At 70.1% G+C, this 52,192-nt stretch carries 26 protein-coding genes and 1 pseudogene; 16 read left to right on the forward strand and 11 right to left on the reverse strand.

Features of this window, described 5'->3' with window-relative positions; all coding sequences use genetic code 11:
- Window positions 1-111: 111 nt before the first annotated feature.
- Together QNJ12_RS04625 and QNJ12_RS04630 are read left to right on the forward strand one after the other, a co-directional pair.
- Complete coding sequence (locus QNJ12_RS04625) at window positions 112-1,110, forward strand: lysophospholipid acyltransferase family protein (protein ID WP_300619464.1); 999 nt, start codon at window positions 112-114, stop codon at window positions 1,108-1,110.
- Window positions 1,111-1,152: 42 nt separating this feature from the next.
- Window positions 1,153-2,883: a toll/interleukin-1 receptor domain-containing protein gene (locus QNJ12_RS04630; RefSeq protein WP_300619467.1), complete on the forward strand. Its 1,731-nt coding sequence runs from the start codon at window positions 1,153-1,155 to the stop codon at window positions 2,881-2,883.
- A gap of 21 nt (window positions 2,884-2,904) precedes the next feature.
- On the opposite strand, the gene QNJ12_RS04635 is transcribed toward QNJ12_RS04630, so the two are convergent.
- The 5 genes from QNJ12_RS04635 to gltB all read right to left on the reverse strand — a co-directional run bounded on the left by QNJ12_RS04635 (window position 2,905) and on the right by gltB (window position 17,093).
- Complete coding sequence (locus QNJ12_RS04635; RefSeq protein WP_300619470.1) at window positions 2,905-6,363, reverse strand: pre-peptidase C-terminal domain-containing protein; 3,459 nt, start codon at window positions 6,361-6,363, stop codon at window positions 2,905-2,907.
- 145 nt (window positions 6,364-6,508) lie between these two features.
- Window positions 6,509-10,129: a TIR domain-containing protein gene (locus tag QNJ12_RS04640; protein ID WP_300619473.1), complete on the reverse strand. Its 3,621-nt coding sequence runs from the start codon at window positions 10,127-10,129 to the stop codon at window positions 6,509-6,511.
- Between the two features lie 245 nt (window positions 10,130-10,374).
- Window positions 10,375-10,992 (reverse strand): LysM peptidoglycan-binding domain-containing protein, encoded by a 618-nt coding sequence (locus QNJ12_RS04645; RefSeq protein ID WP_300619476.1) that lies wholly within the window; start codon window positions 10,990-10,992, stop codon window positions 10,375-10,377.
- 103 nt (window positions 10,993-11,095) lie between these two features.
- Entirely contained in the window at window positions 11,096-12,547 is a 1,452-nt protein-coding gene (locus QNJ12_RS04650; protein ID WP_300619478.1) for a glutamate synthase subunit beta, read from the reverse strand.
- Entirely contained in the window at window positions 12,540-17,093 is a 4,554-nt protein-coding gene (gltB, locus tag QNJ12_RS04655; RefSeq protein ID WP_300619481.1) for a glutamate synthase large subunit, read from the reverse strand. Before gltB ends, QNJ12_RS04650 begins: the two co-directional genes overlap by 8 nt.
- Window positions 17,094-17,448: 355 nt before the next feature.
- Here gltB and QNJ12_RS04660 point away from each other — a divergent pair, with 355 nt between their 5' ends.
- Entirely contained in the window at window positions 17,449-18,762 is a 1,314-nt protein-coding gene (locus QNJ12_RS04660; protein ID WP_300619484.1) for a peptidoglycan-binding domain-containing protein, read from the forward strand.
- Window positions 18,763-18,900: 138 nt separating this feature from the next.
- Here the strand turns inward: QNJ12_RS04660 and QNJ12_RS04665 are convergent, their stop codons facing one another.
- Window positions 18,901-19,707, reverse strand: a complete 807-nt coding sequence (locus QNJ12_RS04665; RefSeq protein ID WP_300619487.1) for a crotonase/enoyl-CoA hydratase family protein — start codon at window positions 19,705-19,707, stop codon at window positions 18,901-18,903.
- 170 nt (window positions 19,708-19,877) lie between these two features.
- Here QNJ12_RS04665 and QNJ12_RS04670 point away from each other — a divergent pair, with 170 nt between their 5' ends.
- Window positions 19,878-22,559, forward strand: a complete 2,682-nt coding sequence (locus tag QNJ12_RS04670; RefSeq protein ID WP_300619490.1) for a bifunctional acetate--CoA ligase family protein/GNAT family N-acetyltransferase — start codon at window positions 19,878-19,880, stop codon at window positions 22,557-22,559.
- Window positions 22,560-22,643: 84 nt separating this feature from the next.
- On the opposite strand, the gene QNJ12_RS04675 is transcribed toward QNJ12_RS04670, so the two are convergent.
- On the reverse strand, window positions 22,644-23,471 hold the full coding sequence (locus QNJ12_RS04675; protein WP_300619493.1) for a bifunctional 2-polyprenyl-6-hydroxyphenol methylase/3-demethylubiquinol 3-O-methyltransferase UbiG: 828 nt from the start codon (window positions 23,469-23,471) through the stop codon (window positions 22,644-22,646).
- 67 nt (window positions 23,472-23,538) lie between these two features.
- Between QNJ12_RS04675 and QNJ12_RS04680 the strand changes: the two genes are divergently transcribed.
- From QNJ12_RS04680 to QNJ12_RS04710, 7 genes are all read left to right on the forward strand, one after another.
- On the forward strand, window positions 23,539-24,177 hold the full coding sequence (locus tag QNJ12_RS04680) for a nitroreductase family protein (RefSeq protein WP_300619496.1): 639 nt from the start codon (window positions 23,539-23,541) through the stop codon (window positions 24,175-24,177).
- Complete coding sequence (locus QNJ12_RS04685) at window positions 24,174-24,947, forward strand: 2-phosphosulfolactate phosphatase (protein WP_300619499.1); 774 nt, start codon at window positions 24,174-24,176, stop codon at window positions 24,945-24,947. The genes QNJ12_RS04680 and QNJ12_RS04685 overlap by 4 nt, the downstream gene beginning before the upstream one ends.
- Before the next feature lie 50 nt (window positions 24,948-24,997).
- A complete protein-coding gene (locus QNJ12_RS04690; protein ID WP_300619502.1) occupies window positions 24,998-25,351 on the forward strand; it encodes a hypothetical protein in 354 nt (117 codons plus the stop codon).
- 193 nt (window positions 25,352-25,544) lie between these two features.
- On the forward strand, window positions 25,545-27,206 hold the full coding sequence (locus QNJ12_RS04695) for an acyl-CoA dehydrogenase family protein (RefSeq protein WP_300619505.1): 1,662 nt from the start codon (window positions 25,545-25,547) through the stop codon (window positions 27,204-27,206).
- A gap of 57 nt (window positions 27,207-27,263) precedes the next feature.
- Complete coding sequence (locus QNJ12_RS04700; protein ID WP_300619508.1) at window positions 27,264-34,991, forward strand: type I polyketide synthase; 7,728 nt, start codon at window positions 27,264-27,266, stop codon at window positions 34,989-34,991.
- Entirely contained in the window at window positions 34,991-40,549 is a 5,559-nt protein-coding gene (locus tag QNJ12_RS04705; protein WP_300619511.1) for a carboxyl transferase domain-containing protein, read from the forward strand. Before QNJ12_RS04700 ends, QNJ12_RS04705 begins: the two co-directional genes overlap by 1 nt.
- Window positions 40,550-40,577: 28 nt before the next feature.
- The gene (locus QNJ12_RS04710; RefSeq protein ID WP_300619513.1) at window positions 40,578-41,309 is read left to right on the forward strand and encodes a 4'-phosphopantetheinyl transferase superfamily protein; all 732 of its coding nucleotides are present in this window, start codon (window positions 40,578-40,580) and stop codon (window positions 41,307-41,309) included.
- A gap of 39 nt (window positions 41,310-41,348) precedes the next feature.
- Here QNJ12_RS04710 and QNJ12_RS04715 read toward each other — a convergent pair whose 3' ends face one another.
- The 3 genes from QNJ12_RS04715 to QNJ12_RS04725 form a co-directional block, all read right to left on the reverse strand.
- Window positions 41,349-43,565 carry an EAL domain-containing protein gene (locus tag QNJ12_RS04715; RefSeq protein WP_300619515.1) on the reverse strand — a complete coding sequence of 739 codons (2,217 nt, stop codon included), beginning with the start codon at window positions 43,563-43,565 and terminating at the stop codon, window positions 41,349-41,351.
- A 127-nt stretch (window positions 43,566-43,692) separates the two neighbouring features.
- Window positions 43,693-44,418: a GntR family transcriptional regulator gene (locus QNJ12_RS04720; protein WP_300619517.1), complete on the reverse strand. Its 726-nt coding sequence runs from the start codon at window positions 44,416-44,418 to the stop codon at window positions 43,693-43,695.
- Window positions 44,415-44,807, reverse strand: a complete 393-nt coding sequence (locus tag QNJ12_RS04725; RefSeq protein ID WP_300619519.1) for a glyoxalase — start codon at window positions 44,805-44,807, stop codon at window positions 44,415-44,417. The genes QNJ12_RS04720 and QNJ12_RS04725 overlap by 4 nt, the downstream gene beginning before the upstream one ends.
- Window positions 44,808-44,831: 24 nt before the next feature.
- Between QNJ12_RS04725 and QNJ12_RS04730 the strand changes: the two genes are divergently transcribed.
- Together QNJ12_RS04730 and QNJ12_RS23685 are read left to right on the forward strand one after the other, a co-directional pair.
- Entirely contained in the window at window positions 44,832-47,105 is a 2,274-nt protein-coding gene (locus QNJ12_RS04730; protein ID WP_300619521.1) for an aconitate hydratase, read from the forward strand.
- Window positions 47,106-47,170: 65 nt separating this feature from the next.
- Window positions 47,171-47,590: pseudogene (locus QNJ12_RS23685) on the forward strand (nitroreductase family protein); the annotation flags it as partial.
- Between the two features lie 153 nt (window positions 47,591-47,743).
- Here QNJ12_RS23685 and QNJ12_RS04735 read toward each other — a convergent pair.
- Complete coding sequence (locus QNJ12_RS04735) at window positions 47,744-48,661, reverse strand: phosphatase PAP2 family protein (RefSeq protein ID WP_300619523.1); 918 nt, start codon at window positions 48,659-48,661, stop codon at window positions 47,744-47,746.
- Window positions 48,662-48,798: 137 nt separating this feature from the next.
- Between QNJ12_RS04735 and QNJ12_RS04740 the strand changes: the two genes are divergently transcribed.
- The 3 genes from QNJ12_RS04740 to QNJ12_RS04750 all read left to right on the forward strand — a co-directional run bounded on the left by QNJ12_RS04740 (window position 48,799) and on the right by QNJ12_RS04750 (window position 52,099).
- Window positions 48,799-49,335 (forward strand): DinB family protein, encoded by a 537-nt coding sequence (locus tag QNJ12_RS04740; protein ID WP_300619526.1) that lies wholly within the window; start codon window positions 48,799-48,801, stop codon window positions 49,333-49,335.
- 165 nt (window positions 49,336-49,500) lie between these two features.
- A complete protein-coding gene (locus QNJ12_RS04745) occupies window positions 49,501-50,022 on the forward strand; it encodes a sigma-70 family RNA polymerase sigma factor (RefSeq protein WP_300619529.1) in 522 nt (173 codons plus the stop codon).
- Entirely contained in the window at window positions 50,015-52,099 is a 2,085-nt protein-coding gene (locus tag QNJ12_RS04750; protein ID WP_300619532.1) for a hypothetical protein, read from the forward strand. Before QNJ12_RS04745 ends, QNJ12_RS04750 begins: the two co-directional genes overlap by 8 nt.
- The last annotated feature ends 93 nt before the right edge of the window (window positions 52,100-52,192 follow it).

A 52,192-nucleotide genomic window follows, 5' to 3' on the forward strand; every position in this document is an offset into this window, starting at 1 on the left:
GTGCAGATGGCTGACGGTGGGGGAGCGGCCGACCACGTCGCTCGCGATCTCGAACGAGTCGTCCATCTGCACGTTCCCGGCGTGCTCGTCGCGGACGTGAAGTAGGCCTCGATGACCAACCGGTACCTGCGCACTGCCCAGCGGGCCGCCGGTCGCGCCGAGTCGCTCGTGCGCACGGCGGCGAAGCCGTTGCGCTCGTACGGGTTCCCGTACCGGGCGCCGACGGTGCCCAAGGGTGTCGACGTGCCGAGGGAGCCGTCGAAGCTCGGCGCAGGCTACGACACCGACTGGGCCCGGTCTCCGATGGCCCGGGCCGCCCGCGGCGCCATCACCGAGGGCCCGCTCCGCCTGCTGGTCGCCGGCACGGCTCGACCCGAGGTCGTCGGCCTCGATCGCCTCGACGATCTCACCCGCGTCGACGAGCCGGCACCTGTGATCTTCGCCCCCAACCACCACAGCCACCTCGACACGGTCCTGATGATCCGCGCGATCCCGATGTGCTGGCGCCGCGAGCTCGTCGTCGCAGCGGCCGCCGACTACTTCTTCGACCAGCGCTGGAAGGCGGTCGCCTCCGCGCTGTCGCTGAACGCGATCCCGATCGACCGCGAGGTGACGAGCCGGAGGTCGAGCGACATGTTCCGCGACCTGGTCGCCGACGGGCACAGCCTGCTGATCTACCCCGAGGGTGGCCGCTCACCCGACGGCTGGGGCCAGGAGTTCAAGGGCGGCGCGGCGTACCTGTCGTCACGCACCGGCGCCCCGATCGTGCCGGTCTTCATCGACGGCACCGGCGCGATCTTCGGCAAGGGCATGAAGCGGCCGAAGCCCGGCCGCACGAAGGTGCTCTTCGGGGCGCCGCTGGTGCAGCACGAGGACGAGAACACGCGCCGGTTCAACAGCCGCATCGAGGCAGCGGTCACCCGGTTGGGCGACGAGGCGCTGACCGACTACTGGATCGCCGCCCGCCGCGCCGCGGCCGGCACCAGCCCGAAGCTCACCGGACCGGACCACAACGGCTGGCGCCGCCAGTGGGAGCTCGGCGAACGTCGCAAGCTCGGTGCGGTCGGCCTCCGCAGACGTCAGAAGCGCCGCTGGCCCGACCTCGGCTGACTCCCGGATCGGCGTCGCCCGGCCGGCGTCTACCATTCGGCGATGCCCGACGTGTTCATCTCCTATTCGCGTCGCGACGCCGACTTCGTCGATGGGCTGCGCCGCACGCTCGAACAGCGCGACTACGAGACCTGGGTCGACGAAACCGACATCGCCCCGTCGGTCGATTGGCGTGAGGAGATCCACGACGGCATCGCCACCAGCGAGGCGCTGATCGTCGTCGTCAGCCCCGACTACGCCGCGTCCGAGGTCTGCGGCGAGGAGGTCGGCCGGGCCGAGGCGCTGGGCAAACGCATCGTGCCCGTCGTGTGCCGCGACACCGAACCCGCCTCGGTGTTGCCGGTCGTCGCGGCCCGCAACTGGATCTTCGCTCGCACGGACGACGAGATCGCCGCCGCCGTCGGGAAGATCGACGAGGCACTGAGCGTCGATCCCGACTGGGCCAAGGAGCACACCCGCTTGCTCGGGCGGGCGCTCGTCTGGGACCAGCGGAACCAGGACGCCAGCATCCTGCTGCGGGGCTCCGAGCTCGACGCCGCCGAGACGGCCGTCGCCGCCGAGCGCCCGATCGAGCAGCCGCAGGTGACCGAGCTGCAGCGGCGCTTCGTCCAGGCGAGCCGCACGGCGGCCACCAAGCGGAGCCGCCGGCTCGTCCTGGTCTCGGCAGCCGTCGCAGCCGTCTCGATCGCCCTCGCCGTGGTGGCAGTGCTCCAGACCTTCGAGGCCAACGAGCAACGCGACACCGCCCAGGCGCGCGAACGCCTCGCCGAATCGCGGTCGCTGGCGGCGCAGGCGATGCAGCTCGTCGAGTTCGAACCGGAGACGGCGGCGCTCCTCGCCGTCGAGGCGATGCGGCTCGAGGCGACCGCCGAGGCCCGCGACGCGCTGCTCACTGCGCTGGCGGCCAACCCGGCGGGCCTGGACGAGCTCGACATCGGCGAAGAGAGCGACCACAACCCGACGTCGTTCCTCGATCCGAGCGGACGCTACGAGGTGAGCGACGAGGGCAGCCTGATCACCGACACGACGACGGGCGACACGCAGCGGATGATCGAGCTCGACCCGGACGAGACGATCGTGGCGCTCCGCGACACCACGTTCGACCCGACCGGCACACGTGTGGTCTTCCACAACCTGCCGGCCGAGCGCTACGAGGTGTTCGACGTGAGCGACGGCCTCCCCGCCCGTGAGCTCCCCAGTCCGTCGGTGGAGGGCTTCGTGCTCGACGCCGCGTTCCGGGCCGACGGCCGGCTCGTGGCGCTCTGGACGACCGACGACCCCGACGCGGCGGGCGACGAGGACGACGAGGGCGACGACGAGCTCATCTCGGACCTCCGGCTCACGGTGTTCGACGACGACGCCCGTGAGCTGTTCTCGGCCCGCTTCAACGGTCGCATCCCTGAGGGCATCGACCTCCGCGACTCGTTCGTCGTGATGTCCGGCGACGAGGACCTCGGCGCGATCGTCACGATCGACGGCGAGGCGCAGCTGTTCTCGCCGTCGAGCGCTCGGTTCATCGGGCCGCTGCTGCCGAGCGACTGCACGCCCGACTGCACGGAGATCGAGATCATCGCCGGTGCGGCGGCGCTGGCATCGCTCGGCGGCGACGAGCTCGCGGTCACCGACCACACCTCGACCCGACGGACGTGGACGCTCGACGTCGACGACTGGATCGACGCCGCATGCGCGGCCGCCGACCGCGAGCTCACCGCGCAGGAGCGCGAGCGGTTCCTCTCCGACGTCAGCGCCGGCTCGTCGGCCTGCGCGCCGTAGCCGGCAGTCGGGAGCGGTCGGTCATTCGACGATGAGGGAGACATCCAGGTCGACCACGTCCGGCCGAGACTCGGATCCCTCGAAGTTCAAGACGATGACCGTCCACACGCCGGGCTCGAGCTCGTCGATGACGCACGACTCCTCGCTGCCTGGATCGGCACTGACGCACACCGCTCGAGCGGCGTCGGGCTCGCTCCCGGGCACATACACACCCGGCTCGTAGACGTACAGGTCGATGTCGGGCGACGTCGTCACGCCGACCGATACCTCGAGCTGGACGGCATTGTCGGGCACCTCGAGCTCGTAGACGTCGAACTCCTGCTCGCCGAGTCCGACCGAACCGAGGTCGCCGACCACGTCCTGGCCGCCGGCCTGCGACTGAGCGATCGTCGTGGCCGGCGGCGGGCTCGTGGCGGGCGCTGGGCTCGTGGTGGCGGGTGGCGGGCTCGTCGTGGCCGGCGGGCTCGTCGTGGCGGGGGTCGTCGGCTCGGGCGAAGCCGTCGGCTCGGGCGACCCCTCAGCTCCGGTGGTTCCCGCCCCCGATGTGGACAGCGGCTCGACCGACGAGCCCGTCGACGACAGGATCCGGCTGTAGTCGGCCAGCGGCCCCTCGCCGGGATGGTCACAGTGCCGGACGTAGGAGCCCCGGCCGTACAAGTCCCATTCGGCCTGGGTCATGTTGCGCCCTGCCAGCAGGCACGCCCGCGCGATCCACGCACCGGTGTCCAGGGTCCATGTGTGGACGAAGTCGTCCTCGCTCGCGACGGCCAAGGTCATCCCGTTCGGGCTCAATGCCATGTCACTGATGCCGTCGGTCGGCCCCCCGAACGACGTGATCAACCTGCGTTCGGCCACGTCCCAGTAGTTGACGACCACGTCGCGGTCGGCTGACACCAGCTGCTCGTCGTTCTCGATGAAGGCCAGCCCGGTCACGGCCTCGTTGTGGCCGATGAACGAGCCACCCGAGCGCTCGCCCGTCTCGAGGTCCCAGACATGGATCTTCCGGTCGCTGCCACCGGTGACGAGGAGCTTGCCGTCAGAGCTCGCCGCCATCGACACGACCTCCTCGCCGGCGAGCGCCCCAGCTTGGTCAGCCGTGCCGTGTCGCAGCGGCGGCTCGATGAGCCGGCCGGTCGCGACCTCGAACCGATGGGCCACCGGACCCCGCTCGTCGCGGCCGCCGATCCAGACGACCCGCTCCCCCGAGTGCAACGCCGACACGGGCTCGAAGCCGTCAGGAAGATCGGGACTCGCGAGTCGATCGCCTGTCTCGGCGTTCCAGATGGTGATCGCATCGGACGAACCGGTCAGCAGTCCGCGGCCGTTGTCGGAGAGCTCCACCACCACGACCTCGTCGCTGTGAGCCGTCTCGAGCGTCATCTCGTCGTCGCCGATCGACAGCGAGACGGTGCCGTCGGCCAGACCCACGGCGAGTCTGCCGGCGGCGGCGTCGATCGCAGTCACCGCGCCCGGCGGGATCTCCCTCACGAGCTGCCCGATGCCGCCGAGGACGCTCGTCACCAGGAGGTTCCCTTCGGTGTCCAGCGAGACGACGATGTCGTCGTCGAGGAAGGCGACCTCCGCGACGTCGATCAGGTGCTGCTCTCCCGACGACGGCACCGTGGCACCGAACACGAACTGGGGTTCGGCGCTCCACCAGATGACCTCACCTTCGAAGCTCCCCGAGGCGATCTGTCCGCCCGCACCGAAGGCCAGCGATCTGATCTCGTCGTTGTGGCCGAGCAGCCGGTCGACGAGCAGACCGCCGTCCTCGAAGACCTGCCACAGCAGCACCTCGCCGTTGGTGTGGGCCGACGCGAGAGTGAACGGCGCGGAGAAGCCCGCCGGATCGAAGACGAGGTCGATCGCAGGGGTCACCGGCGGCGGATCCATCCGCCCGACCTGGGTCTGCGTGGCGACGTCGAACACCCAGATCCCGCCATCGGCCTCGCCGGCGACGACCAGCGAGCCGTCGGGGCTGAAGGTCAAGCTCGCGACCTCCGAGACGAACCCTTCCAGGAACTCGAGCGGTGCGTCGCTCTGCGGGTTCCTGATGACGAGACCGCGGCGACCGTCGACGCTCTCGATCCAGGCGACGAGCGGCGGGTCGGCATCGCCGATCGTGGCCAGCGTGACCTGCGACGAGTCGCCACCGACGAGTGGAACGCGGTCGACCTCGGTCCCCTCCCCGTCCCGCACGACGACGTCGCCACCGACGAGCGCCGTCCCGCCCTCCTGCTCGACGACATCCCCGTCCGATTGGCCGGCGTAGAACGCCAGATCCGGACTCACCCAGAAGAGGCCCGGGTAGTCCGGTGCGGGGAGCGCAGCCAGTTCGGCGCCTGTCTCGGCATCCCAGAGCACGAACTCGCCATCCGACGCGACGGCGACGAGCACCGTCCGGTCGTCGAGTTCGAAGAACGACAGCCGATTGACCGCCCGCGGTGCCAGATCGAGGTCCAGGCCCTCACGCACGGACGCGGGGCTCAGCGGTTCACTCGGGTCGACGCTCCACATCACGATCTTGCCGGCCAGGTCACCGGTGGCGGCGAGCCGTCCCGTCGCGTCGAAGGCGACCGCTGTCACCGGCTGGTCGGGGTGCTCGTTGGTGCGTTCCTGGAAACGACTCGGGAATCCGAGAATGCCCAGCAGGCTGCCGCGCGCCTCACTGGTGTCGGCGACTCGGACGCTCTCGAGCGCCAGCAACGCCGACAGGTCGCGATCGGTCACCGCGTTCGTGAGGGCCTGACCGGCCATCGCCCGCGACTCCGCCCGCCGGGCCTCGGTCCGGGCCCGCTCGCGTTGGATGAGCGCGACGATCCCGGCCAGCGTGGCGGCGACCGTCAGGATGGCGAGACCGGTGATCGCCATCCTGCGCAGGCGCTTGGCTCGCCGGAACTGCACGAGGTCGGCACCGACGAGGTCCTCTTTCGAGATCGGCTGCGGCGGATTGCCCGTGTGCGGATGGATCGGTGCGGCGAGCGTCGCCACCCGATCCTTCCAGCGCCCGTCGGTGCGGATGTCGAGATCTTCCGCCTCCCGGAACTCGGTCATGTCGAGGAACAATGGCTCCTCGGGGAAGACGCCCCGCAGCCCGTCCCCGACGGCGGTGGACTCGGCGAAGTCGAAGTCGCCGGCAGCTTCGTTCCAGGAGATCGTCCCCTTGGTCAGCACGAGGCGGATCTGCTCCCACGACTTGCCCGACTTCCTCCAGTGCTCGACTTCCTCGCCCACCCACCGCGACCCGGCGCTCTCGGGCGAGGCGAGGATGACCAGGAACCGCGAGCGGTCGAGCTGATCCTGCAGGGAGTCCCGAAGTCCGGCGCTGGCCTCGAGCGAGGTCTGGTCGAGGAACACGTTCAGCGCGCGACGCCGGTTCCACTTCTTGCCGAGCTTCAGCATCCCCTCCTTCAGCTTCGGCGCGAACTGCTCGTCCGATGCGCGCGCGTAGGAGATGAAGGCGTCGTACTCGGTGGCCATCGATCCCCCTCACTCGGCGCCCGCCCGACCGATACTCGACCAGGCCGGACCGCTGCCGGCGCGGGTCCTGAAGCTAGACCTGGCGCGTCTGTCGATCAAGCGAAATGCGTCGGGCGACGTCGTCGGGCCCGGATCGCTCGGGGTGTCAGGCGCTCGAGCACGAGTCGATCCGGAACTGGACGCACTCGTCGGGGGTGAGCCGCCGGTCGGCGAGGCGTTGCTCGAGCTCGTCGATCAGCCCGGCGAGACTCCACGCCGACCACAGCTTGGCACCGCCCCCGGAACCGCCCGTCACGATGCGGGTTCCGCCGGGGCTGAACGCCGCCGTGAACACCCTGCCACCGTGCTCGAGGACGGCGAGCGGCGTGCCGTCCAGTGCCCACACCCTGGCCGTACCGTCGCCGCTGGCCGTGACCACTCGAGTCCCGTCGCGGCTGAAGCCGGCTGCGAACACGATCTCACCATGGCCGTTGAGCGCAGCGAGTGGCGCCCCGTCGGCGGTCCACAACCTGGCCGCGCCGTCCCAGCTGGCGGTGAGGATGCTGTCGCCATCGGGACTGAACACCGCCGATGACACGGGAGAGGCGTGTGACATCGTCGCAAGCGGCTCGCCGCTGTCGGACCACAACTTGGCGGTGCCGTCCGAGCTCGCCGTCACGATCCGGGTGCCGTTGGGATCGAACGCGGCGGTGAAGACCTGGTCGCCGTGATCGAGCGTCGCGAGGAGTGCACCACCCGCGTCCCAGATCTTGGCGGTGCGGTCCTGACTCGCCGTGACGATCAGGGTCCCGTCCGGGCTGAACTCCGCCGAGAACAGTTGCTCGCCGTGGCCGGTCAGGCTCGCCACGAGCGATCCGGTGAGATCCCACACCTTGGCGGTCGGTTCCTCACCGGTGGTGACGATGCGGCGTCCTTCGGCATCGAAGACGGCGGAGAACACGCGACCGCCGTGGTCGAACGTGACCAGCTCTGTGCCGTCGGGAGCCCAGAGCTTGGCCGTGCCGTCGTCGCTGGCCGTGACGATCCGCGTTCCCTCGGGATCGAACACCGCCGATGACACCGCGTCATCGTGCTCGAGCGTGGCCAGCAACGCGCCCGAGGCGTTGCGAACCCAGGCACTGCCGAAGCCGGCGGTCAGGATGCGGGTTCCGTCCGGGCTGAACGTCGCCGACTCGGAGTGGGCGTCGCCCAACGTGGCGAGTGGCGCGGCGCTCGCGTCCCACAGCTTGGCCGTGCCGTCGAAGCCGGCGGTCAGGATGCGTGTCGCATCGGGGCTGAAGATCGCCGACGCCATGAAGTCGTCACCATGGTTCAGCGTGGTCAACGGCGTGCTGTCGTCGAGGCCCCACAGCTTGACCGTGCCATCGGAGCCGGCGGTCATGATGCGAGTCGCCTCCGTCAGCGCGCCCGCGCGGTCGGACGAGAAGACGGCCGACGTCAGCCGATCGCCGTGGTTGAGGATGGTGCGCGGCGGGTCGTCCGGGAACTCCGACGACAACACGCTCGCCGTGCCGTCGATGTTGGCGACCAGGAGGAGCGATCCGTCGGGACTGAACGCCACGGACATCACGGAGCTGCCGTGGTCGTAGGTCGCCAGCAGGGTGCCATCGAGATCCCACACCTTGGTCGATTCGTCGACGACTGCCTGATCGCGCTCACCCGTCGTCGCGATCCGAGTGCCGTCGGGACTGAACACGGTGGTGCTGACTCGGCCTCCGTGATCGAGGGTCGCGAGCAACCTGCCCGTGTCGGGTTCCCACACCTTGGCGGTCGTGCCGCTGGTCACGACGCGGGACCCGTCCGGACTGAAGACCGCCGATATCAGCGAGCCGCTGCCGTGGTCGAGCGCCGCGAGCGGCGAACCGCCGTCGATGTCCCACACCTGTGCGATGCCGTCGAAGCCCGATGTCAGGACGCGAGCTCCATCCGGGTCGAAGACGGCAGATTCCACATCGGCTCCGTCGTCGAAGGTGGTCAACAGCGCCCCATCGAGATCCCGGAGCTCGACCGAACGACCGGCGATCAGGATGCGGGAGCCATCCGGACTGAACACCGCCGACCCGACGGCGACCTCGTCGTCGATCGTCGTCAGGAGCTTGCCGTCGACGTCCCACAACCTGGTCGAGTAGACGCCGTCACGTGTCTCGCCGGCGCCGGGGAAGTCGTTGCTCACCGTCAGGATGAGGGTGCCGTCGGGACTGAAGGCAGTCGAGTGCATGAGTCCGGGATGGCTGAGCGTGGCCCGCCACGGCGACGATGCCACCCGGTACAACGCCGCTTCGGCACTGGTCGTCACCAGCGGATCCACCGCCGGTTCGTCGGCTTCCGCCAATCGACCGGCGGCAGCGGGCGGCACGCCCGACGTCGATCTGACCGATTCGATCGCCAGGAGGGCGGCCAGGTCGGGCCGTGCGTCGAGGAGGCGTGCCGACTCGCCTGCCAAACGAACAGAATCGGCGATCGCGAGCTGTGTGTCGACCTCGGTCTGCGCCACTTCCACGGCCGCCTGCGCAGCGTCGCGCTCGTCGACCGCTGCGTCGCGATCGGCCTGCGCTTGGTCCCGCTCCGACTGGGTCGACGTGAGATCGGCTTCGACTGCAGCGAGGTTGGACTCGGCCGCGGTCAGGTTTGCCTCGGCGTCGTCGAGCCGAGCCTCCGCCGCCCGAAGACTCGCCTCGGCCACCCCGCGGGCGTTCTGGGCGACGTCGCGCTCGGCGACGGCGGTGTCGCGATCCGAGAGCGCGGCATCCCGGGCGCCCACCGCGGCATCCCGTGCGGCGGTTGCGGCGTCGCGCGCCGCTGCGGCTGCGTCGCGTTCTTCGACGGCGGCGTCACGATTGGCCACGGCGGCGTCGCGCTCCGCCGCAGCTGCATCCCGATCGGCCTGGGCCTGGTCTCGCTCGTCGACCGTCGCGTCCAGGTCGGATCGCACGAGCGCCAGGTTGGACTCGGCCGCGGCGAGATTTGTGTCGGCGGCCGCGAGTCGGGTCTCGGCCTCGGACAGGTTGGCTTGAGCTACCCCGAGGGCGTCTTCTGCGGCGGCGAGCTGCACGTCGAGGTCGTCGAGACGGGTCTCGGCGGCGGCGACGGCGGATTCGGCCGAGCGCTGGGCCGATCGAGCGCTCAACCAGCCGGGCACCGCGATCGCGATCGCACCGAGCAGGATCAGCGCCCCGAGCGCGATCGAACCCGTGAGGATGCGGGCGCGGGTCTGCATCGCCACGACGGCACCGATCAGCTCGTCCTTGCTCTGTCCCTTGATCGCAGCAGCGATCGTCGCGACGTCGTCTCGGAATCGCTCGTTCTTCAGCGTGAGGTCGGCGGCACCAGCGGCCCAACGCATGTCGACCGCGAGCGGCTCGTCGAACTGGTTCCGCAATGACGGCGGGACGTCCTCGCCGTCCCATGCGAACGCGGTCAGCTTGGCCGGCGTGTCGCGCCCCTCGTCACCTCGCCAGCGTTCGATGACGAACGTGATGTGCTCGCGACCCTTGGAGGTGAGGAAGTGCTCGATCTCGCGGTCGACCCACGGCGAGGCCGCCGACGTCGGCGACAGCAACACCACCAGGTGAGCCGAGTCGTCGAGCGCCCCGGTGATCTTCTCACCGAGATCATGGCCCGCACCGAAGCTGGTCGAGTCACGGAAGACCCGGATGAAGGGACGGCGCCGGTACCACGGCTTGGAGAAGCGCTGCAGCGCGTCCTGCAACGCATGCGCCAGTTCTGCACTCTCGTGGCTGTAGGAGACAAAGGCGTCGTACGGCATCCGGCCTCCGGACTTCGACCCGTGGACAGTACACCGTCCGAGCAAGGGCCCGAGACGGAATCCCTCGAGCCGGCGGGTCCACGAGGTGGACGCGGTCCACGCTCCGATCAGCCCTGACCGACGTGGATGGTCGGCGCGAACGGCGCGCTCGGTGAACGACGGCGACTCGCGACGCACCGGTCATGCGCGCCACACAGCCGAGGTGGAGGGAGCGTCGGTCCGACCGGGGCGCCGACCGGCCGTGCTCAGCCGGAGGGGCAGGGGATGGTGATCGGGGTGCCGACGACGAAGTTCTGGTAGCCGGGGGTGTTGACGTTGGCGGCGTCCATCTCCTGGAACGTGATGCCGAACCGCTCGGCGACACCGATGCGGGTGTTGTCGCCGTCGGCGATCACGTACGTGGTCGGGCACTCGCCATCCGCCGTCTCGTCGCCCGTGGCGGTGTCGGTGCCCGTGCCGGTGTCGGTGCCTGCGTCGGTTGCAGCGGCGGAGCCCGGGGCGGCTGCGCCCGGCGGGATGTTGACGATGTCGCCGACGAAGAGCGGGTGCTGCACGCCTTCGGGCCACGAGTTGAAGTTGGCGAGCACCTCGGGATCGACGTCGAACGTGTCGGCGATCTTGAACACCGAGTCGCCGGACTGCACCGTGTACGACTGTGCGTCGGGGTTGCGGCCGCCCTCGAGGCTCTCCGGCACCGTGGTCGTCGTCGTGGTGGTCGCCGGCTGGATGGTCACGTAGCTCGACCCCTGGAGGTTGGCGAGCGTCGTGCGAGAACCCGTCGCCTCGGAACCGCAGCCCGTGACGAGCAGCAGCGGGAGCGCCCCGAAGGCGATCGCAGCGAACGCACGCGGCGTGATCCTCATGTGCACCAGCGTAGGGCGTCCGGACCCACGGACGGTGGCACGCAGGCCGCCCGCGGTGACGCGACGGCCGGGCGGACGACGCGCCCGCCCTCCCGAGCGTCGCTCACATCAACGGGCGTGCCGTCGGCGCGATCGGCTCGGGCAGCTTCGTCTCGCCCATCAGGTACCGGTCGACGCCGGCCGCCGCCGAGCGGCCCTCGGCGATCGCCCAGACGATGAGGCTCTGGCCGCGACCCATGTCGCCGGCCACGAACACGCCGGGCACGCTCGACATGTAGTCGTCGTCGCGGGCGACGTTGCCGCGCTCGTCGAGGTCACAGCCGAGCGTGTCGAGCCACGAGCCCTTCTCCGGACCGACGAACCCGAGCGCGAGGAAGACGTAGTCGGCGGGCAGCTCGCGATCGGTGCCCTCGACCTTGACGAACTTGCCGTCGATGCGCTCGACCTCGTGGATCGCGAGTGCCCGCACGTTGCCGGCGCCGTCGTCGATGAACCGCTCGGTGTTGACCGAGTAGATCCGCTCACCGCCCTCCTCGTGGGCCGACGTGACCTTGTAGGTGAACGCGAACTGCGGCCACGGGTTGCCCTCGGCGCGCTCCTCGGGTGGCTTCGGCATGATCTCGAGCTGCGTCACCGAGGCGGCGCCCTGTCGGTGCGCCGTACCGAGGCAGTCGGCGCCGGTGTCGCCGCCGCCGATGATCACGACGTGTTTGCCGTTCACGTCGATCGGCGACTGCTCGATGTCACCCAGCTGCACCCGGTTCGACAGCGGCAGGTACTCCATCGCCTGATGGATGTTGGCGAGCTCGCGGCCCGGCACGGGCAGGTCGCGCCAGGCCGTCGCTCCGCACGCCAGCACGATCGCGTCGTACGACGCCTGCAGCACGGCGATGTCGACGTTGCCGCCGACCACCGCATTGGTGCGGAACTCGGTGCCCTCGGCCTCCATCTGCTCGAGGCGGCGGTCGATGTGGCGCTTCTCCATCTTGAACTCGGGGATGCCGTACCGCAGCAGCCCGCCGATGCGGTCGGCGCGCTCGAGCACCACGGTGTCGTGGCCGGCGCGCGTCAGCTGCTGCGCGGCGGCGAGGCCGGCCGGCCCCGATCCGATCACGGCGACCCGCTTGCCGGTGCGGACGCTCGGCACCTGCGGGACGACCCAGCCCTCCTCGAACGCCTTGTCGATGATCTCGACCTCGACCTGCTTGATCGTCACCGGCGGCTGGTTGATGCCGAGCACGCACGCCGACTCGCACGGCGCCGGGCAGAGACGCCCGGTGAACTCGGGGAAGTTGTTCGTCGCGTGCAGTCGGTCGATCGCGTCCTGCCAGTGGTTGCGGTACACGAGGTCGTTCCAGTCGGGGATCAGGTTGCCGAGCGGGCAGCCGTTGTTGCAGAACGGGATGCCGCAGTCCATGCAGCGGCCGGCCTGCGTCTGCAGCTTGTCCTCGGGGAAGTCCTCGTAGACCTCCTTCCAGTCCCTGAGCCGCACCGGCACCGGCCGGTACTTCGGCACCTCCCGATCCCACTGCAGAAACCCGGTCGTCTCACCCACGGGCGGCCTCCATCACTCGGTCGACGGTCTCGGACTCGGAGAGGCCCGCTGCTTCGGATTCGGCCATGACCGTCAGGACCCGCTTGTAGTCGACGGGCATCACCTTGCGGAACCGGCTGACGTCGACGCTCCACGAGGCGAGCATCCCCTTGGCGACCGCCGAGTCGGTGTAGGTGTGGTGGGCCTCGATCGTGGACCGCAGGAACTCGCGATCCTCGTCGTCGAGCTGCTCGACCTCGACCATCTCGTAGTTGACCTTGCGGTCGAAGTCTCCGCCGGGGTCGTAGACGTAGGCGATGCCACCCGACATGCCGGCACCGAAGTTGCGGCCCGTCGGGCCGAGCACGACCACGCGCCCGCCGGTCATGTACTCGCAGCCGTGGTCGCCGACGCCCTCGACGACGGCGGTGACGCCCGAGTTGCGGACGCAGAACCGTTCGCCCACGATCCCGCGCAGGTAGATCTCGCCGGCCGTCGCGCCGTAGGCGATCACGTTGCCGGCGATGATCTGGTCCTCGGCGACGAACGGCGAGGCGGCAGGAGGCCGAACGATGAGGCGGCCACCCGACAGGCCCTTGCCGAGGTAGTCGTTCGCGTCGCCGTTCAGCCGCATCGTGATGCCGGACGGTACGAACGCGCCGAAGCTCTGACCGGCCGACCCGTCGAACTCGATGTTGATCGTGCCGTCGGGCAATCCGGCGCCGCGGTGGGCCTTGGTGACCTCGTGGCCGAGCAACGTGCCGACGGTGCGGTTGACGTTGCGGATCGGCAGCGCGATGTCGACGCGCTCACCGTTGGTGATCGCGGGCTGCGCGAGGCGGATCAGCTCTTGGTCGAGCGCCTCGTCGAGACCGTGATCCTGGTCGGCCGTGCAGTGGAACGCCTGGTCGTACGGATTGTCGACGACCTCGAGGATCGGGCTGATGTCGAGCCCGTGCGCCTTCCAGTGGTCGACGGCCGGCTTGACGTCGAGCGCCTCGACGTGGCCGATCATCTCGTCCATCGTGCGGAAGCCGAGCTCGGCCATGTACTCGCGGATCTCCTCGGCGACGTACTCGAAGAAGTTGACGACGAATTCCGGCGCACCGTTGAAACGCTTGCGCAGCTCGGGGTTCTGGGTGGCGACGCCCACCGGACAGGTGTCGAGGTGGCAGACCCGCATCATCACGCAGCCGGAGACGACGAGCGGTGCGGTGGCGAAGCCGTACTCCTCGGCACCGAGCAGCGCCGCGATGACCACGTCGCGGCCGGTCTTGAGCTGGCCGTCGGTCTGCACGACGATGCGGTCGCGCAGCCCGTTCAGTAGCAGCGTCTGCTGCGTCTCGGCGAGGCCGAGCTCCCAGGGGCCACCGGCGTGCTTCAGCGACGTGAGCGGCGACGCCCCGGTGCCGCCGTCGTGGCCGGAGATCAGCACCACGTCGGCCTTCGCCTTCGAGACGCCGGCGGCGACGGTGCCGACGCCCATCTGGGCGACGAGCTTGACGTGGACGCGCGCTTCGGGGTTGGCGTTCTTGAGATCGTGGATCAGCTGCTTGATGTCCTCGATCGAGTAGATGTCGTGGTGCGGCGGCGGGCTGATCAGGCCCACGCCGGGCGTCGAGTGCCGCGTCTTCGCGATCCACGGGTAGACCTTGCCGCCGGGCAGCTGGCCACCCTCACCGGGCTTGGCGCCCTGCGCCATCTTGATCTGGATGTCGTCGGAGTTCGTGAGGTATTCGGCGGTCACGCCGAAACGGCCCGACGCGACCTGCTTGATCGACGAGCGCCGGGTCGGGTCGTAGAGCCGGTCGGGGTCCTCACCGCCTTCGCCGGTGTTCGACTTGGCACCGAGCTGGTTCATCGCCTTCGCCAGCGTCTCGTGCGCTTCGGCCGAGATCGAGCCGTACGACATCGCGCCGGTCGAGAAGCGCTTGACGATCTCGCTGACCGGTTCGACCTCCTCGATCGGGACCGGGCCGCGCCCGACCGTGGCCGGGTCCTTGAACTGGAAGAGCCCGCGCAGGGTCGCCAGGTTCCTGGACTGGTCGTCGACCCGTTCGGAGTACTCCTTGAAGACGTCGTAGCGACCGGCGCGGGTGGCGTGCTGCAGCTTGAAGACGGTCTCGGGGTTGAACAGGTGGTACTCGCCCTCGCGCCGCCACTGGTACTCGCCACCGAGCTCGAGCTTGCGGTGGGCACGTCCTTCGGGCCGGGCGGGATTGGCGACCGAGTGCCGCATCTTGATCGCCGCCGCGAGCTCGTCGAGGCCGACGCCGCCGAGCCGGCTCACCGTGCCGGTGAAGTACTTGTCGACGAGCTCGTCGCCGAGGCCGATCGCCTCGAAGATCTGGGCGCCGGTGTACGAGGCGACCGTCGAGATGCCGATCTTCGACATCACCTTCAGCACACCCTTGCCACACGCCTTGATGTAGCTCTTGATCGCCTGCTGCGGGTCGAGGCCGCGCATGCCGTGCAGGCCCTCGGAGATCAGATCCTCGATCGACTCGAACGCGAGGTACGGGTTGATCGCGCCGGCGCCGTACCCGATCAGCAGTGCCATGTGGTGCACCTCGCGGGCGTCGCCGCACTCGACGACCAGGCCGACCTTCGTGCGCTGCTTGGTGCGCACGAGATGGTGGTGCACCGCCGACGTCAGCAAGAGCGACGGGATCGGCGCGTCGACCGAGTCCGCGTTGCGGTCCGACAGCACGATCACCCGGGCGCCCTGCTCGATCGCCGTCGACACCTCCCGGAAGATCGCGTCGAGCGCCCGCGCGAGCGCGTCGCCGCCGCCGTCGACCCGGTACAGGCCGCGCACCACCCAGGCGGTCAGGCCGGGGAACTGACCGTCGTCGTTGGCGTGGATGATCTTGGCGAGCTCGTCGTTGTCGATGATCGGGAACGGCAGCGCGAGCTGGCGGCAGCTCTCGGGGCCCGGCGCGAGCAGGTTGGCCTCGGGCCCGATCGTCGACGCGACCGCCGTCACGACCTCCTCGCGGATGGCGTCGAGCGGCGGGTTCGTGACCTGCGCGAAGAGCTGCGCGAAGTAGTCGAACAGCAGCCGCGGCCGCTCGGACAGCACGGCGATCGGCGTGTCGGTGCCCATCGACCCGATCGGCTCCTTGCCGTCGCGGGCCATCGGGGCGACGATGATCTTCAGCTCTTCATGGGTGTAGCCGAACATCTGCTGGCGTCGCAGCACGCTGTCGTGGCTGAACACGACGTGCTCGCGCTCGGGCAGGTCGTCGAGCTCGACGATGCCCTGCTCGACCCACTCGCCGTAGGGGTGCTCGGCGGCGAGCTGCTTCTTGATCTCCTCGTCGTCGACGATGCGACCCTCGCGGGTGTCGATCAGGAACATCTTGCCGGGCTGCAGGCGGCCCTTGCTGACGACCTTCGCCGGCTCGACCTCGATCACGCCGACCTCGGACGCCATGATCACCAGGTCGTCGTCGGTGACCCAGTACCGGCTCGGACGGAGACCGTTGCGGTCGAGCACCGCGCCGATCACCTCGCCGTCGGTGAACGTCACACTCGCCGGGCCGTCCCACGGCTCCATCACGCTGGCGTGGAAGCGGTAGAACGCGCGACGGTCGTCGTCCATCTCGTCGGCGTTCTCCCACGCTTCGGGGATCATCATCAGCACGGCGTGGTGCAGGGGTCGGCCGCCGAGGTGGAGCAGCTCGAGGGCCTCGTCGAACCGAGCCGTGTCGGATGCACCCGGCGTACAGATCGGGAAGGCGCGTTCGAGGTTGTCGAGGTGCGGGCTCTCGGCCATGGCCTCGCGAGCCCGCATCCAGTTCTGGTTGCCCTGCACCGTGTTGATCTCGCCGTTGTGGGCGACGTACCGGTACGGGTGCGCCAGCGGCCACGACGGGAACGTGTTGGTCGAGAAGCGCGAGTGCACGAGCAGCAGCGCACTCTCGATCCGCTCGTCGGTGAGGTCGAGGAAGAACGCACTCAGCTGCGGCGTCGTGAGCATGCCCTTGTAGACCATCGTGCGCGCCGACAGCGACGCGAAGTACGAGTCGAGCTCGCCGGTGAGCTCGTGTTCGGTGCGCTTGCGGGCGACGAACGTGCGCCGGTCGAGCGCCAGCCCCGACTCGCCGTTGGGCGAGCTGACGAACAGCTGGCGGAAGCTGGGCATCGCCGCCCGCGACGTCTTGCCGAGGCAGCTCGGGTCGATCGGCACGTCGCGCCAACCGAGGACGGTCAGGCCCTCCTCCGCCATGATCGCATCGATCTGCCCCTGCGCCTTCTCGCGGACCGGGTCCTCGGCGGGGAGGAACACGATGCCGGCGGCGTACGAACCCGCGGCGGGGAGCTCGAACTCGACAGTGGCGCGCAGCAGCCGGTCGGGCACCTGGATCAGGATCCCGGCGCCGTCGCCGGTGTCGGGCTCGGCGCCGGTGGCACCGCGGTGCTCGAGATTGGTGAGGGCGCGCAGACCGGTCTGCACCAGTTGGTTCGAGCGTTCACCCTTCATGTGCGCCACGAAGGACACACCGCAGGAGTCGTGTTCGAAACGCGGGTCGTAGAGACCCGTCGCGCGGGGATTGGTCGGCATCGGTACTTCCCAAACTGAGGGGTTCTGGCTGGAAGTCCGGGACGACGTTGGCCCGAAGAAACGCCATGTTACGCGATGGCGCGAACGAACGGAAACCCCATCGTCAACACGAATCGGCCTCTCGCTGCGGGCGATGACCGGCGACCGCACGCCGCCGGCGAAGCTGCCAGGGAGCGCAGCCGGTTGGCGACGCGCCCACGCACGAACCGTTCGGCGGAGCTCTGCCCGAAGGGGTGATCCCGTCGGCCGTACGCTCGTCGGCATGCTGCAACGTCCGCCGCCTCGGCGACGGCCGGCCGACCGGCGCGCGGACGTTCAGCGGGCCCCCGACGGCGCGGGCGCACGTGGCCGTTCGATGCAGCAGACGATCGGGAACCAGGCCACCGCGCACCTGCTGCAACGCGTTCCCGGTGACCAGGAGCCCGACGCAGGCGCAACGCCCGAGGCGACGGCGGGTGGCGGCGTCGAGGCGCCCGTGCGCTCGCCCGGCGCGAGGTTCCCACTGCACGGCACCGTTGGCCCCGACGGTGAGAACCACCCCGACGACGTCGCCGCGGTGCGGGCCCGGCTCGACGAGCTCGGCTTCGACGCGGGCGCGTGGCTGGGGCACGAGCCCGGCTACTTCGACCCCGATCTCGGCGCGGCGATCCTGGCGTTCCAGCGCGCCGAGGTCCGCGCGATGCGCCACGACGGCATCGTCACCCCGGGCGGCAGGACGCACAGCGCGCTCGCGATCGGCCGGCAGCCCGGCGCGGGCGAGCTCGACGAGGATCTCGATGCCACGGTCGACGCCAGCACGCATCCGGCGGTCGTCCACCTCCGCTCGCGGATCGCCGAGGCCGAACGGCTCCAGGCCGAGTGCGCGACGCGGTACAGCCAGGAGCAGGGCGAGGCCCGCGACCGGCTCGTGCAGGTGATCGGCGAGATCCGGGGGGAGATCGACGCACTGGCCGATTCGGATCTGCCGGCAGATCAGTTCGAATCGGTGGCGGCCTGGGGCCATCGGCGGCTCAACCGGGCGTCGCCGTACTACCTGCAGTCGACGAACGCCGACTTCCTCGACGAGCCCGGGTCGGGGACCCGGACCTGCAACCTCACGTGCCTCGCGATGTGTCTGGAGGCGCTCGGGGTCAGCGCCGCCGACTACTCCGGCGACCGCGAGGTGCTGCGCGAGATCCGGGGGCACGGCGGCAACGCCGCCGGCGACTACGACTACGAGTTGGCCTTCGACCGCGCCAAGGACGTCGTCGGCGACGACGACATCGACGGGCTGCGGTTGCCCGACTTCCTGCAGCTCGTCTTCGTCGGACGCCTCATGGGACAGGGCATGGACCTCATGGCCGCCGCGAGGAAGGGCTACGACGACATCCTCGACCTCGGCACGCTCGCCACGGTGGCGCGCCTCTTCGGTGTGTCCGCCTACGCGCGACCGGTGGGGCTCGGGTCGCGTGACGCCGACCTCCGCCAGCGCCACGTCGACGTGTTCGGTGGGCTCCTCGATCAGGGCAAGCAGGTGATCGCCGGCGTCGGCGGCCACTTCGTGAAGATCGAGAACATCGAGGACGACGGGCTGGTCATCAACGATCCGGCGACCAGCCGCCGCAGCGACGAGAAGATCCCGTGGCCCGACACCGCCGGCTTCGTCAAGTCGATCATGGTCGTCGGCTGACGGCCATCTCACCGACCGACCGCGTCGCGCCGGCGAGGTGGGCCGAGCCCGCGGGGCTCGCAGCGTCGAAGCAACGGCGCCGGGGTGCCGTGGCGGAGACGGCGAACTCGGCCAGGCGACGCCGATCCCGGCTGTGTCCTACGTGAACTCGGGCGCTCGCTTCTCCATGTTGGCGGCGATCGCCTCGACCTGGTTCGGCTGCCCGATCAGCCCGCCGATCACACGGCGCTCCTCGGCGAACTGCTCGGCCGCGCCGTCGGTGAACAGCCGGTTGAAGAGGTGCTTTGCACCGCGCACGCCCTCGGGATTGCGGGCGGCGATCTCGGAGGCGAGCGCCATCGCATCGTCGTGGGGCGTCTCGCTCAGCCGGGTGACGAGGCCGAGCTCGTGGGCCTCGCGCCCGTCGATCATCCGCGCCGTGTAGGTGAGCTCGCGGGCGATGTCGCTGCGGACGAGGCGCGACAGCATCAGCGTGCCCGTCATGTCGGGTGTGATGCCCCAGTGCAGCTCGCGCACCGACCACTTCGTGTCGGGATGGGCGACTCGGATGTCGGCACCGAGGGCGATCTGCAGGCCACCGCCGAGCGCGTGACCGTGGACGGCGGCGATCACCGGCACCTCGAGCTCTTGCCAGACCCAGCAGATCTGCTGACCGAGATGGGTGATGCGGCCGTCGGGGAGGTCACCGGGGTTGCCGCGCTCGTCGGACCTGCCTGCACCGCCACCGGCCATGTCGCCGAAGATCGAGAAGTCGAGGCCAGCGCAGAACGACTCGCCCTCACCGCACAGGACCACGACGCGGACACCGTCGGCCGCCTTGAGCTGCTCGCCGGCGTCGGCGATCGCCGCGAACTGCTCGCGGTCCAGTGCGTTGCGCTTGTCGGGACGATTGAAGCGCACCTCGGCGATGCCGTCGGAGATGGTGACGATGACACGATCGGACATCTGCCGATTGTCGCAGGTGGCGTGCCGGCGACTCCTGCCGAGGCGGGCCGACGGATGGCGACGGTTCCCGCACGGCAGGTCTGGCGGTCCCGAAGCTGGGGGCCCACCGGCCCTATGTCCGGATGAACGCCGGCCGCAGAATGGGGTTGATCCGCGTCAGGAGGCCCCCCATGCGCCCGCACTTCCTCACCGCTCTGTTCGCCCCGACGTCGGTAGCGATGTTCGGCGCCAGCGACGCAGCGGACTCGGTCGGCCAGGTCGTGTTCCACAACCTGCTCGAGGGCGGCTTCGACGGCGACATCTACGCGATCAACCCGAACCGCGACGAGGTGCAGGGCCAGCGGGCCTACCCCGATCTCGACGCGATCGGGCAGCCGATCGACCTCGCGATCGTGGCCACGCCCGCCGCCACCGTCCCGGCGATCGTCGAGCAGTGCGGCGCGCACGGCGTCAGGGCCATGATCGTGCTGTCGGCGGGCTTCCGCGAGGTCGGCGACGCCGGACGGGCGCTCGAGGAGGCCGTGCGTGACGCCGCCCGCTCGCACGGCATCCGGTTCCTCGGACCGAACTGCCTCGGTCTGATCCGGCCGAGCATCGGACTCAACGCGACGTTCGGCAACAACGTCGCCGCCGAGGGCCGCATCGCGCTCGTCTCGCAGTCGGGGGCGCTCTGCACGTCGATCCTCGACTGGGCCGAGCAGCGCGACGTCGGCTTCTCGGCGGTGGTGTCGACGGGCATCGCGGCGGATCTCGACTTCGGCGACGTGCTGGACTACCTGGCCGCCGACCCGAAGACCGACAGCATCATCCTCTACATCGAGGGCCTGCAGGACTCGCGACGGTTCATGAGCGGGCTCCGAGCGGCTGCGCGCATCAAGCCTGTGGTGGCGATCAAGGCGGGCCGCCACTCCGAGGGAGCGGCGGCGTCGATGTCCCACACCGGGGCGATCGTCGGCGGCGACGAGGCGTTCAACGCCGCCCTCGCCCGATCCGGCGTGGTCCGGGTCGAGACGATCAGCCAGGTGTTCGCGGCGGCCGGCACGCTGTCGTCGCGGTACCGCTCGAGCGGTGAGCGGCTGGCGATCGTCACCAACGCCGGGGGCCCTGCCGTCCTCGCCGCCGACCACGTCCCCGAGGTCGGGCTCCGCCTCGCCGAGCTCGGCGACGACTCGGTCGCCGCCCTCGACCGGGCACTGCCGGCCACCTGGTCCCGCCGCAACCCCGTCGACATCATCGGCGACGCGGGCCCGGATCGCTACCGGCAGGCGATCGACATCTGCCTCGACGATCCGGCGGTCGACAGCGTGCTCGTGATCCTCACCCCGCAGGCGATGACACGCCCCGACGACGTCGCGGCGGCCGTCGTCGAGGCGGCCGAGCACCACCACAAGCCGATCATCACGTCGTGGATGGGCGGACGGCAGGTCGGCGCGGCGAGGACGCTGTTCCAGCGCGCCGGGATCCCGACGTTCAACACGCCCGAAGCCGCCGTCGACGCCTGCCAGTACCTCTCCGCCTACACGGCCAACCAGGCCATGCTGCTCCAGACGCCCGGGCGACTCCCCCGAGATCACGCCGAGCCCGACGTCGAGGCCGCTCGGCTCGTCATCGAGAGCGCGCTGAACGAGAAGCGCGAGGTCCTCACCGAGCCCGAATCGGTCGCACTGCTCGGTGCGTTCAACATCCCGACCGTCCGCAACGGTGTGGCGCGAACGCCGGAGGAAGCGCTGATCCTCGCCGTGTCGATGGGGTTCCCGGTGGCGATGAAGATCCACTCCGAGGACATCTCGCACAAGTCCGACGTGGGCGGCGTGAAGCTGAACATCCGCAGCGCGGCCGACATCCGGGGCAACTTCCGCGAGCTCATCGACCGTGTCCGAGAACGGCGGCCGGAGGCCGATCTGCTCGGCGTGACGATCGAGAAGATGCACCGCACGACGAGCGGCCGCGAGGTCATGGTCGGCGTCATCAACGACCCGGTCTTCGGGCCGGTCATCAGCTTCGGTACCGGCGGCACCTGGGTCGAGGTGATGCAGGACGCAGCGGTCGCACTCCCCCCGCTCAACGATCGCCTTGCGCGCGAGCTCGTCGGACGTACGAGGATCGCGCGTGCGCTGGGCGAGTTCCGCAACATGCCCGCCGCCGACGTCGACTCACTCGTCGATGTGCTCTTGCGGGTGTCGAACATGGCCTGCGAGCTGCCGTGGTTGCGCGAGATGGACATCAACCCGCTCATCGTCGACCAGCACGGCAGCGTCGCGGTCGACGCGCGAATCGTCGTCGGCGTGCCGAGGCCGTCGGCCGACGCCTACGCCCACATGGCGATCCACCCCTACCCCTCCGACCTGCGGACGATGTTCCAGCTCCCCGACGGCCGCGACGTGACGATCAGGCCGATCCGGCCCGAGGACGCCGAGATCGAGCAGGACTTCATCCGCAACCTGTCGAGCGAGGCGAAGTACTTCCGCTTCATGCATGCGATCCACGAGCTGACGCCGCGGATGCTGGTCCGGTTCACGCAGATCGACTACGACCGCGAGATGGCGCTGATCGCCGTCACCGACGAAGGCGGCGCCGAGGTCGAGCACGGCGTCGTCCGGTACGTCACCAACCCCGACCGCAACAGCTGCGAGTTCGCGCTGGTGGTCTCCGACGAGTTCCAGGGCCACGGCGTCGGCCGCCGGATGCTCCAGCGGCTGATGGAGATCGCCCGCTCCCGCGGGCTCGACACGATGGAGGGCGAGGTGCTGGCGACCAACCGCCGGATGCTCGACCTCGTCCGCTCGATCGGCTTCCACGAGCAGCCGGCCCCCGACGACCCGAGCATCGTGTCGGTCTCGATCGATCTGTAGGCCGATTCGGGCGCAGCCGGCTGCCAGCCCTGCGAGCACAGGCGATCCGGGCCGGCCGGCCGGCCGAGCCCGACGGAGACGACTTCAGCGCTTCTCGGCTTGCAGCGTGTAACTGTGCGGGAGCCGCTCGGGCCGGTCGGCCAGCCGGAACTCGCCGTCGCCGATGTCGATCATCTGGTCGCCCAGCGCCGGCCACGGCACCGAGTCGTGCTCCTCGAACGCCGTGATGGTCAACCCGGCGGACCAGAGCGCGTTGAAGATCTCGGCGAGGCCGTGGTTGAAGTGCACGATGTCGGGCGCCGCGAGTGGCTCGGCCTGGTCGGTGTAGGTGTCCGCTTCGCTGAACGTCACGCCCTCGGTCTCGAAGTAGGGGTACTCGAGCACGACGAGGCCGTCGGGGCGCGGGTCGTCCATCGCCCAGAGCACCGGGTGCCCCTCGCGGATGAACAGCCGACCGCCCGGGCGGAGCAGGCCGGCGACGACGTCGGCCCATCGCTCGACGCTCGGCAGCCAGCACAGCGCCCCGACGCCGGTGAAGACCAGGTCGAAGCGCTCGGCGCCGAGCACGTCGACGGCGTCGTAGACGTCGGCCTCCACGTAGTCGACGGCGGGCCCGCCATCGGCCGAGAGTCGACGGGCCACATCGAGCGCGGCACCGCTGAAGTCGAGGCCGGTGACCGTTGCGCCGAGCCGCGCCAGCGAGAGCGTGTCGGTGCCGATGTGGCACTGCAGGTGGACGGCGTCGAGACCGGCGATGTCACCGAGTCGGGGAACGTCGAACCGGACGACACCGGAGATCCGGGTCGGGTCGTCGACGTAGCGCGACAGGCCGTACTCGTCGCTCGCTGCGTGGTGAGGCACCCGGGATTCCCAGTTGGCGTGGTTGACGGCGCGGTAGTCGGCATCGGGCACGGGGCAATCGTCGCAGACGGGCGGGGCCGACCGGAACGAGGTTCGGCGTGTTTGGCAGACTCGGCGGATGCACCTCAACCTCTCCGCCGACGAAGTCCTCTCGACCACGCGCTCGGTACGGAAGCGCCTCGACTTCGAACGACCGGTCGAACGCGACACCGTGATGGAGTGCCTCGAGCTCGCGCTCCAGGCGCCGACCGGGTCGAACCGGCAGGGCTGGCAGTGGGTGTTCGTCGAGGACGAGGCGAAGAAGCTCGCGCTCCGCGAGATCTACCAGCAGAACTTCGACCTGTACCGCCAGATGCCGCGGCCGAGCTACGAGAGCGGCGACCCGAGGGCCGGCCGGATGGACAAGGTCATCGACTCCGCGACGTACCTGTCCGAGAACTTCGAGCGGGCGCCGCTGCTGTTGATCCCCTGCCTCGAGGGCAAGCCCGAGGCGACCGGCAGCGCCGGGTTCTGGGGGTCGCTGCTGCCGGCGGTGTGGAGCTTCATGCTGGCGTTGCGCGAGCGCGGCATGGGCTCGGCGTGGACCACGCTGCACCTGCTGAACGGTGGCGAGGAGCGAGCCGCCGACCTGCTCGGCATCCCGTTCGACCGGTACTCCCAGGCGGGCCTGTTCCCGATCGCGTACACGAAGGGCACCGACTTCAAGCTGGCCAGCCGCATCCCGGCAGCCGAGGTCGCTCACTGGGACAGCTGGTGACGCAGACCGGGTTGGTCGCCGAGGACGCCGATCAGCACGAGTTCGGCTACCGATTCGGGTGGGGCATCGCCGGGCTCCGCGCGCTCGCTCCCGCCAGCGACGTGGTGGTCGTCGTCGACGTGCTCCGGTTCACCTCGGCGGTGAGCGTTGCGACATCACGTGGCGCCGTGGTGTACCCGTACCGCTGGCGCGACGACACGGCCGCGGCGTTCGCAGCGGCGCGCGGCGCGGTGCTCGCCGGCGCGCGCGAGCACGGACCGGTGTCCTTGTCACCCACCGACCTGATGACGCTGCCGCCGGGGAGCCGCATCGTGCTGCCGTCTCCGAACGGTTCGACGCTGTCGGCCGAGGCGGTCGAGCTCGGCACACCGTTCGTCCTCGCCGGATGCCTGCGCAACGCGACGGCCACGGCACGTCGTGCGATGGTCCTCGCGAACGGCGGGCCGATCGCCGTGGTCGCCGCCGGCGAGCACTGGCCCGCCGACGCCGGTCTCCGGCCGTGCGTCGAGGACCTGCTCGGGGCGGGCGCAGTGCTCGCTGCACTCGACCCGTCGGCGGCGGTCGCGGCGCCGCGGTGCTCCCCCGAGGCCGCCGCCGCACGGTCGGCGTTCGTCGCGGCGCGTCCCTCGCTGTCCGAGACGCTCGCGGCGTCGGGCTCGGGCCGCGAGCTGGCCCGCCGCGGCTGGGCCGACGACGTCGACACGGCCGCCGCACTCGACGCAGACGGTGCCGCCTCACAGCTCGTCGACGACGCCTACGCCGCCGTGTAGCCCGACGGCGAGACCGCGACGCGGCGGGGCCGATCGGCTACAACAGGACCATGAGCATGACGCCGCCGCCACCGCCACCACCGGCGGGCGGCCCACCGGGGTATCCGCCGGGGAGTCCCTGGGGTGCCGCACCCGGGTACCAACAGGTACGCGAGCACCCCGACGGCACGACGGTGCTGGTGCTCGGCATCCTCGGGCTCGTCGTGTGCGGGCTGCTGGCGCCGTTCGCGTGGGCGAAGGGCAACCGGGCGATGCGCGAGATCGACGCGCAACCGCACATCCAGTGGTCGAACCGCGGTTCGGTGTCGGCCGGTCGGATCTGCGGCATCATCGGCAGCGTCTTGCTGATCGTGGGCGTCGCGTTCTTCGTGCTCATCATCGTCGCGGCCGCCGCGACCGCCTGAGCCGCCTGGCGCGACCCGCCTGCGGTCAGAGATCGGCCAAGACGCGTCAAGTCACCGTCAAGCGCGCCGACGGCGCCGCCGCCGCGCCTGCCGCTACGCCTCGTGCGTTTGGGAACAATGACTCTGGTGATGGCTCGGTGCGTTCGTGCAGCCTTGGACGAAATAGGCATGAAGCCGGAGGGGAGGCGCCGCCATGGCCGTGGGGCTCGATCAGGAAACGTTGGAGATGGTGCTCGATTCGATCGGCATGTACGCCGACGGTCGATTGCCCGACAAGGTGCTGCTCGAGCTCGACGCCGAGGACCGGTTCCCCGAGGACATCGTGCGTGGCATGTGCCACGACGAGCTGGGCGTCTCGCTGCTGTTCATCCCCGAGGCGTACGGCGGGATGGGCGGCGGGTCGTTCGACGTGTACCGGGTGTGCGAACGGCTGGCGGCGATCGACGTCGGCATCGCCACGGGGGTGCTCGCGACGTTCCTCGGTTCGGACCCGATCGTGTTCGGTGGCACCGACGAGCAGCAGGAGCGATGGCTCGGCAGCATCGCCGAGGACGGCCTGCTGATGGCGTACGGCGCAACCGAGCCCGAAGCCGGCAGCGACCTGGCGTCGATGAAGACGGTCGCCGAACCGGTCGTTGAGGGCGACGAGACCGTCGGCTACAAGATCTCGGGCAACAAGCAGTGGATCTCCAACGGCGGATACGCCGACATCTACACGATCCTCGCCCTCGCACCCGGTGGGCCCAGCTGGTTCGTGGTCGATCGGGGCGCCCCCGGCTTCGACCACGGCAAGCCCGAGGACAAGCACGGCATCAGGGCGTCGAACACGGCGGCGCTGTCGCTGATGGACGTCGAGGTCGGCACCGACCGGCTCGTCGGCGGCGCCGAAGGGCTCGGTCTGGCGCAGGCCCAGGCGGTGTTCGGCTACACGAGGCTCATGGTCGCCGCCTTCGGGCTCGGTGCCGGCTGGGCGGCGCTCGACCGGGCGATCCCCTACTCGGCCGAGCGCATCCAGGCCGGTGGGCCGCTGTCGGAGAAGCAGGGGTTCACCCACAAGCTGATCGTCCCGCACGTGTGCCGGCTCGAGGCATCCCGCGCCTACATCGAGCGCACGGCGACCCGCATCGACGAGGGTGAGGACCACCTCAACACCGAGGGGGCCATCGCGAAGTACCTCGCCACCGAGGCCGGCAACGCAGCAGCCGACGCGTCGATCCAGGCCCTCGGCGGCTACGGCTACACGAAGGAGTACATGGTCGAGAAGATCAAGCGCGACGTTCGCATCACGACCATCTACGAGGGCACGTCCGAGATCATGGAGATGACGATCTCGCGCGACCGCTGGCAGCAGCACCTCAAGACCCGCGGCGCCTACTACGCCGATGCCGCCGCCGAGCTCGACGCCCTGCACGCGACACACCCGGAGTGCGGCGCCGACATCGCGGCGCTGGCGCACCGTGCGCTGGCCGCCGTCATGGAGACCGCACGGGTCCACCGCCTCACCCGCAACCAGCACCTGCTCTTCCGGCTCGGCGAGCTGATCGCCTACGTCGAGTGCGCGGGCGAGCTCGCCCGCCGTGCCGCTCGGTCGGCAGACGGTCAGCTCTCGCCGAAGGCGAACGAGCGGCTCGACGCCGTCGGGCTCGCGACGGCGAGCCGCGTCTTCGCCCGTGACGCAGCCCGGCGGGTCGCGCAGGACGGCGTCGCCCAGGTCATGGGAGCCGCTGCCGCCGGGACGATCAACGCCTCCGAGCTCTCCGCAGCGGTCGGCGTCGACTCGATCCTCGCCGCCCAGCACGGGCTCGCCGACGACATGGACGCCGTCGCAACCGCTGTCTACGCCACTGTGGCCTGACGCGCTCACCACCCCCCGCAACGACAACCGACCCATCGATCCAGCTGGAGCGCACACATGCCCAACAGCAAGCAGCGGGCCATCGCCATCGTCGGCGTCGGCGCCGTCCTCCCCGACGCCCCCGACGCACCCACGTTCTGGGAGAACCTCAAACAGGGTCGCTACAGCATCAGCGAGGTCGACACGGAGCGCTGGGACCCCTCCCTCTACTTCGACGACGACCGGCAGGCGACCGGCAAGACGTACTCGAAGATCGGCGGGTGGGTGAAGGACTTCGAGTGGAAGCCGCTGGAGTGGCGGTTGCCGATCCCGCCGAAGGTGTCGGACGCGATGGACCGGACGCAGAAGTGGGCGGTCAAGGCGGCGCGTGAGGCGTTGCTCGACTACGGCTACCCCGACCGTGCGCTCGACACCGACCGCACCGCCGTGGTGATCGGCAACGCGATGGGCGGCGACCTCCACTACCACACCGCGCTGCCGGTCTACCACGTCGAGTTCGCGGACGAGCTCGAGAAGTCGCCGGCGTTCGCCGGGCTGCCTGCGGAGACGCGCCAGGCGATCCACGACGAGTACCGCACGGGGATCCACAACCGGTTCCCCGGCATCAGCGAGGACACCATGCCAGGCGAACTGGCGAACATCATCGCCGGTCGCATCGCCAACCTGTTCAACCTGCACGGTCCGAACTTCACCACCGACGCCGCGTGTGCATCGGCGATGGCAGCGGTCGACGCGGCGATCGAGGGCCTCGAGGAAGGCGACTTCGACGCCGTGATCACCGGCGGCGTCGACGCCAACATGAGCGCCAGCACGTTCGTGAAGTTCTGCAAGATCGGCGCGCTGTCCGCCACCGGCACCCGGCCGTACGGCAACGGCGCCGACGGCTTCATCATGGGCGAGGGGGCCGCGCTGTTCGTGCTCAAGCGGCTTGAGGACGCGGAGGCGGCGGGCGACCGGATCTACGCCGTGATCCGAGGACTCGGCGGCGCGAGCGACGGCAAGGGCAAGGGCATCACCGCGCCCAACCCGGTCGGCCAGACGCTCGCCGTGCAGCGGGCATGGCGCAACGCCGGGCTGGTACCCGGACCCGCGACCTACATCGAGGGGCACGGCACATCGACGAAGGTCGGCGACGTGGTCGAGGTGAACGGCATCACCGACGCGTTCTCCGACCTGGACCTCCCGATCGGCTCGATCCCGCTCGGCTCGGTGAAGTCGAACATCGGCCACCTCAAGGGCGCAGCCGGCGCGGCCGGCATGCTCAAGGTCGCCCTGTCGCTGCACCACAAGACGCTGCCACCGTCGCTCGGCGCGACCGATCCGAACCCGAACATCGACTTCGGCTCCTCACCGCTCGCCGTCAACACCGATCTCACCGAGTGGAAGACGACCGGCGACCAGGTCCGGGCCGGCGGCGTCAGCGCGTTCGGGTTCGGTGGCACGAACTTCCACGCCGTCCTCGAGGAGTACGTCCCCGGGCGCATCGAGAGCAACGGCGGCAGCGCGTCGATCGCCGTGAGCGCGCCGAGCGCGGTCCGTGAGGCCGACGAGATCAAGACGCCGCTGCGAGGAGCGCTCGTGATCGGCGACCGCGACGAGTCCGCGGTCCTCGAACGCCTGCGCGCCGTGCAGGCCGAGGCCGCGGCAGGCCGGGCGCCCGAACCCGGCGCACCTGCCCAGGACGATCTCGACGCCGAAGTGCGAATCGCGATCGACTACGGCGACGCCGACGAGCTCGCAGCGCGAGCGGCGAAGGCAATCGCCGCGTTCGAAGGCGCCAACCCGGCCGCCTGGAAGCTGCTGCGCAACCAGGGTGTGTTCCTCGGCCGCGGTGCACCCCATCAGGTCGCGTTCCTCTACACGGGCCAGGGGTCCCAGTACGTCAACATGCTGGCCGACCTTCGCGCCGCAGAGCCGATCGTCGCCCGCGGCTTCGCCGAGGCGGACGCGGTCATGGAGCCGATCCTCGGCCGGCCGCTCACCGAGGTGATCTTCGTCGACCCGTCCGACGACGCCGCACTCGCCGAAGCCGACGAGCAGCTCCGCCAGACCGAGATCACGCAGCCGGCGGTCCTGACCGTCGACCGCGCCCTGACCGAGGTCCTCGGCGCGTACGGCATCCACGCCGACATGGTGATGGGCCACTCGCTCGGCGAGTACGGCGCGCTCGTCGCCGCGGGAGCGCTGCCCTTCGCGCACGCGCTCGAGGCGGTTGCCGCCCGCGGCCGCGAGATGGCCAACGTCTCGGTCGACGACAACGGTCTGATGGCCGCCGTCTTCGCTCCGCTCGACGAGATCGAGCGCACGATCGACGCCACGGACGGCTACGTCGTCGTCGCCAACAACAACAGCTCACAGCAGGCGGTCATCGGGGGCGCGTCCGCCGCCGTGCAAGCGGCGGTCGACGCGCTGTCGGCCGCCGGCCACACCGCCGTGTTGCTCCCGGTCAGCCACGCCTTCCACACCGCGATCGTGGCGCCGGCGGCCGAGCCACTCAAGGTGGTGCTCGGCCGGCTCGACCTCGAGACGCCGCACATCCCGATCGTCGCCAACGTCGACGGCGAGTTCTACCCCAGCGGGCCGGCGGTCGTGCCGGAGATGATCGAGATGCTCGGCCGCCAGGTCGCCTCCCCGGTCCAGTTCATCAAGGGCCTGAACACCCTGTACGACGCGGGCGCCCGTACGTTCGTCGAGGTCGGACCCAAGCGGGCGCTGCACGGCTTCGTCGACGACGTGCTCGGCGAGCACGACGACATCGTCAACCTGTACACCAACCATCCCAAGGCCGGCGACGTCGTCTCGTTCAACCAGGCGTTGTGCGGTCTGTACGCAGCCGGGCACGGCGTCGGGACACGGCCGCACGAGGAGGCGCCGCCGACAACCGCGCCTGCTGCACCCGCCGCTCCCGCCAGCGCGCCGGTCGCCAGCGCTCCGGTCGCCAGCGCGGCGGCGTCGCCGCCACGTCCGGTGACCGCCGGCGGCGACTCGATCCAGCAACTCGGCGAGCTGTTCGCGAACTTCCTCGATCAGGGCTACCAGATCTACCGCGGTGCGTCCGGCGGGCAGCCCGCCGCGCAGCACGAGCCGGTGGTCGTGACCGGGGCCGCGCTCGGGCTGCCGGGCACCGAGGAGGTCTTCGACGACGCCAACATCGAGCGCCTGCTGAACGGCGAGTCGTTCATCGACGTGATCCCGGTCGATCTGCGCAACGCGATCGTCGACAAGCACATCACCAGGCTCGTGAAGAACGAGGCCGGCGGCGGCACGTTCGAGGAGATCGACTCCGCGCACGACGTCATGAAGCTGGCCGGCCGCAAGGGGCACTTCGACATCGTCGAGCAGTTCGGCCTGCCGCCCGAGCGCAAGCTCGCCCTCGACCCGGCGACCGAGCTGGCGATCGGTGCCGGCATCGACGCGTTGCGTGACGCAGGCGTCCCGATGACGATGCGGTACAAGACGACGAGCACCGGCAGCAAGCTGCCCGACGGGTGGGCGCTGCCGAGTGCACTCGCCGACGACACCGGCGTGATCTTCGCATCGGCCTTCCCGGGCGCCGACCGGATGGTCGACGAGATCACCCGCTACGAAGAGGATCGGGCCCGCCGCGCCCGGCTGCACGCGCTCGAGCACCTGCGCGACCGCATGGAGGACGACAACCCGGTGGTCGCGGAACTGGACCACATGATCCACGAGCTCGAGGTCGAGATCGAGACGCACCGGTACCAGTTCGATCGGCGCTTCCTGTTCAAGGCGCTCTCGATGGGGCACTCGCAGTTCGCCGAGCACATCGGCGCACGCGGACCCAACACCCAGATCAACTCGGCCTGTGCGTCGACGACCCAGGCGGTGGCGATCGCCGAGGACTGGATCCGCCTCGGCCGCTGCAACCGGGTGCTGATCATCGCCGGCGACGACGTCACGACCGACGTGCTGATGGACTGGGTCGGCGCCGGCTTCCTCGCGACCGGGGCGGCCGCCACCGACGAGATCGTCGAAGAGGCCGCCCTGCCGTTCGATCGGCGGCGGCACGGCATGTTGCTCGGCATGGGCGGCGCGGCGATCGTCGTCGAGGGTGCTGCCAGCGCGCGCGGTCGCGGCATCCGGCCGATCTGCGACGTGCTGAGCACCGAGACGGCCAACAGCGCGTTCCACGGCAGCCGCCTCGATGTCACGCACATCCGCGACGTGATGGAACGGCTGGTGCGGAGCGCCGAGACCAAGTGGGGCGTCGAGCGGCATGCGATGGCCGCCAGCACGGTCTTCGTGTCGCACGAGACCTACACGCCGGCTCGTGGTGGCAGCGCCCAGGCCGAGGTCGACGCGCTGCGGCACGTGTTCGGCGACAGCGCCGACCGGATCGTCGTGGCCAACACCAAGGGCTTCACCGGCCATGCGATGGGCGTCGGGATCGAGGACGTGCTGGCGGTCAAGGCGCTCGAGACCGGCATCGTGCCACCGATCGCCAACGTCAAGGAGATCGACCCCGATCTCGGCCACCTCACGTTGTCGAAGGGTGGCGCCTACCCCGTGTCGTACGCGCTGCGCCTCGGCGCGGGCTTCGGCTCGCAGATCAGCATGTCGCTGATGCGGTGGGTCCCGAACCCCGACGGGCGGCACCGCGAGCCCGACGAGCTCGGCATCGAGTACCGCATCGCCGACCATGCTGCGTGGACGGCCTGGTTGCAGTCGATCAGCGGCTACGACGGCCCCGAGCTCGAGGTCGACCACCGCGTCCTGCGCGTCCGCGACGACGGACCACCGACGCGCATCGCCGTACCGTCTCGCCCCGAAGTGGCGACGGCCCCGCCGGTGCTCACCGCACCGCCGGTGGAGACGGTCCAGCGACCGGCTCCGGCTCCTGCACCGGCAGCGACGCCGGCAGCTGCAGCGCCCGCAGCGACCCCGACTCCCGCTCCTGCCGCCGCACCGGTTGCTCCGGCTGCGCCCGAGGTGGTTGCCGACCCGGTGGAAGCGGTCGTGTTGGGGATCGTGGCCGAGCAGACCGGCTACCCGTCGGACATGTTGGACCTCGAGCTCGACCTGGAAGCCGACCTCGGCATCGACACCGTCAAACAAGCCGAGACCTTCGCCGCCATCCGCGAGCACTACGACATCGAACGCGACGACACCCTCTCACTGCGCGACTACCCCACCCTCGCCAGCGTGATCGACTTCGTCCACGAACGCGCCACGAACCTCGCGGCCGACGACACCGCTGCCGCCACCGCCCCTGCTGCCGGTGACGCCGAACCAGCGACGATGCACGCGTCGGTGGTCGGCGACGACGAGGCGGCGGCAGGCATCGCGCGCCGCAACCCGACGCCGGTGATCCGGCCACCGCTCGACGCGTGTGTCCCCACCGGCATCGAGCTCGGAGCGGGCACGCGAGTCGTCGTCATGCTCGACGAGGGGGGTGTCGGCGCCGCGCTCGCTGATCGGTTGGGCAAGCGCGGCGCCGACGTGCTGACGGTCGAGGGCGCACCGGACGCCGACGAGCTGCTCACCCGCATCGACGAGTGGCGCGGCGACGAGAGCGTCACGGGCATCTACTGGCTGCCTGCGTTGGACGTCGAGCCCCCGGTCGGCGACCTCGATCTCGCCGGCTGGCGGGAGGCGTTGCGGCACCGCGTCAAGCTGCTCTACCGGACGCTGCGCCACCTCTACGAGCAGGTCGGCACGCCTGGCGGCTTCCTCGTGAGCGCCACCCGGCTCGGCGGCCTCCACGGCTACGGCCCCGACGGCGCGACCGCGCCGATGGGCGGCGGTGTCGTCGGGATCACGAAGGCGTTCAAGCGCGAGCGGCCAGACACGCTGGTCAAGGCGGTCGACTTCGGCGTCAGCCGCAAGACCGCCGCACTGGCCGACGTGCTGATCGACGAGACGCTGACCGACCCGGGCATCGTCGAGGTCGGCCATCGCGACGACCAGCGGTACACGATCACGCTGCGCGAGAACGACATGCCCGAGCCGGCGACCGGGCTCACGCTCGACGGCGACTCGGTCTTCGTGATCACCGGCGCCGCCGGCAGCATCGTGTCGGCGATCATCACCGATCTCGGGCAGGCGTCGGGGGGCACGTTCCATCTGCTCGACCTGGTGCCCGAGCCAGACCCGGCCGACCCCGACATCATCGCCTTCGACACCGACCGCGAGGCCCTGAAGCGCACGATCTTCGAACGGCTCACGGCCGACGGCCAGAAGGCGACCCCGGTCATGGTCGACCGCGAGCTGGCGAAGCTCGAGCGGGCGCACGAGGCGTTGTCGGCGATCCAGGCGGTGCGGGCGGCGGGCGGCACCGTGCACTACCACAGCGTCAACCTGCTCGACGCCGACGCGATGGCGGCTGTCACCGAGTCGATCAGCGAGACCAGCGGCAAGGTCGATGCGCTGATCCATGCCGGTGGGCTCGAGATCAGCCGGCTGCTCCCCGACAAGGAACCGTCGGAGTACGACCTCGTGTTCGACGTGAAGGCCGACGGGTGGTTCAACCTCATGCACGGGCTCGGCCACCTGCCGATCGGAGCCACCGTGGCGTTCAGCTCGATCGCGGGACGCTTCGGCAACGGCGGCCAGACCGACTACAGCGCCGCCAACGACCTGCTCTGCAAGCTCACCGCCAACATGAAGCTGGCGCGTCCCGAGACGTTCGGCATCGCCGTCGACTGGACGGCCTGGGGCGACATCGGCATGGCGACCCGGGGCTCGATCCCGACCGTCATGGCTGCGGCCGGGATCGACATGCTGCCCGCCGCAGCCGGCATCCCGATCGTTCGCCGCGAGCTGACCGGCGACGGATCCACGAGGGAGATGGTCGCCGGCAAGCAACTCGGCATCCTCGCCGAGGAGCTGCACCCGACCGGTGGGCTCGACACCGAGGCCATGTCGGCGGATCTGGCTGCACGGCCGTTGCTCGACGAACTGGTCGGCTTCGCGATGCAGGACGGGCTCGTCGCGATGGCCACGCTCGACCCGACCGAGGAGCCGTTCCTCTTCGACCACCGCATCGACGGCACGCCCGTGCTGCCGGGGGTGATGGGGCTCGAGCTGTTCGCTCAGACCGCGACGATCGCGTTCCCCGACCTGCATCTTGCGGCGCTCGAGGACGTGGACTTCCTCGCGCCGTTCAAGTTCTACCGCGACGAGCCGCGCACTCTCCTCGTCTCGGCGCAGTACGTCGCCGACGGGGACGACGTCGTCGCCGAGTGTCGCCTGGTGGGTGAACGGACGCTCGCGAACCAGGACCAACCACAACGGACCATCCACTTCACCGGCCGGGTCCGGCTGACGCGCCAACCCGTCGAGGAAGCCACGGCCCAGGTGCCGGGAGACGGCGGGCCGTCGGTCTCCGCCGGGGACGTGTACGAGATCTACTTCCACGGACCCGCCTACCAGGTCCTCGACGCGTCGTGGCTCGACGCGGGGCAGGTGGTCGGCAGGCTGCACGGCGACCTCCCGGCCGAGCGGAGCTCGAGCGAGGGCGAGCTGGCGACCGCACCGAGGCTCACCGAGCTGTGCTTCCAGACCGCCGGCGTGTGGGAGATCGGCACCACCGATCAGATGGCACTGCCGATGCATCTCGACCGGGTCGTGCCGCTCGGGGGCCCGGGTGACGAGACGTGGGCCGTCGTCGTGCCCGGCGACGCCGGCTCGTTCGACGCCACGGTCGTCGACGGCTCGGGTCGGGTGCTCGCGAGACTCGAGGGGTACCGGACGGTCGCGTTGCCCGGCGCACTCGCCGACGAGCAGGTCGCGCCGCTCCGGGCGGCGATGACGGACGGGCGCTGATGGCGATGACGCGGCAGTTCAGGCGCCTGGCGATCGTCAATCGCGGCGAGCCCGCTGTCCGGGTCATCAACGCGGTCGAGGAGTTCAACGCCGAGAACGACACGGCGATCACCACGATCGCCCTGTACACCGACCCGGATCGCGCCGCGATGTTCGTCCGGCGCGCCGACGAGGCGATCGGGCTCGGGCCCGCGACGTTCACCGACGCCGACGGGCACCGCGAGGTCGCCTACCTCGACCGCGCACGGCTGCGCGATGCGCTGGTCCAGTCGGGCGCGGACGCGGTCTGGGCCGGGTGGGGGTTCGTGTCGGAGCGGCCGGCGTTCGTCGACCTGTGCGACGAGCTCGACATCACGTTCATCGGTCCGTCGGCGGCCGTGATGCGCGAGCTCGGCGACAAGATCAGCTCGAAGCAGATGGCCGAGTCCGCGGGCGTGCCCGTCGCGCCGTGGAGCAACGGTCCCGTCGAGACCGTCGCCGACGCCCGCCTGCACGCCGAGCGGCTCGGGCTGCCATGCCTCATCAAGGCGACCGCCGGCGGCGGCGGCCGAGGGATCAGGCGCGTCGAGTCGCTCGACGAGCTCGACGCCGCGTTCGAGTCGGCGCGCGCGGAGGCGCTCAACGCCTTCGGCGACGGCACGGTCTTCCTCGAGACGCTGCTGCCGCAGGCGAAGCACATCGAGGTCCAGATCGTCGGCGACTCGGCCGGCACCGTCTGGGCGGTGGGCGTGCGCGACTGCAGCGTCCAGCGTCGCAACCAGAAGCTGCTCGAAGAGGCACCGTCGCCGTCGCTGACGCCCGAGCAGCATCGCGAGGTCCGTGCGGCCGCCGCACGGCTGGGTGCGGCGGCCGGCTACGTCAACGCGGGCACCGTCGAGTTCCTGTTCGATCCGATGAGCGAGCGCTTCTCGTTCATGGAGGTCAACGCCCGACTCCAGGTCGAGCACCCGGTCACCGAGGTCACGACCGGCATCGACATGGTCAAGCTGCAGCTGCACATCGCACGCGGCGGCCTGCTCGAAGGCGACGCACCCCCGACCGTGGGGCACGCGATCGAGGCCCGCATCAACGCCGAGGACCCCGACGCCGGGTTCGCGCCCTCCCCCGGGCGCATCGACCTGCTGCGGCTCCCGGCGGGACCGGGCATCCGGGTCGACACCGGCGTCGAGGAGGGCGACCACATCCCGGCGGAGTTCGACTCGATGATCGCCAAGGTGATCGCCGTCGGGCGCGACCGCGATGAGGCGCTCGCTCGACTGCGCCGCGGCCTCGACAACACCGCGATCGTGATCGCCGGTGGCGCAAGCAACCGCGCGTTCCTGCGATCGCTGCTCCACGAACCCGAGGTCATCGACGCCACGGCGGACGTCGGCTGGGTCGACCGACGGGGCAGCGGGCTCGGCGCGTCGGCGCTGCACGCCGACGTCGCGATCATGGCCGCCGCGGTCGACGCGCACCGTCAGCAGATGGCGGTCGAACGCCGGCAATTCCAGGCGATGGCGGCACGCGGGCGCCCCGAGGTCGACACCGCGGTCGGCCGGCGCGTCGAGCTCCGCTACCGCGGGCAGACGTACGCCGCCACCGTGCAGCAGTTCGCTCCCGAGACCTACGGCGTCACGATCCAGCGCAGGTCCGTCCTGATCCACCGCGTCGACGCCGGGCACGGCAGCTCTCGGCTCGAGATCCGCGGCCAGCCCTACCGCGTGCTGACGTCCATGCACGGCGCCGTTCACCTCGTCGAGGTCAACGGTCATCCTCACCACATCAGCCACGACGACGGCGGCATCGTCCGGGCCAAGTCGCCGGCCGTGGTCGTGTCGATCGAGGTCGAGCCGGGCGACGAGGTCGCCGCCGGCGATCGCCTCGCCGTGATCGAGGCGATGAAGATGGAGACCGTCATCGAGGCCGAGTTCGCCGGCCGGGTCGAGCAGGTCGTCGCCAGCCCCAACTCCCACGTGGTGGCCGGCGCGCCCCTCCTGACGGTTCGGCCGACCGAGGACGCCGAGTCCGCCGACGGCGCCCGGATCGAGTTCGAGGCGATCGCGTCACCCGGCCAGTTCGCGCACGCGGACTGCCGTCACCACCTCGACGCCATTCGCCAGGGTCTGCTCGGCTTCGACGTCGATCCGACGGTGTTGCGGGTCATGTCCAACCCCGGGGCGACGCCGTGCTCCAACGTGCTCACCGACGACGAGCGGCGCCGCTACGAGGACGAGCTCGTGGGCATCTTCACCGACGTCATCGCCCTGTTCCGCCGCGGTCCGGCGGGCGCCGACGACGCCACCCGCACGTCGGCCGAGGAGTACCTCTTCGACTACCTGCTCCACCGAGAGACGCTCGGCCGCGACCTGCCGGAACGGTTCCTCGACCAGTTGCGCCGCGCCCTCGCCCACTACGGCGTCGATGATCTCGAACCGTCGACCCGCCTCGACGTCGCGCTCCACCGACTGGTGCTGTCGCACCACCGCATGGACGACCAGCTGGCGCCGGTGCTCCGGATCCTCGAGGATCGCCTCGAGCACACGCAGCCCGGCGAAGGCGACGAGCAGCTGCGCGAGCTCCTCGATCGCCTGCTCGACGAGAGCCGGTCCCGCTACCCCGCGCTGCACGATCTCGCGGAAGAGCTCCGCTACCAGGTCTTCGATGCCCCCTTCCTCGCCGAGGTGCGCGATCGCGAGCTCGGCAAGGCCTCCAACCTGCTCGACGAGCTTGCGACGTCACCGCCACCCGAGCGACGAGCCGAGCTGATCGGCGACCTCGTCGACTGCAGCCAGCCACTCAAGTCGACGCTGTCCCAGCGGTTCCCCGACGCGAACCCGGCGCTGCAGGGCGCGGCGCTCGAGGTGATGACCAGGCGCTACTACCGGATCAGGAACCTCCACGACGTGCGCGTCGAGACGGTCGACGGCCTGCGGTACGTCACAGCCGAGTACGACCACCAGGGTCGCCGCATCCATGTCGTGACGACCCATGTCGATCTGCCCGACATGGCGTCGGCCGCGCAGCGGTTGGCGCCGGCGATCGAGGCGATCGACGACGGCCACGACGTCGCGCTCGACTTCTACGCCCTCAGCGACAGCGCCGGCCTCGACGAGGAGCGTGTCCGCGACGAGCTGGCCGGCACGCTCGGCGACGCGCTCGGCAGGTTCGCGCTCCGGCGCATCGTCGTCGCGGTCTCGGGCCCGGACGTGCCAGCGTCGCAGCACACGATGGGCGTGGCCGGCGTGATGCACTTCACGTTCCGCCCCGACGGCGCCAATGGGTACATCGAGGAAGCGCTCTACCGCGACCTGCACCCGATGATGGGCAAGCGGCTGGAGCTCCAGCGACTCGACGCATTCGACGTCCACCGGATCCCGAGCACCGAGGGCGTGTACGTGTTCCACGGCCACGCCCGCGAGAACCGGCGCGACGAGCGGCTGTTCGCCCTCGCCGAGGTCCGCGACCTGACACCGATCCGCGACGAAGACGGCAACGTCGAGCGTCTCCCCGAGGCCGAGCGGGTCATCCACGAGATCCTCGGAGCGTTCCGGCGCTTCCAATCGCATCGGCCGGCCTCGAAGCGGCTGCTGTCGAATCGCATCGTCTTGTACGTGTGGCCGATCTTCGATCTCAGCGCCGACGACATCGCCCAACTCGTCGAGCGGCTGATGCCCGACGCCGCCGGCCTCGGTCTCGAGAAGGTCGAGGTGCTGGCGAACTTCCGTGGCGACCACGGTGAACCCGAACGCCTGCAGCTCGAGGTCACCAGGCCCAACGGCACCGCGCCGACCGTGCTCGTGCGACCCCCGTCCGTCGACCCGATCCGGCCGCTCGAACGGTACGAGCAGCAGGTGGTCCGGCTCCGTCAGCGAGGGCTCACCTACCCGTACGAGATCGTGCGCATGTTGACGCCGGACGACCATCGGCGCCCCGGCATCCCGCCGGGCGACTTCGTGGAGTACGACCTGGCCGACAGCGACGCGGACGGCGACGGACGGCCCCGCCTGGTGGCCGTCGACCGCCCGCCGGGCGGCAACTCGGCACACGTCGTCGTCGGGATCGTCACGAACCGCACCGAGCGCTACCCCGAGGGCATCCGCCGCGTGATCATCCTCGGCGACCCGAGCAGCGGGATGGGCAACCTGTCCGAGCCCGAGTGCAGCCGCATCATCGCCGCCTTCGATCTCGCCGACTCGCTCGGCGTACCGCTCGAGTGGTTCGCCGTGTCCGCCGGCGCCCTGATCTCGATGGACAGCGGCAGCGAGAACATGGACTGGATCGGCAAGGTGCTGCGCCGCATCGTCGAGTTCACGCAGGCCGGTGGGGAGGTCAACATCGTCATCACCGGCATCAACGTCGGCGCCCAGCCGTACTGGAACGCCGAAGCGACGATGCTGATGCACACCCGCGGGATCCTCATCATGGTGCCGGAGGCCGCGATGGTCCTGACCGGCAAGGAGGCACTCGACTTCTCGGGTGGGGTCTCCGCCGACGACAACATCGGCATCGGCGGCTACGAGCGGATCATGGGCCCGAACGGGCAGGCCCAGTACTTCGCCAACGACGTCGCCGACGCCTGCCGGCAGCTGCTCGCCCACTACGACTTCACGTACGTGGCGCCGGACGAGCGGTTCGCGCGTCCGGCCAAGACCGACGACCCGTTCGAACGCGACATCAGCGTGTTCGCACACGGCGGTCAGTTCGAGCGGGTCGGCGACATCTTCGACGACGCGCTCAACCCGGACCGCAAGCTGCCGTTCGAGATCCGCAAGCTGATGGCGGCCGTCGTCGACCAGGATCGACCGACGATGGAGCGGTGGCCCGGCATGCGCGATGCCGAGATCCCCGTCTCGTGGGACGCGTTCCTCGGGGGTCGGCCGATCGCGCTGCTCGGCTTCGAGTCGAAGAACCTCACCCGCCGCGGCTTCGTGCCATCGGACGGCCCCGATCACTGGACCTCGGGCACCCTGTTCCCATCCGGCTCGAGGAAGGTGGCTCGCACGATCAACGCGGCCAGCGGCAACCGCCCGCTCGTCGTGCTCGCCAACCTGTCGGGCTTCGACGGCTCACCCGAGTCGATGCGCGAGCGCCAGCTCGAGTTCGGCGCCGAGATCGGCCGGGCGATGGTCAACTTCGACGGCCCGATCGTGTTCTGCGTCGTGTCGCGCTATCACGGCGGCGCGTTCGTCGTGTTCTCGGGCACGTTGAACGACAACCTCGAGGTCGCGGCGCTCGAGGGGTCGAAGGCGTCCGTGATCGGCGGCGCACCGGCCGCCGCCGTGGTGTTCGCGCGCGAGGTGCGCACGCGGGTCGAAGCCGACGAGCGCGTGCAGGATCTCGAGCATCGCCTCGCCGGCGAGAGCGGCGCCACGCGGGCCAAGCTGCGACGCGAGCTGGCCGCGCTCCGCGAGCAGATCCACGCCGAGAAGATGCGCGACGTCGCGGACGAGTTCGACCGCCGACACGACATCAACCGTGCGCAGCGGGTCGGTTCGGTCGACGTGATCATCCCGCCCTCCGAGCTGCGGCCGTACCTGATCGGGGCGGTCGAGCGGGGCATCGCACGTGCGAGCTGACCGCCGGCCGAGATATCTCGCGGCGGGCATGGCCGAGGTACCGGCCCACGACGCGTGGCTCACCGAGGTCGAGGCGGCACGCCTCAACGGTCTGCGCTACCCGAAGCGCCGCGACGAGGCCCGGCTCGGTCGATGGACGGCGAAGCGCGCCGTGGCGGCAGCGCTCGGCCGCGACGATGCAGGCGGCCGCGACCACGCGGTCCTCCGCGAGCTCGTGATCCGGAACGCCAGCGACGGTGCCCCCGAGGTCTTCGTCGGTGACGAGCAGGCGCCCGTTCGGATCTCGATGACCGATCGCGCCGACTGGGCGGTGTGCACCGTCATCGACGACGAAGTCGACATCGGGTGCGACCTCGAGATCGTCGAGCCGAGGAGCCACGGCTTCGTCCGGGACTGGTTCACGTCGGTCGAGCACGAGATGGTGGCGTCCTGCCCCGACCATCACGACCTGCTCGCCAACCTGATCTGGTCGGCCAAGGAGAGCGCGCTGAAGGTACTCCGGACTGGACTCCGCCGCGACACGCGGTCGGTCGAGGTGCGGCTCGACGGCTGGCCGGCCACCGCGCAGCCCGGCCGTTGGGACGCGCTGTCGGTGGTCGACGTCGAGGGCGCCCGGTTCGCCGGATGGTGGCATCGATTCGGCGACTTCGTGCTCACGTACGCCAGCGCGTCACCGACCCCGCAGCCCGAGCCGCTGGTCGAGCCGTCGCCGCTGCATGCCGCGCAGCCGAGCCACCGCTGGATGGAGGCGCCGGACTGACCGCGGCGCGCAGGCGCGGGGCAGGGCACCCCGTCGTGCTCAGGTCGGCAACGGCAGCGAGCGTTGGGCGGACAGCTCGGTCTCGTCGACGTCCCAGCACCAGGCATCACCTGCGAGCCGCTCGACGAGCGCATCGAGTGGCTCGGGACGGGCGAACAGGTAGCCCTGCAGATGGTCGACGCCGAGCTCGCACAGCCGCAGCGCCTGTGCGGTCGTCTCGACGCCCTCCGCGACGGTCTCCATACCGTAGGCCTGCGCGACGCCGATCGCCGCTGCGACCACCGCTTCGCCGGCGGGGTCGGCCAACCGGTTCACGAGGGCTCGGTCGATCTTGAGCATCGTCGCCGGGAGCCGGTGGAGCGCCGCCAGCGACGAGTACCCGGTGCCGAAGTCGTCGACCGCCAACCCGACACCGGCGTCGAGAAGTCGCTGGAGCTGCATCAGGGTTCGATCGGTGTCGTCGATGATGTGCTGCTCGGTCATCTCGAGGCACAGTTGGCCGGTCGGGCGCCCGTCGGCGCGCTCCGAGACGAGCTTCTCGAAGAGCTGCTCGGACTGCAGCTGCATCGGCGACACGTTGACCGATGCGTGGCACATCTTGGCCGTGGCCTCGTTGACCGCATCGACGGCGGCCAACGCCTCGTCGATCATCTGCTCGCCGAGCCGGTCGATCAAGCCGAGCTCTTCCGCGAGGGGGATGAACTCGTCGGGCGGCACCCAGACGCCCTCGCCCTCGTGCCAGCGCGCGAGGGTCTCGATGCCGCACAGCTGCCAGTTCGACGCGCGCACCATCGGCTGGAAGAACGCGGTGAGGTGCCCACCTTCGAGCGCCGGCCGCAGCTGCTGCTCGAGGTGCATCCGCCGGACCACGCCTTCGCGCGTCGACGACTCGAACAGCCGCCAGCGACCTCGTCCCGCCCGCTTCGCCTCGTACATCGCCGCATCCGCGTCGCGCAGCACCTCGCCGGGTGTCCGCTGCGCGTCGATCTTGACGACGCCGACGCTGGCGGACAGCTGCCACGTGCGGCCGGCCACGAAGACGGGTTCGGCGAAGGCATCGAGGCACCGCTGTGCCATCGAGGCGTGGTCGAGCTCGGCCGAGACGCCGATCGCGACGAACTCGTCCCCGCCGAACCGGCCGACGACCCCAACGCCGCTCATGGCTGCGCCGAGCCGGTTGGCCGCCTCCCGGATCACGTGATCGCCGGCCTCGTGGCCGAGACCGTCGTTGACGACCTTCAGCCGGTCGAGGTCGATGAAGCAGACCGGCTGACCGCGCTCGTCTCCGTCGAGGATCGTGCGCAGCATGGTCTTGAGCACCCGCCGGTTCGGCGTGCCCGTCAGCGGATCGATCTCGGCATCACGCACGAGCTGCGCCTGCATCCGGTTGCGGTCGAAGGCGACCGCAGCGAGCCGGCTGGCCAGCTCGAGGATCGTCCAGTCCTCGTCGTGAGGGTGGGCGACGTGCGGACCGTAGACCTCGATGCAGCCGCGGCTGTCCTCGCCGCGAGCGTGCCTGATCGGCACCGACCAGATGCACCCGAACCGCTCGCCGGCGTCGTTCATCGCCGCCACCGACGTCGCCCAGCGGGGTTCGCCGACATCGGCCGCGATGATCACCTCGTCCTCGTTGACAGCGAGGGCACCGGGGTGGTGCGCGTCGTCGCGGATCAGCAGCGCCATGCGATCGGTGAACGTCGGCGGCAGGCTCGGCGAGGCCGTGGCCTCGCCGGCCCAGAGATGCTCCTCGAGGAAGGCCGCGGCGCGGAAGCCGGGCAACGCTCGCTCGAGGAAGACCAGGATCTCGTTGACCGCCGCGTTGAGCGAGCCACCGAGCGCGATCTTCCTGATCGCCTCGGCCTGCGCGTGCAGGAGCTGCACCGAGCGGCGCCGATCGAGTGGATCGCCGAGGTTGAGCAGGACGAGGCCGATCGCCTCGAGGCAGTTGTCGGCGACGACGTCGACGGGCACCGAACCGTCCGCACTCCGGAGCGCGACCTCGAGGACCTGATGGTGACCGGGCCGCTGGAGCACACCCCCGAACGACTCGACCGCCTGCTCGGCGTCGAAGTCCTCGATGAACTCGAGGAACGATCGACCGATGACGTCGTCGATGCGCAGCCCGAAACGGCCGTCGAGGTCGGCGCTGACGTACCGGATGACACCGCCGTCGTCGACGCCGACGACACCGCCGTAGCCGGGCAGTCGTCGGCCCTCCGCTACGCGGGCGAGATCCGCGTCGATGGCAAGGGTCACATCAGTCTTTCGTCTCGTGGCCAGGAGAACTTGAGGAAAATCAGAAGAATCCTCCAACGTATGCCGGCGCGACGCCGTCGTCCACCGTACGTGCGCTCTCACGCAGTCAGCCGGCACGAACCGCCGGTCAGTCGACGAGGCGCAGCCCGACGGGCGACATCGACGGCTCGTCGTTGGGGAGATCGACGACGAACTCGGTCCGGTGGGCGGGAAACAGGTGCTCGCTCAGCAACACCGGCGAGCCGTCGAGGTCGGTGGTCACCCGCTGGCACCTCAGCAGTGGCGCCCCCACGGGAACGGCGAGGAGCTCGGCGTCGGCCTGCTCGGCCGACACCGCGCCGATCGTCTGGGTGGCGCCGCGCAGCTCGACCTGCAGCAGCTCGTAGAACGGGCGTCGCTGCACATCGTCCATCGAGAGCCGCTTGCCGAGATGCTCGGGACACCAGACGGTCACCAACGCGAACGGCTCGCCGTCGGCGAGGTTGACCCGTTTGACCCGCAGCACCCGGGCCGATGCGAGTCGTCGCTCGACGTGGGGCGGAGCGGCCTCGAACGAGAACTCGACCACCTCGCGCACCGCTGCCCGACCACTCGACTCGAGCTGCGCCTCGATCGTGCCCAAGCGTTCGAGATGCTGCTGCACCGGCTCGGTGGCGACGAACCAACCGAACCCCTGGCGAGCCGCGATCAGGCCGTCCTCGCGGACCAGTTCGAGCGCTCGGCGCACGGTGACGCGGCTGGCGGAGAACTCGCTCGAGAGCTCGGATTCGCTCGGCAGGACCGAGCCGGGTGCGGCGTCACGGGCGCGCCGCCGCAGCTCGTCGGCGATCTCCTGGTAGCGGATCCGCCTCACTGCTCACCTGCCTCGATCAGCTCAATCCGGTTGCCGAACGGATCGGCCACGTGGCAGCGCTCGACACCGGGGATCTCGTCGCTCCAGGCCGCGTCGAGCCCGGTCGACTCGATCAACCGTCGGAGCCCGCGAACGAGGAGCGCCGGGTGCGCCTTGCGCGCCGGCACGAAGTCCTCCTCGACGCCGACGTGCACCTGGATGCCACCGGCCGAGAACCAGGCACCACCGCGTCGGGCGAGCGCTGGTGGTTTCGGCACCTCGCTGAAGCCGAGCCGGTCGACGAAGAACTCGCGCGCGCTCGGCTCGCCGCCGACCGGGATGGCCAGCTGGACGTGGTCGATCCCCGCCCAGCGGGACCGGTCGCTCGCGCCGGACTTTGCCGTCTCCATGAGACTTGTATTATAGTTGTCTACATGTCTGTGAGCGCAACCACCCCGATCGAGCTCGTCGAAGCCGTCTACGCCAGCTTGCCCGGCAACACCGACCTGGGGCGGGAACGCCTCGGGCGACCCCTCACCCTCGCCGAGAAGATCCTGATCAACCATCTCGCCGATCCGGCCGCGCAAGAGCTCGAGCGCGGCGCGAGCTATGCCGACTTCCATCCCGACCGGGTGGCGATGCAGGACGCCACCGCCCAGATGGCGCTGCTCCAGTTCATGACCGCCGGCCTGCCCGAAGCGGCCGTGCCCTCGACGGTCCACTGCGACCACCTCATCCAGGCCAAGGTCGGCGCACAGATCGACCTCGGCGTCGCGATCGACACCAACGCCGAGGTCTACGACTTCCTCAAGTCGGTGTCGGCGAAGTACGGCATCGGGTTCTGGGGACCCGGCTCGGGCATCATCCACCAGGTCGTGCTCGAGAACTACGCGTTCCCCGGCGGCATGATGATCGGCACCGACAGCCACACCCCCAACGCAGGCGGCCTCGGCATGGTCGCCATCGGCGTCGGCGGGGCGGACGCCGTCGACGTGATGACCGGCTTCCCCTGGAACGTCCGGTGGCCGAAGGTCATCGGCGTCGAGCTGACCGGCACGCTGTCCGACTGGTCGAGCCCCAAGGACGTGATCCTCGAAGTCGCCCGCCAGCTCACGGTGAAGGGTGGCACGGGCGCGATCGTCGAGTACCACGGCCCGGGTGCCGACACGATCTCGGCCACGGGCAAGGCGACGATCTGCAACATGGGGGCCGAGATCGGAGCGACCACGTCGCTGTTCGGCTACGACCACAACATGTCGCAGTACCTCAAGGCGACGGGTCGCGAGGCGATCGCCGACGCGGCCGACCACGTCGCCGAGCACCTGCGAACCGACGACGGCGCCCACTACGACCAGCTGATCGAGATCGACCTCGACGAGCTGAAGCCGCTGATCAACGGCCCCCACTCCCCCGACCGCGCTCACCGCGTCGGCGCAGCCGGCGTCGGCGCCGAGGCCCGGGCCAACGAGTGGCCGCTCGAGCCGTCGGCGTGCCTGATCGGGTCGTGCACGAACTCGTCGTACGAAGACATCACCCGCGCCGCGTCGATCGCCCGCCAGGCTGCCGCGAAGGGGCTCACCGCCAAGGTCGACCTGCTCGTCACCCCCGGCTCCGAGCAGACGCGGGCGACGATCGAGCGCGACGGCCTGCTGGCCGATCTCGAGGCGATCGGGGCGACGGTGCTCGCCAACGCGTGCGGCCCCTGCATCGGCCAGTGGAGCCGGCCCGAGGCGATCACCGGCCAGACGAACACGATCGTCACCTCCTTCAACCGCAACTTCCCGAAGCGCAACGACGGTTCCGCGAACACGCTCGCGTTCGTCACCTCGCCCGACACCGTGATGGCGATCGCCCTCGCCGGCCGCCTCGACTTCGACCCGACGGTCGACACGATCACCGCCCCCGACGGCAGCGAGGTGACGCTCGACGCCCCGGTCGGGCAGGTGCTCCCCGATGCGGGCTACGACCCGGGCAAGAACACGTTCACGCCGCCGCCCGACGACGGCAGCGGTGTCGAGGTGATCGTGAACCCGACGAGCGAGCGGCTGCAACTGCTCGAGCCGTTCACGGCGTGGAACGGTGAGGACTACCTCGGTCTGCCCGTGCTCGTGAAGGCCCAGGGCAAGTTCACGACCGACCACATCTCGATGGCGGGGCCGTGGCTGAAGTACCGCGGCCACCTCGAGAACATCTCGGGGAACCTGTACCTCGGTGCGGTGAGCGCCTACCGCGACGGCCTGGTCGGCCAGGGCAAGAACCAGCTCACCGGCGAGATCGAGAGCTTCCCCGACATCGCGAGGGCGTACCACGAGGCCGACCAGCCGTGGGTCGTGATCGGCGACGAGAACATGGGCGAGGGCTCGAGCCGCGAGCACGCTGCGATGGAGCCCCGATTCCGCAACGGGCTGGTGGCGATCGCCCGGAGCTTCGCCCGCATCCACGAGACGAACCTCAAGAAGCAGGGCATGGTGCCGCTCACGTTCGCCGATCCTGCCACCTACGACCTGATCGACGAGGACGACCGGATCAACGTGCTCGGCCTCCCGCCGGTGCCCGGCCGGCCCGTGCAGTGCCAGATCGTGAAGCCCGACGGCACCACGATCGACTTCGAGGGCCACCACACCTTCAGCGACGAGCAGGTCGACTGGTTCCGCGGCGGTTCGGCCCTCAACATCGTGCGACAGAAGGTGGCGGCGGGCGAGGCCTGAGGAGTCGCGTCTGAGACGCCTCCGCTGCGCTCGAGGCGTGCCCGACGTCGCTAGGTTCGCGCGCCATGGACCTTCGAGAGGGCATTCGCACGACCGGCTCCGTCCGCGACTTCCTCGACGAGCCCGTCCCCGAAGAGACGGTCATCCAGATCCTCGACGATGCGCGGTTCGCGCCATCGGGCGGCAACCGGCAGCCGTGGCGGGTCGCCATCGTCCGTAATCCGTCGATCCGACGTTCGATCGGCGCGCTCATGCAACCCGTCTGGGACGAGTACATCGCAGCGATGCGGGAGGGTCAGGTGCCCTTCAACTCGGTCGACTACGCGCCACCGGCCGAGATCGCACACGTGCGGTACTCCGTGGTCGAGCAGATCGAGTCGGTGCCGGTCGTGCTCGTCGTGGCGGCCGACCTGCGGGTGCTGGCCGGCACCGACCTGACGCTCGACCGGCCGGCAATCGTGCCGGGCGCGTCGATCTACCCGTTCTGCTGGAGCGTGCTGCTCTCGGCGCGCGCCCACGGCCTCGGCGGTGTGCTCACCACGTTCCTGGGCCCGGCAGGAGTCAGCGGCCGCCGAGGTGCTCGAGCTGCCCGAGCACCACGCGATTGCGGGCGTGGTGTTCCTCGGCAGGGCCGAGCATCAGCCGACGAAGTTGCGGCGGTCGTCGGTGTCGTCGTTCGCGTCGTACGACACCTTCGAGGGCGCCCGAACCGGCTGAAGCACGAGCTGCTCACCGTCGGCGTCGTCACCGACGTCGTCGCTGCGGTCCTCGTTGACGAACGACTCGAGCTGTGCGATGCCGGCCTCGGACTGGAAGCGGAGCTTCGTCCACGACCAGCGCCGGTCACCGACCCAGACCGAGACGACTCGCCACCCGGCGATGCCGCCGAGGATCAGCAGCGCGGCTGCGGCGGCATCGATCCACCAGTGGTTCGCAGTGGCGATGATCGACAGCGTCATGAGCGTCGGGTGGATAACGATCAGCCAGCGCCATCGCGACTTGAGCACCGCGATGACGGCGATCGCCTCGATCATCGCCCACCCGAAGTGCAGCGACGGCATGGCGGCGATCTGGTTGGCGGTGCCCTCGAGTGCGTTCTTCGGGTAGATGCTCGGCCCGAACTCGCGCATGGTGTCGACGAACCCGTGCATCATCCGCGGCGGTGCCAGCGGGAACATCAGGTGGATCAGGAGCGCCGAGAACGTGGCGAACGCCATCAGGTTGCGGAACGGGCGATACCGGTCGTGGTGCCGGAGGTACAGCCACAGCAGCAGCCCGATCGCGGCGGGGAAGTGGAACCAGATGTAGTAGTGGTTGAGCAGCTTGATGATCGTGGGGTGATCGAGCAGGAAGCGCTGGAGGTTGTCCTCGAACGGCAGGCCCAACCACTCCTCGAGGCGGACGATGTCGCGGGCGTTGGCGAACGCCGCTCGGAGGTCGGTCCGGTTCACGCCGCGGATGGTGCGGTAGATGATCAGCAGGACACCGCAGATCGCGATCTCGACGAACAGCTGCGCTCCGTACCGGCTGCGCCACCACGACGCGACCGAGCGCACGGTGCCTCGTTCGCCCGCGCCTATCGCCGATCCCACGATCCTCTCCTCCTCGTGACAACAGTAGTCCCGTAACATCATCGACATGGAGCAGAATTTTCTGAAATCGGTGCTTTCCGACGTGACATGTGGCGCACCTCGTGGGTGACACCGTTATCCCACCCGTCGACCTGGCCGCCAGCCCACCGATGGCGGCTGCAGAACGTCACACACTCGTCACGTTCCTCGACTACTTCCGCTCGGTGCTCCTCCGCAAGGCGAGCGGGCTCACCCCCGAACAGCTCGCCACCCGCCTCGGACCCTCGACGCTGACGATCGGCGGCATCGTCAAGCACATGGCCGTCGTGGAGGACGGCTGGTTCCAGGAGGTCTGGCTCGACGCCGAGATGCCCGAGCCGTGGGCGTCAGTCGACTGGGAGCATCACCCCGACTGGGAGTTCGACACCGCCGGCGACGACTCCCCGACCGACCTGCTGCAGCTGTTCACGGCGGCCGTCGACCGCAGTCGAGCCGCCGTCGAGACCTGCGACGACCTCGACCTGCTCGCGGCCAGAGAGTTGTCGAGCGGGCCGACGAGCATGCGGTGGATCCTCGTGCACATGATCGAGGAGTACGCCCGCCACTGCGGCCACGCCGACCTCATCCGCGAGTCGCTCGACGGTTCGACCGGCGATTGACCGCGCCGGTGAGCGATCGGCAGATGACGAGTCGATGAAGTCCGGTGTGGGACGGAACCGATCCGTCCCCTCGGGCGTCTAGATCACGTGACGATGACCGACTCGTCGGCCGACCCATCACCCGGTTCCGCTGATCCGGCGAGCGCCGGCGAGCGTGGTCCCGCTTTGCCGACACCACTCCCACCACCGACCGTCGAGGGCGCACGCCACGGTCACGTCGAGCCGACCGAGTTCGAGACGTTCTGCGCCCGCGAGCATGCACGGCTGGCACGCGCGCTGTCGCTGGCGCTCGACAATCGCGAGCTCGGCCGCGACGCGGCGGCCGAGGCGCTGACGAGGGCGTTCGAACGCTGGGACGAGGTCAGGCTGCACGCCAACCTCACCGGCTGGGCCTACCGGGTCGGCCTCAACTGGGGCCGCTCCCGGCTGCGGCGCCGCCGGCGGGAGGTCTCGGTGGTGCTCGTCCCCGAGCGGCCACGACCGGCGCCCGAGATCGACGACGGCGTCGCCCGTGCGCTCGCACGACTCTCCACCGATCACCGCGCCGTCGTGGTCGGCCGCTACTACCTCGACTGGTCCGAGGCCGACGTGGCCGCCGCGCTCGACATCCCGCCCGGCACGGTCAAGAGCCGCCTGTCGCGGGCGCTCGCACAACTCGAACAACACCTGGAGCACGACGATGCCTGATCAGCACGAATCACCGATCCACGATCGCCTCCGCAGCACGCTCGCCGCGTCGGCCGAGGAGGTCGTCGTCGAGCCGAACCCGAGCGACGTGGTCACGGCGCGGGCGGCCTCGAAGCGGCGCCGACGCCGCGCACTGGTCGGCGGCGGCGTCGCGGCCACCCTGTTCGCAGGCGCCGGGCTGCTGATCGCGGTCACCGGCGGCGAGGACAGCGCGGTCCAGATCGCCGACGACGAGACCTCGGATGAGACGTCCGAGGACACCTCCGACGACGCAGGCGCCGCGGCGGCCAGCACCGGCGACGGCGCCGACACCTCGGCGACCGAGACCCGAGACACGGTGCCGCCGGAGGCGGGCACCGACGATGACGCCGCGACGTCGTCGGTGGCCGAGGTGGCGCCCGCGCTCCCGGCGTCGACCGAGAACGCGGTCCAGCTGCTGCCGTGGCACGACGGGTTCTTGAGCATCAGCCATGAGTTCGAGCCCCAGCCGCTCACGCCGCTGCCCGACGAGATCGTCGCGTTGTTCCCACCCGAGGTGCAGGAGGCGTTTCCCGACGGATTGCCGCCGACGATCCAAGAGGCGACCGAGGTCCTCGGCGAGGCAGGGCTGCTCGACGAGGTCTCAGCGGTGCTCGAGGAGCATCCCGAGGCGTCGGACGCGATCTACGCGACGCCGCCACCACCGCCGCGCCTCACCGCACGGTTCACCACCGACGGCGTCGACTGGACCACGACCGAGATCGAGCTCCCGCTGCAGTTCGGCCATCAGTTCAGGGTCGCGGGCGACCGGCTCGTCGCATGGGGCGTGGACGAGCCGACCTACGACGAGAGGCCCGGGCGGCCCGACGACGACGGCACGAGGACGCTCGTGATCGCGACGACGACCGATCTCGTCACGTGGAGCACGGTCGAGGTCGAGCTCGCGGTCACACCGACCGTCGACGAGTTCGTCCACACCGACATCTGGGTCGAGAGCGTGGCGCTGTCGGGCGATCGCTGGTTGGCACTCGCGCAGCAGCACACCTGGTTCGACTTCGAACAGCTCCTGCCCGACGACATCCGCGAGATGATGCAGAGCCGTGGCGGCGGGGGGTACAGCAATTCTTCGAGCGGCATCGAGGTCGAGGTCTTCGACGAGGCCGGCGAACGCACGACCTTCGAGTTCACGTGGGAGGAGCTCGGTCTCGACGGCAACCCCGAGCCCTTGAGGTTCGAGCCCGACATGAGGTTGCTGGGCGGCGACCTCGGCGGCGATCACGGCGAACTGCCGTTGCCCGACGACTTCGGGTGGGGCACGCTCACCACACTCGACGACGAGTTCGTGCTGATCACCGACTCGAAGATGCTCAGCAGCGCCGACGGGAGCGCCTGGACGTCGCTGCCGGGTGTCCCGGTCGGTTCCCACATCACCTCGATCGTGCCGATCGACAACGGCCATCTGATCGTGGGGGATTCACTCGAGGGCCCGCAGGCGTGGATCCGAGCCGCCGACGGCTCGCTCACCGAGGCCCAGCTCCCCGAGCTCCCCGAGCGGTACGGACTGTGGAACCAGGGTTCGTCGGCGGCATGGATCACCGAGGTGCACGACGACGTCATCGAGGACTGGAAACCGGTCACCATCACGGTCGAGCACGAGGGCTTCGTCCTCGTGCAGACCGACGGTCCCGACGGCTCGAGCTATGTCCTCACCGACGCTGCGACCGGTGAGGTCGTCCAGTCGGCCACGATCGACTACCGCGACGAGTCGACCCAGACATGGGAGTTCGACGAGGAGAGCGGCACGGCGTCGATCGTGATCCGAGACGACGCCGGCGACGAGTTGGTGCGTATCCCGGAAGAGGTCTTCGCCGAAGCCGCCGAAGCGGCGTACGACGCCATCGACGTGCCCGCGGTCGAGGAGGAGTGGTCGCCCGACTTCTGGCTGATCGCCACGACGAACGGTGTGGACTGGCTGGTGCGCGATCTCGACGATCCCGATCCCGAGGGCGAGTTCGCCATCTGGCCGCAGTTCGCCGCCGTCAACGGCGATCGGATCCTGTACCAGACCGTCGACGGCTGGGTGTTCGAGCAGTTGTAGGTGACGCTGCCGCGAGCGCGCCCGGTTAGCGTCGGGCGCGCGATGCGGATCTTCCTCACCCACAACCCAGAGGATCTCGACGCGTACTACGGC

Origin of the sequence: Ilumatobacter sp. (genome assembly GCF_030065885.1) — a bacterium.
Taxonomy (GTDB): Bacteria; Actinomycetota; Acidimicrobiia; order Acidimicrobiales; family Ilumatobacteraceae; genus Ilumatobacter.

What these genes read in the sequence shown, in the direction of transcription:
- QNJ12_RS04725 (WP_300619519.1), bottom strand. Translation starts at nt 44,807, where the DNA reads ATGGAGACGGCAAAGTCCGGCGCGAGCGACCGGTCCCGCTGGGCGGGG.
- QNJ12_RS04640 (WP_300619473.1), bottom strand. Translation starts at nt 10,129, where the DNA reads ATGCCGTACGACGCCTTTGTCTCCTACAGCCACGAGAGTGCAGAACTG.
- QNJ12_RS04705 (WP_300619511.1), top strand. Translation starts at nt 34,991, where the DNA reads ATGGCGATGACGCGGCAGTTCAGGCGCCTGGCGATCGTCAATCGCGGC.
- gltB (WP_300619481.1), bottom strand. Translation starts at nt 17,093, where the DNA reads ATGCCGACCAATCCCCGCGCGACGGGTCTCTACGACCCGCGTTTCGAA.
- QNJ12_RS04625 (WP_300619464.1), top strand. Translation starts at nt 112, where the DNA reads ATGACCAACCGGTACCTGCGCACTGCCCAGCGGGCCGCCGGTCGCGCC.
- QNJ12_RS04660 (WP_300619484.1), top strand. Translation starts at nt 17,449, where the DNA reads ATGCAGCAGACGATCGGGAACCAGGCCACCGCGCACCTGCTGCAACGC.
- QNJ12_RS04635 (WP_300619470.1), bottom strand. Translation starts at nt 6,363, where the DNA reads ATGGCCACCGAGTACGACGCCTTCATCTCCTACGCGCGCGCATCGGAC.
- QNJ12_RS04695 (WP_300619505.1), top strand. Translation starts at nt 25,545, where the DNA reads ATGGCCGTGGGGCTCGATCAGGAAACGTTGGAGATGGTGCTCGATTCG.
- QNJ12_RS04665 (WP_300619487.1), bottom strand. Translation starts at nt 19,707, where the DNA reads ATGTCCGATCGTGTCATCGTCACCATCTCCGACGGCATCGCCGAGGTG.
- QNJ12_RS04700 (WP_300619508.1), top strand. Translation starts at nt 27,264, where the DNA reads ATGCCCAACAGCAAGCAGCGGGCCATCGCCATCGTCGGCGTCGGCGCC.
- QNJ12_RS04710 (WP_300619513.1), top strand. Translation starts at nt 40,578, where the DNA reads ATGGCCGAGGTACCGGCCCACGACGCGTGGCTCACCGAGGTCGAGGCG.
- QNJ12_RS04645 (WP_300619476.1), bottom strand. Translation starts at nt 10,992, where the DNA reads ATGAGGATCACGCCGCGTGCGTTCGCTGCGATCGCCTTCGGGGCGCTC.
- QNJ12_RS04730 (WP_300619521.1), top strand. Translation starts at nt 44,832, where the DNA reads ATGTCTGTGAGCGCAACCACCCCGATCGAGCTCGTCGAAGCCGTCTAC.
- QNJ12_RS04680 (WP_300619496.1), top strand. Translation starts at nt 23,539, where the DNA reads ATGCACCTCAACCTCTCCGCCGACGAAGTCCTCTCGACCACGCGCTCG.
- QNJ12_RS04670 (WP_300619490.1), top strand. Translation starts at nt 19,878, where the DNA reads ATGCGCCCGCACTTCCTCACCGCTCTGTTCGCCCCGACGTCGGTAGCG.
- QNJ12_RS04750 (WP_300619532.1), top strand. Translation starts at nt 50,015, where the DNA reads ATGCCTGATCAGCACGAATCACCGATCCACGATCGCCTCCGCAGCACG.
- QNJ12_RS04690 (WP_300619502.1), top strand. Translation starts at nt 24,998, where the DNA reads ATGAGCATGACGCCGCCGCCACCGCCACCACCGGCGGGCGGCCCACCG.
- QNJ12_RS04630 (WP_300619467.1), top strand. Translation starts at nt 1,153, where the DNA reads ATGCCCGACGTGTTCATCTCCTATTCGCGTCGCGACGCCGACTTCGTC.